Source organism: Marinoscillum sp. HNIBRBA16962, from assembly GCF_057801515.1.
In genome coordinates this window covers 3,540,280-3,597,950 of sequence record NZ_CM173603.1, presented here as the reverse complement: position 1 = coordinate 3,597,950, position 57,671 = coordinate 3,540,280, and the positions used below count along the sequence as shown (strand labels likewise).

Sequence of the window (57,671 nt, the reverse complement as noted above, 5' to 3'; positions counted from 1 at the left end):
CAGGAGTTTAATTACATGGAAACCACTTTAATTGCCATTTGCGGTGGTGTTCTGGGTGTTATGTTCACCATCCCACTGAGGAATGCCCTGATCGTAAAGGAGAAACTTATGTTTCCTGAAGGTGTGGCGACTGCTGAGGTTCTCAAATCAGGGGAAAAAGGAGGGCAATCCGTCAAATACCTTATCTATGGAAGTTTGATAGGTGGTGTTTTTAAGTTTGGAAGTGAAGCGCTTAACCTCTGGAGAGGTGTATTTGAGAAAGCGGCATTGATCAATCAAAAAGCTTATTTCTATTTCAGCCTGAATTTATCTCCGGCGTTGGTTGCTGTGGGGTATATTGTAGGGCTTAACATTGCCATCCTTGTCTTTATGGGAGGCGTTATTACCTGGTGGATTGGTATCCCTACTTATATTGGAGTGAATGGTTTTGATGCTGTTGCCGCAGAGCTGGTGGCTTTAGGTAGTTTTGATAGCGTAGCTGATATCAATGCAGATAATATTGGAGGAGCCATATGGAGTCAACGCATGCGTTACCTCGGAGTGGGTGCCATGGTTGTTGGGGGACTGTGGGCGCTAATAAGCCTTAAAAGTGCATTGGTTACTGCATTCTCATCCGGTATGAAAGCCTTCAGGGCAGGTGCGCAGAAAGTCTCTGAGACGCTCAGGACCGAGCTGGATACACCCATGTCATGGGTTCTTTTGGGGATTGGTGTGTTAATCGTACCAATATTTTTCATTTACCTGTCTATCATAGAGGATGTACCCATTACGCTATTCATGGCTTTGGTTATGGTGCTGGCCGGCTTTTTGTTTTCTGCAGTTGCCGGTTATATGGCAGGACTGGTGGGTAGCTCCAATAATCCGATTTCAGGAGTTACCATAGCTACAATTCTCTCTACGTCACTTTTATTATTGCTGCTGATGGGCTCCTCAGATCCTGCAAGAGGCGCTGCGGGAGCTATTCTTGTTGGTGCAGTGGTGTGTTGTGCTGCAGCAATAGCCGGTGACAACATGCAGGACCTTAAGGCAGGGCATATTTTGGGGGCGACACCCCGGAATCAACAGATTATGCAGATGATCGGGGTTTTTGCAGGTGCACTGCTTATTGCTCCGGTTTTAAATCTGTTATTAGCTTCCAAAGGAATAGGAAGTCCTACTCCTGATCACCCTGATCCCCTGACTGCACCTCAGGCTACTTTGATGATGAGTGTGGCTTCCGGAATATTCGGAGGAGAACTGCCCTGGACCATTATATCGATAGGAGCATCTCTGGGTGTAGTTATCATTATCATTGACCAGTATTTAAAGAAAATTGGCTCTAACTTCCGGATGCCGGTTTTAGCTGTGGCGGTTGGACTTTATCTCCCCTTTGAACTTGACTCTTCCATTTTTGTAGGGGGTGTGATTGCCTGGATGCTGAGCCGCTCATTTAAGAAAAGATCCATCTCCCCAGAAAAGTCTGAGAAAGCTTCTAATGGTGGTTTGTTGATCGCATCAGGGCTTATAACCGGAGAAGCTTTAATGGGAATCCTGATCGCGTTACTGGCCACTATGGGACTGGATGTAGCCATCAGTAAGGAGCCTGTTGGCGGAAGCCTGCTGGGGCTCGGTTTACTTATACTAATTCTGATCTATCTATACCGCTCAGTTTTAGGTATAAGCAAAAAATCTTAGTCAGCTTGTATGAGTAAAGGACAGGAGTTTAGTAACAGGTGGGGCATTATTCTGGCCTCACTCGGAATGGCTATTGGCGCTGGCAATCTCTGGAGGTTTCCACGGCTTGCCGGTCAGTATGGAGGTACATTCATAGTTCTGTGGATACTGTTTCTTCTGATCTGGTCTATCCCGCTTTTGCTGGCTGAGTTTTCCATAGGGAAACGATTCAAAAGTGGCGTAATAGGTTCCTATGGCAAGGTAGTAGGGCCGAAATATGCCTGGATGGGTTTTTTCATTACTCTATGTACGCTTGGGATCGCTTTTTACTATTCGGTAGTAACAGCATGGTCATTGGAGTATCTCGGAATCTCCGTATTTAATCTTTACCGGAAAGTCATAGATGGTATCTCTCTCACAGAGGTGTTGAGCACTAACCCAGACTTTCTGCAGGAGCAATGGACCGTCTTGTCCAATGAGAGTATTATTACTGTCGTTCTCTACGTATTGGTAGTTTTTCTGGGGATATATGTGATCAGCAAAGGAGTTAGCGGAGGATTGGAAAAGGTCAACCGGGTACTCATTCCCACGCTTTTCATTCTTTTGGTTGTGGTAGCAATTTCGGCACTGACTATGGATAATGGTGTGAGAGGGCTGGACTATATGTTTTCCATTGATTTTGCATTGTTTAAAAATCCTACGATCTGGATAGAGGCGCTATCACAATCTGCCTGGTCAACAGGGGCCGGCTGGGGGCTTATGATCACCATATCATCTTATTCGCGTACCAAAGAAGACGTTACACTTAATACGTTTATTGGGGCATTTGGAAATAACACAGCTTCCTTGCTGGCAGGGATTGCCATTCTTCCTGCTGTTTTTGCGTTAGCTGCTTCAGAGAGTGAGGCTATCGGGCACCTGCAGGCCGGAAGTCAGGCGCTTACTTTTACCATAATTCCCAAGTTATTTGCTACCATACCCGGAGGCGAGACCATGTCTGTGGTTTTCTTTCTTGCACTGACGCTGGCAGCTTTCAGTTCTTTTTTACCTATGTTGGAGCTTTTCCGGAGCAACCTCATTACTGCGGGGTTAAGTCCAAAGTTGATTTATTTACTACTGGCTGTTTTTTTCATCATCTTTGGGTTTCCGTCCGCCTGGTCACTGGATTATTTCACAAACCAGGACTGGGTCTGGGGGTTGGGTCTCATACTCAGCGGATTTTTTATAGCTTTTGCTGCTGCAAAATATAATCCGATGAAGTTCAAAAGAGAACTGATAGACGAGGATTCAGACTTTAAAGTGAATAACGCTTACTTCAGGTATTCAATTTATATCAACCTTGTCATGGGGGGAGTACTTATATACTGGTGGATGGCGCAAGGTTACAGTGATGAGCCCTGGTTTACAAAGGATGGAGCATGGAACTGGATAGATGTTTACAGCAACGCAACGATAGTTACTCAGTGGGGTACTGTGGTCCTGATGGGGATACTGATCAATAAGTTTTTATTCAATAAATTTTGCAAATAGCATATGAGTTTATCTGCGATTATTAGCATGGTCCTTATTTTATCTTTTATAGTAGGTGGATTCATATATTTCCTGATACAAGCTATAAAAAAAGAAGCTTCAAATACTGAAAAGAAACACTAGAAAATGGAAAAAATCGATTCTTTAAATCAAGTAGCTCAATTTCATAAAACATTTAAACACCCGATTCTGAGTACCCCGCAAATTCCTTCGCAGGATCGATGTGAGCTCAGAGTGTCTTTGATTGCCGAGGAGTTAAAAGAGCTTCAGCAAGCTATTGAAGATAAAGACCTGGTAGAGGTAGCAGACGCACTTTGTGACATTCAGTATGTATTGTCAGGAGCTGTATTGGAGTTTGGTCTGGGCGAAAAGTTTGTTGAGCTGTTTGATGAAGTACAAAGATCCAATATGAGCAAAGCCTGTGATACGGAAGAAGAAGCAAAGGAGACTGTGGCTTATTATGAAAATGAAAGAAATACCCCGGCTTATTATGTGAAGGAGGATGGAAAATACCTGGTCTACAGGAAGGAGGACAATAAAACGCTCAAATCTGTGAAGTACTCACCCGCTGATCTGAAGAAGATTCTGGAAAAGTAGAATTTACCTGATGGTGAAGGTAAGGGTGGATACAATGTTGTTTTGGAGGTCCACTAGGTTTTTTACGTTTGTATCCTCTTCACATCCAAAGAAGGACATTAAGATCAGGTAAGCGCTTACCGAAAAAATCAAACGAATTATCCTTTTGCTTTTCATAAGGTATCCTGAATTTCTTTGCGAATTTAGTAATAAATTATTTATTGCCTTTTATTCATTGCAAAGTAATTCAGGATATTTCAGAAATACAATACCCCAAATAGGGTATTTTTAGGGGTTAATCAATCCGAACCATGTAAACATTTTCCCGCCTGTCATTGTAAGAATTGTTCTCATAGCTCATTAAAATGCCGTCATCCATCATCCAGTAATCTTCATCATCAGAAGAAAATGAATCTGTGTCTTCCAAAAAGAGGCGACCTTTATCGTCGATGTACCAGGAGGAGTACTCAACTTCTCGTTCTCCAAAGGCTTCCACAACCACTTTAAGCTCTCCCTTGGGCCGAAATTCCATGTAGATTTCAATTTCGTCCATGATGCCGCTTACAAGGCCGGAAACCCATTTTAAAGTGATTTTTCCCAGGAAACTATCTTCTTCTGCCTCTCTTTCAGCCTCATCTAACTCCTCGTCTATATCAATCACCATTTTCCAGGTGCCTAAAATCTTCTTCTCTGTTACTTTTTGCTGTGCATAGGTTTGGCTCGTAAAAGCTATGCTCAGGAAAACTACTGCCAGGATATAAAACTGTTTCATGTGTTTAAAATTGGTGAAATCAGCGGTTTGCCACCCAATTTTGATCATACCCGGTTGGTGTTCTCAATATTTGGGTTGAGCATCATGCTCATTTCATGTGTTTAAAATTGGTGAAATCAGCGGTTTGCCTCCAATTTTGATCATACCCGGCCTGCCTTTGCCGAAAGTGGCTACTGCAGGCAGGTTGGTGTTGCTCAATAATTGGGTTGAGCATCATGCTCATTTCATATGATATTAGGTATTACAAGGTACTTATTTATAGTATAATACTGAATTGGATAAAATAGGTTACAGTAAATGGATGTTTATTAGTTTTGCAATGATTAAAAGGAATGTGATATGTTTGATAATCTTAGTCATAAATTAGACCAGGCTTTTAAAACCCTGAAGGGGCAGGGAAGCATCTCAGAGGTAAACGTAGCCTCTACGGTGAAAGAGATCAGAAGGGCGCTTATTGATGCCGATGTGAACTACAAGGTGGCCAAGGAAGTCACTGATTCTATCAAGGAAAAAGCACTCGGTAGGGACGTTCTTATTGCTGTTTCTCCTGGTCAATTGCTTACCAAGATCGTGGCGGAGGAGTTGACCATACTGATGGGTGAGCACAATGTACCTCTTGATCTTACAGGAAACCCAAACACCATTTTGATCTCCGGACTGCAGGGATCGGGTAAAACAACTTTCAGCGGAAAACTGGCAAACCAGTTTAATAAGCAGGGCAGGACGGTCCTTCTGGTAGCGTGCGATGTGTATCGTCCAGCAGCGATTGATCAGCTTAAAGTTTTGGGTGAGCAGATAGGAGTGGAGGTTTATACCGAACCTGACGAAAAGAATCCGGTAAAAATTGCTAAGAACGCTATCAAATATGCCAAAGAGCATGGCAAGAAATCAGTAGTTATAGATACTGCAGGTCGGCTTGCTGTAGATGAACAAATGATGGAGGAGATTTCCTCTATTAAGAAAGAGATCAACCCGGCTGAGACGCTTTTTGTGGTGGATTCAATGACCGGGCAGGATGCCGTGAATACTGCCGCTACTTTCAATGAGCGTCTGGACTTTGATGGGGTGGTCCTTACAAAGCTGGATGGTGATACACGAGGTGGAGCCGCCTTATCCATCAGAAAGGAAGTAAATAAGCCGATTAAGTACATCAGTACCGGAGAGAAAATGGATGCCATAGATCTGTTTTATCCGGACAGGATGGCTAAGCGGATTTTGGGCATGGGTGACGTGCTTAGTCTTGTTGAAAAAGCTCAACAAAACTTCGATCAGGAAGAAGCACGCCGGATCAATAAAAAGATCAAGAAGAATCAGTTTGGTTTTGATGACTTCCTAAGCCAGATGGAGCAAATCAAAAAGATGGGTAATATCAAAGATTTGCTGGGTATGATCCCTGGGGTAGGAAAGGCCGTAAAGGATATTGATATAGACGATGATTCACTCAAGCCAATTGAGGCAATCATTAAATCCATGACCCCAAAAGAACGTGAAAACCCCAGTGTCATCAATGGCAGCAGAAAACAGCGTATTGCAAAGGGGAGTGGTACTTCAGTAAATCAGGTTAACCAGTTGCTTAAACAATTTGAGCAGATGCGGAAAATGATGAAGACCATGAATAAGATGGGGGGTGCAAAGGCCCTTTCGAACATGATGGGCAGGTAATTTCACATTTTGAGAATTACATTACCGGTCTTTTTGCCGGCAATTACATAGGTAAATGCTGCCACTATTTCCTCAAGGGGAAAAGACCGGTCAATTAATGGTTTAAATTCCCCTGCTGTCAGTAGTTTTTCCACGAGGTTAAGGCTGACCTTTATGGCTGATGGGATTGGGAAAATGACTCTTTGCTTTCCGGAAAAGGATGTAATTAGCGCCAAAAATAAATTTTCCGAATTCTTCCCTAACTCGGAAGAGATGTACACCCCCTTTGGTTTTAAAATACCTTTACATTTTCTAAAAGAACTTTTGCCGACAGCATCCAATATGAAATCGTACTGGTCATCAGTTTTTGTGAAGTCAGTATGCTCATAGTCGATCACTTCGTCAGCTCCGATAGATTTTATCAGCTCTATGTTCTCACGGGCACTGGTTGCAGTGACATTAGCTCCGTAATGTTTTAGCAGTTGGACTGCAGCAGAACCGATTGCACCGGTAGCACCATTCACCAGCACTTTGTCATTGTTGTTAAGTTTGATCTTATTGATAAAATTATAAGCATAATGTGCCCCTTCTATGCTTGCTGCAGCCTGGTCGCAAGTGATTCCGTCAGGAATTTTGGTAATAGCCTTACTTGCGGAAATAGTAAGGTATTCTGCATGAGAGCTTACACCTCTATCATCAAATCCAAACACATAATCTCCTGCTTGAAAGTCCTTGACATTTTCGCCTGTTTGTTCTACAATCCCGGCAAAATCTGTTCCTGGAATCGACCTGGAAGGCTTAATAACTCCTGTGAATAATCTAATGATAAACGGACTGGCTGTAAGTATCCCACAATCGGTCCGGTTTACCGTGGCTGCTTTTACCTTTACCAACAACTCGTCTGGTGCCGGGACAGGTGTCTCTACTTCTTTGACTTGCAAGACTTCAGGTGGGCCATATTTTGTGCAGATAGCAGCTTTCATCATCATCAATAAATTAGAATACTCAGTAAAAATGGACCACAAGCTTATAAAAGTAAAGGGACTTTTTATAATGTCACAAATCGGAGTATTAAAAAAGCCCGCTGTTCATGCGGGCTCTGATATTGAAAATTCTCTATCCTAAAAGTATATTACCTGTACATCACAGCATTGATTGCCTCTATAGTTCTCTTAGTATTAGGGAGTACCTCTTCAATCAGAGTAGGGGCATAAGGCAGCGGGAGGTCTCTGTTATTTATTTTATGTATAGGGGCATCCAAAAAGTCAAATGCATGCCTCTGAACATGATGAGTAATTTCCGTTGCTATAGAAGACAGTGGCCATGCTTCTTCTACAATGACCAGCCTGTTAGTCTTTTTAACAGATTCCACGACCGTGTTATAATCAATAGGTCGTACAGTTCTCAGGTCTATCAGCTCTACGCTCACACCTTCTTTACTCATTTCGTCAGCAGCTTCCTGAGCGACCTTCAGTATTTTACCGAAAGAGACCACAGTGACGTCTGATCCTTCCTGTACTATTTTAGCTTCACCTATAGGTATTAGATATTCTTCTTCCGGTACTTCACCTTTATCTCCATACATAAGTTCAGATTCCATAAAAATAACGGGATCATTATCTCGTATAGAGGATTTGAGCAAACCTTTTGCATCATACGGGTTAGAAGGCACCACCACTTTTAGTCCTGGCGTATTAGCAAACCAGTTTTCAAAGTTCTGAGAGTGCTGAGAACTCAATTGTCCGGCGTTTCCGGTAGGGCCTCTGAATACGATAGGCACATTGAATTGTCCTCCGGACATTGACATCATTTTAGCAGCGCCATTGATGATCTGGTCTATTGCAACTAAAGAAAAGTTGAAAGTCATAAACTCTATGATTGGTCTCAAACCATTCATTGCAGCACCTACACCCAGTCCCCCAAATCCCAGCTCAGCAATGGGAGTATCTATCACGCGATCGGGTCCAAACTCATCAAGCATGCCCTGGCTCACTTTGTAAGCGCCGTTGTATTCCGCAACTTCTTCCCCCATTAAAAAGACTTTTTCATCTCGGCGCATTTCTTCGCTCATTGCTTCACCTAACGCCTGTCTGAATTGTATTTCTCGCATGATATATTTTTTGTATTTAGATCAAATAATCTGGCAGAGCCAAAAACCCTGCTAAATTAAAAGATAAGCTTGATATAAATAAAAAAAGCTCCCCAAAATGGGGAGCTTTTTATGAATTAATTTGTTAATGCTTATTTCACTGCTTCAGCAACTGCGTCAGCGTAGTTTGTAAACTCAAGATCGCTAAGTGCTCTTTCTTTTAGAGAAGGATCTTTTTGAATAGCATTTTTCAGGCTTTGAGCTACATCGCTGGCATTATTTTGTCTGGCTGAAGCAACAGCGATGAGGTAGCTTGCCTCAGCGCCAAGAGATTCGCTTGAGGTTACTTCACTAAGCGTGTTTTTAGCTTCGTCGTAATCTCCGTTTAGCAAAGAAGCAAGTCCGCTATCGAAAGTCACTACTTCACTTTTAGAAGAAGATACGAAGGAAGCTTTAGCTTCTTCATAGTCACCGCTCATAAGCTGCACGCCACCTTGCATGCCGTTTACGTTTCCTCGTGCGGCATTGAAGTTTTCAGCGTTTTCAGCCTCATCAAGTGTGCTGGAAGCTTTTGCCAGGTCACCCTGCATGATGTACGCTGAAGCCATGTTAGCTTGTACAATTGCTGAGTTGCCTTTGTTTGCAGCAATCTCCAACTGAGTAAGCGCATCCTGAATAAGTTGAGTTTTGTCTCCTCCTTCAGCCTGTGCAGCTTTTGCAAGATAAACTGCTGCAAGGTTGTTATGTGCCTGCCACATTCCTGTTTTAGTAGCTACTTTATAAATAGCTTCTTTCTCGTCAAGAGAAGGAGTGAGTGTAGCAGAGAACATCAACTCAGCAGTAGAAAGGGTGTCAGCCGGAGCATCACCATTTACTATTTGCTTAGAAATCACTGCTATGGATGCGTTTGATTTTTTGTTTTTTACGGTAAGGATCTCAGTCTGAGCAGTACGCAATCCTGGATAAACCTCGTTAAGAAGTTTATTGTAGAAAGGTAGCTTTTGAAGCTCATCCTCTTTTTCTTCAAATGAACCCGTTCCGTTGATGACATCAGTTACTTGCTTTTTCTGAGCATCATTGATACCAGTGTAAGAGCTAAGAGCAGCTTTCAGCGAGCCCCAGTCTTCTACTACAGGCTTAAGGATGAATTTGATAGAATCAGCCATGCCTTTGTAATCGTATCGGCCCATTTGCTTTCTGTAGAACGATTCGATCTCTTTAGCACGATCCTTAGCAAGGTTGCTGTTTACACGCTCAGGTCCTTCTGGTGAGTGAGTACCAGTGATGGATACAGATCGTGTTACGTTTTTCTCAGCAACGAAAGCTGCAAGATTGTTACTCTTAGTCCGGTTGGACGTACCGTCAATGGAAAGAGTAGGTCTTAGCTTAGAAACTCCCTGTGGGAAGTAAAAATCAATCTTAGTAGGTGTAAGCTCTTCCTTATCGTTATATCCGTGATCAGCATATGTGCTGAAGGTTACCGGCTTGGCAAATGCGCTGGTCATTCCCAGTCCTTCAGCTACAGCCATCCTGGGTGAAGTCTTTGACTTACCTGATCTCGGGTCAGAAGCTACTCCTTCTACATATAGTGTACCAGGATTCATGCCTTCCTGATAAGGAAAAGAAAAGCTTTCACTTTTCCTGGAAGTCGATGAGCTGCTGTTAGGGAAGTCTTCGGCTTTAAATTCGATAGATCCTACCTGTACTTCCTGATCACCATACTGATAAATGGTATTGATCGTGTAAACTTTTCCGGATGGAAGCATTTTCGGTGGCAAAACCACTGACATGTCAAACGGAACTTCTCCACCGTGTACTTCAAGTGGATTTGGATTTACCTGTAGATCTTGGTCTGCTGCAAGCTTAATCATTTTGCTCAGCGCACAACCTGAAAAGATCGCCGCTGCAACAAGCGTAGCTATAGCAAGGTTAAGTTTTCTCATGTGGATCATTTTTTTTGAATTTTCAAATGCAATAATGGTCAAAATTCCAGTTATATTGATACAATATTACGGAAAATAATGTTTTCTTTCGCAATGGTTTCTTAACAAATTAGCCCTCAATTTGTTATCTTTGGAGTGTAAAATTTAAAGATTATGCAGGAATTTTTTGAGAAATATGCTTTTGGTGTTTGTACAAGGCTTGGTGAAAAGCTGAGAATACCAACCTCAAGCATCCGGCTTTTCTTTATTTATTCTTCTTTTCTGACGTTCGGATCTCCTGTAATTATCTATTTAGCGCTGGCATTTGTGATGAATTTTCGTAAAATGCTCCGACGGAGAGACAATTCTATTTGGTACTACTAAAGATCTGAGTAACGCTTCTTTTTAAGAATAAAATAGTCCCGGGCGATTGACCCTTTTCCATCAGGGAGTGAGGTTTTCCGCCTTTTTTTGTAATTTTTTCTCATAGATTTTAAGGAGTCACGGTGTGCTTTGAGCACGGCCTTCAGGTGATTGAAGTTTTTGTTGTCCACCCAAAACTTAATACCCGCTGCAATGTCCAGTACCATTCTAAAGGGAAGCTTGACCACCAGATGGGGTAGAGGCATATTCTTAATCAGTAAGCTGATCCCGTTTCTGAAATTAAGGTAAGTCTTTTTAGGGTTTGATTTGCTTAAGGTGCCGCCACCTACATGATAAACTACTGAGTCTGCAGTGTATCTTATCCTCCCCCCAGTGCTTTTAATACGCCAGCAAAGGTCTATTTCCTCCATATGGGCAAAAAAGTCACTATCAAAGCCACCATGCCTGTGGAAAGTTTCAGCTTTGATTATGAAACAGGCACCCGAGGCCCAAAAAACTTCGCAGTTATCATCATACTGTCCCTCATCCTTTTCAAGTGTATTAAATATTCTGCCTCTACAGTATGGGTAGCCCAGCTTATCAAGAAATCCACCAGCCGCTCCCGCATATTCAAACATGTTCTTCTGGTGGTAACTGAGTATTTTTGGCTGTACAGCCACTACTTCTTTCTTTTCCAGTTCTTTTTCCAGAGGGTCCAGCCAGCCAGGCGTTACTTCTATGTCAGAATTAACCAAGGCATAGTTATCAGCTTTTATTTGCTTTAATGCTTCATTATATCCTCCTGCGTATCCAAAATTTTCATCCAGTTCGAGGATTTTCACCCCACTCAGGGCAGATAAATATTTCAGAGAGTCATCGGTTGATTTATTATCTGCAACGACGATTTCAGCACCTGGTGTATTTTTTATTAAAACCGGCAAAAACTGGGAAAGGTGAAGCTGCCCGTTATAATTGAGGATTACAACCGCTGTTTTGGGCATTTAAACCATGTTGTTAAGGTCAAAGCCCGGAATGTTTGGAACTAGTCCTTCAGTGGCTTTTTTCATATGTTCCTTAGCCTGAGCATCTACTTCTGCCATGGCTTTATTTACTGCAGCGATGATCAGGTCGCGCATCATTTCCTGGTCTTCATCATTTATAATAGACGGGTCTATATCCAGGGAAACGATCTCCTTATTTCCATTGACTGTAGCTTTTACCATTCCTGCACCAGACTCGGAAGTTGCCGTCACGTTTTTTAGTTCTCCCTGGGCTTCTTTCATCTTTTCCTGAACCTCTTTCAGTTTGCCCATCATTTTCATCATATCGAACATATCTCTGCGCGTTATTTTTTTAACAAGACAAAGGTACCAACTTGTGTTTTAAGTTTTCCGTCTGCAAGTGTGAAAACCAATTTGTAGCGGTAAGTTCCTTCAGGAGCTGTTTTTTCTCCTACTCTGCCATCCCAGGCAGGATTTTCATCCGAATTTTGATGGATAAGCTCTCCCCATCGGTTGTATACGCTTAATTCAAAGGTGTTTGTTGGTAAGCCAAAAAGCTCCAGCTCGTCATTTAATCCGTCAGCATCAGGAGTAAACGCATCAGGGATGTAAACGATAAATTCGTAGGAAGTAGATACTGTGTTCGAAAAGACGGATACATTATCAGTAGGGTAATAGTACCGGGCAACCAGGTTTAGCTGATCTCCTATCTGCGCTGGAAGGATGAAGTTAGTTTCAAAAGGGATTTCCGTAGCTGCTGAGCTATCACTATTGTAAATGATAAGTGTTTGTTCATAACCGGAGGTTAGTTGATTTAAGGGCTCAGTGATACTTAGTTCGATTTCGTTCGTGTGTCTTATTTTATTTGTGATTTTCAGGTATGGAGCAGCCACTATAGCAGAGTCAATGATGGTTCCGCAGGTATCCATCTGAGTAAGTTTGTATGTATATTTCCTGAAATGACTTCCTACCTGATCAGCAAAACTGTTTTGGATATAATTGAGAAAACCATACGATCCGGTGTCTCCATACTTCCTGAACACACTGATTTGGCTGCTGGTGGTAGAGCCTGTGTTTACATATATGTCGCCTCCGGAATAACTGGCATAAGTATTTGATAAAGGCCGGAGGGAGGCATTATCAAGCATGTAGCAGGATTCAGCTCCCTGAGTTACAGATTCGTCACAGGCATTTAATTTATCGATCCGGATGCAGTAATTAGGCTGACCAGGATCGAAGTTCAGCTGATAGCTGTTTTGTCCGGAGACTATTTTACCTTCAAATATGGAGGTGTAGTTGCCATTTTGAGATACCGAGATCCGGTATAAAGTGAGTGAGTCGGTGTTTGTGGTCAGGTTTAAAAAGAATTCATTCTCGCAACCTTCTGAGATGTTGGCAGAAATCAGTGTAGCATCTACAGGTTCAGTCAATGTGAATGCTCTGAATGCATCTGAGCAATTGGGGTAGGCATTGTTAAACCTGCCAATCACCTGAACACTACCGGAGCTGCTTCCATAATCATGGGTGGGGGGAGGGGCATTGGCTGTTACAACTACAGAGTCTGAGTTAGTCCATTTTACAATGTACGAGTCGTAATAGGTGTCTGTGATATCAATTCGCACCTCTGAGGAGGAACACTTGAACAGGTCAAATCGCGGGGTTTGAGGAGCTACCACTTCAAAAACCAGTGTGTCAGTTTTTACGGGCACGTTGGCTCCGGTAATCTGAACGATCTCATATACCCCGGGATCAGTGTATGTGTAGAATGTGTCTGTTACATCTATGAGACCATCTTCATAAATGTACGTGCGAGGTATATTACCAAAATTATCTTCATAAGTAACTGATATTGTTACGGGAGCACAAGCCTTTTCATAGGGTAGCGAAAACCTCCCCAGCGGACTCACATGCTGAGCATGAGCCCAGGTGATGGAGCATAACCATATGATCAGAAACCTCTTCAAATCCTTCAGTGGAAGTACAACGAAATAAAGTGGAAATTAGTCCTTGCTTAGCTGTTTAATTATATCTCCCATGCTAAGCAATTCCTGCTCACCGGTTTTCATATTTTTTAAAGTGTACTCTTTTTTAGCAATTTCATCATCTCCGATGACTATTACAAAAGGAATTTGGAGCTTATCCGCATAATTAAACTGTTTTTTAATCTTCACATTGTCGGGGAATAGTTCAGCATTGATCCCATTTTCACGCAATTGCGAAAGTATCCCAATTCCATGAAAGAAACAGTCTTCGCCAAAGTGTGCAATGAGTACCGAGGTACTGGAACCGACGCTTGGAGGGAACAATCCCTTTTCTTCCAGTACATCGTAGATGCGGTCCAGCCCAAAAGATATACCAACACCTGAAATACCCTCCAAACCAAACACTCCGGTGAGATTATCATATCGACCACCTCCGGTAATGCTGCCTATTTTTACATCGGTGGCTTTTACCTCAAAGATCATCCCGGTATAATAGGAGAGCCCTCTGGCAAGGCTGAAATCCAAAGACACTTTCAGTTCTTTTTTGTTTGCTTCAGTCAGGTATTTGAAATAATCATTGAGTTCAGTGATTCCCCTGTTTAACCCGATAATTTGCTCAATTGACTGGAGCTTCACCTGGTTGCCGGCATCTTCTTCAAATAATGCTAGGACGGTTTTCAGTTTGTGACTGTCTGCACCCATATTAATAAGCTCATCGGTTACCTTTTCAGAGCCGATCTTGTCAAGCTTATCGATAGTCACGCAAAATGGCATTTCCTGACCTGTCAGATCCACATATCTGGCGAGTTCCATGAGGATCTCCCGGTGATTGATCTTTAGTTCAAAGCCATTGTATTTCAAGTCGTTGAACACATCGTGAATAAGCATCGTCAGCTCCGCCTCATTCCACAGGCTGTCAGAACCTATGATATCAGCATCGCACTGATAAAACTCACGATACCTTCCTTTTTGAGGACGATCTGCCCTCCATACGGGCTGTATCTGGAAGCGCTTAAACGGAAATGAAATGTTGTGTTGGTTTTGGACAACAAACCGGGCAAACGGGACGGTAAGGTCGTACCTGAGTCCTTTTTCAGAAATAAGATTCAAGAGGTGCTGGCTTCCTTGTTCATAGTCCTGCTGAGAGCTTTTTTTGAGATAATCCCCTGTGTTCAGGATTTTGAACAACAGCTGATCTCCTTCATCTCCGTATTTGCCTGTGAGAACTGATAACTGCTCCATTGCAGGAGTTTCAATCTGATTAAATCCATATTTGATGAAGTTCCGCTTAATTGTATCTGTGATATAGGTTCTTTTTGCGGATTCTTCCGGTCCAAAATCACGTGTGCCTTTAGGTATTGATGGTTTCGATATTGCCATGAAACAAATTTTGGACAAAACTAACGAATACTCTAAATTTGCACCTCGTTATAAAGAAATGATCAAACAATGGCCGTTACAAGACTAGAAAGAAAAGGAAGAAGAAACGTTTCAAGAGCTAAGAATAGAGTTAATACTATTAAGCGCCTGAATAGCGTACCCACTATCAAAAATGTGGATATAGAGGAGATCAAGAAGGAATTTAGCAAAAAAGCAAAAGCTCCTAAAAAAGAAGAAGCTAAGAAAGAGGAGGCTCCTAAAGCTGCAGCTCCAGCAGAAACCAAGGAAAAGAAAGAGGCTAAGAAAGAAACGAAAAAAGAAGCTGCTCCAAAGGCTGAAGCAAAGAAGGCTGAAAAGAAAGCGCCCAAAGCCAAGGCTAAAAAGGCAGATGACAAAAAAGAAGAGAAAAAAGAGGATAAGTAACGATCATCGTTTTCAAAATATCAAGCTCCTTTGTCAAGAACGAGGGAGCTTTTTTTATGCTTTTTAACTTTTCTGGAAACAAGGATTGGTTATGCATATCCCATTATGCGGTAAGCAACAAAGCCCACCCACTCTTTTATAAGCCTTCTCCAGTTTTCCAGGGCTTCTACACTGGGGAGAATCCAGTGCAGACTCCATTCAAACTCAGATGACTGGTAATCAACCGGGTAGGGGATGATGGTCACACCCTGTTTTTCAAAGCAACGGATCGCACGGCGCATATGGTAAGCAGAGGTGATGAGAAGGACCGGACGGTCCATGATGTTTTTACTTCCTAATATTTTACTTACCTCTACTGCATTTTCATGGGTATTTCTTGACTGGTCTTCTATGTCCACATACTTGTTGAGGTTCAGTGCCTGCAGGTATTCCTCCAACTTGATGCTTTCTTTCTCTTCAGGATGGAGTAAGGATCCGGAGCCCCCTGAAATGATCAGCTCCTGGATGACCTGCTCGTTAAGCAACCGGATACTTTCCACGAGCCGGTCACTACTGGCATTCAAATGAAGTTGTGTTTCAGGTCCTTTATTCACTTCGGTGACTCCACCAAGCATGATACCGGTACGCACCAGTGGGAGTTCGGAAGGGCGACTGGGAGGGTATTCCCACTTTTGCAAGGTTAGGTTGATCAATAACGGATTTGTAAATAAGAGCAAACTTCCAAGGCTGGCTATGAGAAAAGCTTTCCTCCTTTTTTCTGTTCTACTAAAAACAGCCAGAAAAAGTAATGCGATAATCCAACTTACCGGGTTGACCAGGAAGTAAAATACTTTAGATAAGATGAAAAACACTGTGTCTATTTTCTATTACCTCCTACGATCTTCTTAAATACATCAAAATACAGGGTCATGAACAAAATGACGGTCATCAACCAAATGATAAATGTGTTGAAGTACAAAGTGTCAAATGCGGTTCCGGCTACCGGTTTTTCCGGAAAGTAAAAGAGGGTTCTAAAATCAAATGGACTGCCTGCTGCCGTTGGCCTCTGATAAACCGGATAGATTTTTTGTACATATTCATCACCGGCTCTCAACAGACGGTTTTCAGTGCCCATGTTTTTCACAAGGACTGCTATAGCTTCGTTCTCATGCTGCTCCCTTAGTCGGTTAAAAGCCTGCATTTTTTCTGGTGTACTGGTCAGTGACCTGAGAATGGCCTGCTTTTCTTTGTTGGCTTTTTTGAATCGCTCATTGTAATAGCTATTCAGTTTTTTAATGATATTGGTGGTTTCCTTGAAAACTCCATCATCAAAACTGCTTGTTGTTAGTTTTTGAATTACGGGGATATCAGCTCCAACCGCAGCAGCCTCTTTGCTAAGCTCGTTTCTTATTAGATTTAGCTTATCATTGATTTCAAGTTGTGCACCTTCATTTTGTTTAAGGTCCCTTACACGCTCCAGGTCATCTGTGAGCTGAGGTAATAAATAGGAAGTCTTAAACTCGGATTCTGCCATGATCTGCTCATACAGGTAGAAAGTTTCTTCGTAGGCGTTTTCTTTGAATTGTGTGACAGCAAGTGCTTCAAAAGCCCATCGGGAAGCCATTAAGTCGCCAATTACCGGTACTTTATCTTTTGCGGTGATGGTGGGGTTCAGCTTATCGAAATTTACCACAACACCACTCAAAATGAGCTGCGGAATTACAAGTAAGGGAATAAGAATGTAAACGGTAATTGCTGATTTGAATGCAGAAGATGCATTCAGTCCAAGTACGTTGGCAAAGCATGATACGGAAAAAAGCACTAGCCAGAAAGGAAGGATCATTCCTTTTATTTCAAGGATCCACGAACCAATCAAAACAAAGGTTAGTGTCTGAATCGCCGAAAGAATAAACAGAATCAGGATCTTTGAACTGAGATAGCTGACCCGGCTCAGGTTTAAGAAGGCTTCCCTTTCCAGTATTTTTCGGTCTTTGATAATTTCCTCAGCACTGACTGTAAGGCCCATAAACAGGGCCACAATCACTGACATAAAAAAGAATACGGGAATATTAGGGTTTTCGCTAAACAGGTATTCTCCGGCTTCCCTGGGAACATAACGAACTATGTAAGCCAATAGCAGGGCTAATACAGGTGCCTCCAGAAAGTTTATGATCAGATATTGTTTATTTCTTAGCTTCGTTTTCAGGTCCCGGATACTGAAAATGCCAAGCTGTTTTAACTTATTTGGGATGTTCAGAGTTTTGTGAGGAACATTATCTGCTTCGCGAACCCTGGTAAGTTTTATTTTTTCTTTGAAAAGCAGATACCATTGATATGGGGTTTTCTTCCGCTCACTTGTCAGGTGTCCATATTCGTTGACTACTTTTGACTCTATGATATTAAATATCACCTCAGGGTTGGCGGTATTGGCCTGGTCTACCATTTTTACCTGCTCCTTAAAGTAAGATATACCCTCTATAGGATTCCCATAATACACCTGATAGCCTCCTACATCTAAAACAATCAGCTTATCAAACATTTTGAAGATATCCTCGGATGGCTGATGGATTACCACAAAGATCATCTTTCCTTTTAAGGAAAGCTCCTTTAGCAGGTCCATGATATTTTCTGAATCCCTGGATGAAAGTCCACTGGTGGGCTCATCTACGAAGAGTACTGAAGGTTCTCTGAGTAGTTCCAGGCCTATGTTGAGACGTTTTCGCTGACCCCCGGAAATGGTTTTATCCAAAGGTGATCCTACCTGGAGATTTTTAGTCTCATACAGCCCCAGCGCCAGCAGTGTTTTCTCTACCAGCTCAGTAAGGTCACTTTCCGAATGGCCTTTAAAGCACAGCTTTGCAGCATAATACAGGTTATCAAAGACGGTTAGTTCTTCAATCAGCAGATCATCCTGTGGTACATAACCAATTACACCGTTTATTTGTCGCTTCTCCTCATGGATATTTATCCCATTGATCCTTACCTCTCCCTGGGCCGGTGTCTCATTGCCATTGAGCACATTCAGGAGGGTAGACTTACCAGCTCCGCTTCCGCCCATAAGGGCGATAAGACGGCCACCTTCCTCCTGTATGTTGATATTTCTGATCCCGACTTTCCCGTTTTTGAATTTGAAGGTGACCTCCTGTGCCACAAATGTGATATGGTGCTCAGAGTCGATCTGTTGGAAGACACTGACCACTTCACTGAAAAATACAGCCTGACTGCCCGCCGATTTTATTACGCTACCTATCGTAAAATTGTAGATGTGGTTGGTTTTCATCGGAGCTCCATTTAAGGTAAGCCCTTTTTCACCTATATATTTAGCAAGGTATACTTCGATCCCGGGTATTCGCAAAATGAAAATAAATCCGTCCAGGTCTTTGTAAACCAGGTGCTTACATTCATCGGGAATGCTTTGAGCGCCATTATCGATAATGAGAATGTTTGGGGAAACAATTTTGCTCCGCTCCTGGTAAATAACAAATGCTTTAATCAGGTCGGTGATTTCTTTCGAAATATTTATCTCATCCGATATCAGGTAAAGTAGCTCTGTTTCTCTCTTTGTAATGACCCCATCCGATGCAATCAGGATGATCAGGTTTAATATGATTACAGCCTTTTGCTGAGCGGTCTGCTCGCGGTTGATTTTAGAGCAGATCTCTGCAATCTGCTCTTCCTCGCTTTTTGTGTTAAAACTCAGTGAGTCACATATTTCATTGAAAAGTTTGAGGTACTTTTTGGCAGTTTCCTCGCTGAGATTCTCTTTTAGGTAGCCTTCGATGGAGGCGATTTCATCGGTCGTTATTTCATCTTCTTTTGCTACGATCGCCAACAGGTGTATAATCGCGCTGAGTATTTCTTCGCTCATAGGAAAGGTTTAGTTAGGCAGCCTAAAAATACAAAAAGCATTGGATACTGATCCAATGCTTTTCTTCTTAGATTAGGTTGGTGTGGTAATTATTGATATTCTACAATATCTGTTCGAATTCTTTTTACTTCAGTGGTGATGTCAGCGAGCATTTCTCTCGTAAGAACAAAATCCCCTTCATTGGAAGCAATCTTCTCTTCTACTTCTTGCAGATCTCCTTCATAGAGAATCTTCAGAATGTTTAGCTCTGTGATCATTTGAGCAATAATATCATCCTGAGGAAGGTCTTTCAGCATAGCTATTACATCCAACAGAGGTTTTTCCTGGTCCAGAACTACCCGAACCATTGGTTCCAGTATCAGGTTTCTGGTATCTTCATCCAGTACATCATCCGGATATTCTTCGATCACTTTCACCGCAAGGTATAGCCCTTCTACAAAACTGCCGGAGAGAACCAATGCTGCGGTAGGTACTCTGTCAGCACCCTGAAGTCGTTGCTCAATTCCGATAATAGACTCTTCCATGATCGAATTGATGGAATCCGGATTGCTGAGGTTATCCTGGAATCTCTCCATGGTGGAGACATCAAATACTGAAGCTACTCCCAAAGATTCAGCCAGTTTTTGACATGCCTCTGTATACTTCAGAGCATCATCGACTTTTTCATATGACACCAGATATCCAATGTCTGTAGCATATACTCCAAGATTTAAAGCGGATTCATCCTCGTTAGTCAGGTAATTATCCAATCTTTCCAAATCGTTAACCAAACCCGGTGTAAAATCTTCACCAGTGGCTTTAAGCATATAAGGCACCTCGGTAGGGGAAGGAAGGTCACTGAGAAGCTTATCAATGTCTTCTGATATTTTTTGATCTTCAAAAGACACATCATCCGCTGTTGATTCTTTTTTGGATCCGCCTCCACAGCTTGCCATTACAAAGATTAACAATGTACCTGCCAGTATGCCGTAGGTATTTCGAAAAGTCGTTTTCATTTTTTTGAAAATTCTTGGTTAGGTTAAAATTCCTTTCAATTTTAATGCTTTTTAAGCAGGATTAAAATTTAGTGTGGATAATTTCGCCAATAGAAGACAATAAAACAAAAATTAACCGATGGGTGGACTCAGTTACAGTAGTTTGAGAGCAGGGAAAAAATATTGGCTGGTTAATTTCGGAGAGCGTTTTGAATTCGAAATCCTGGAGGTGCTATCCCCCCAGGATTTCTTACTAAAAGACCTGAATACGCTTGAGCGTTATACAATGTCAGACCTTACCAGGTATGGTAAGGGAGAAGATTTTGAAATACGAGATCTGTACTAGTGTGCTGACTTGTAAAAAAGCCAACTATTTTTGCGCTCTTTTTCCTTCATACTGTGTTAAAATTTTCTACCATAACCCTGCTATGCCCTCAAATTTTGCCGTGTCTGAAGAAAAAATAACATCAAAAATTTAGTCACCTTTCTTACAAATCATCACACTAGACGAGCTGAAAAAATGATTCAGACTTTGATGGCAGGGTAGAGGCGCCCATCAGCCATTCATCCAGGGCTTTTGCAGCTTCTCTTCCCTCTGAAATGGCCCATACTACCAAAGACTGGCCTCTGCGCATATCACCTGCAGCAAAGACTCCTTTCTCACTGGTAGCATACTTATCTGCTTTCACATTTCCCCGGTTGTCAAGGTCAAGATCCAGTTCTTCAATCATTCCTTCTTTCTGAGGATGAACAAATCCGGCAGCAATAAGCGCTAATTCACAAGGTATTACCCGCTCGGTGTCCCTGATCTCTTCCATGCCATTTTCTCCCCACTTAATGTCTACCAGCTTCATCCCGGTAAGTTCTCCTTTATCATTTCCGATGAATTCTTTGGTGAGAACTGCCCATGAACGATCACATCCTTCTTCATGCGAAGATGATGTTTTCAATGTCATAGGCCACTCAGGCCATGGGTTATTAATAGCCCGCCCTTCCGGAGGTTTGGAAAGCAACTCTATCTGAGTTATGGACTTTGCACGATGTCTGTTTGAGGTTCCGACACAGTCAGAGCCCGTGTCACCACCACCAATTACCACTACATTTTTGCCGGTAGCCAGTATATCTTCTTTGGTATCCTCTCCTTTATGGTTGATCAGTACAGATGGGTTCTCAGCAACTCGCTTGTTTTGCTGGCTGAGGAAATCCATGGCATAATGAATGCCTTTAAGGTCTCGTCCGGGCAGAGGCAGATCTCTCGGTACGGTAGAGCCTCCACATAGGAGGATAGCGTCAAAGTTTTCTTTTAAGTCTGCTATGGGTACGTTTACACCCACGTTGGCATTCGTCTTGAAAACGATCCCTTCTTTTTCCATTACTTCGAGCCTCCTGTCAATGGTCCATTTTTCCATTTTGAAATCCGGAATACCATATCGAAGCAATCCACCAATTTTATCTGCGCGCTCAAAGACGGTCACATTATGTCCGGCCTGGTTCAGTTGGCTGGCTGCTGCAAGTCCTGCTGGTCCTGATCCTACTATGGCCACAGATTTGCCTGTTCGTTCTTTAGGAAGCTTTGGTTGGACAAGACCCTTTTGAAATGCTTCTTCAGCAATTGATTTTTCAATATGCTCAATTGCAACAGGATCTTTATTGATACCTAAAACACAAGAGCCTTCGCATGGAGCCGGGCAGATCCGGCCTGTGAACTCCGGAAAATTATTGGTTGAAGAGAGTATATCGTATGCTGCTTCCCAGTCTCCCTGGTACACTGCATCATTGAAATCAGGTATTTGATTGCCTAAGGGACATCCCTGATGGCAAAACGGTATGCCGCAATCCATGCATCGTGCTGCCTGCTTATTCGTTTTCTCTTCAGGAAAAGGATCATATATCTCTTTATAATCCTCAATTCGCTTCTGAGGGTCTCTTGAACCTGGAAGTTCTCTTCCGTATTTTAAAAATCCGTCTACTGCTCCCATTATGCTACTTTCTCTTGTATTTTTCTTTCTTCTAAAACTCGTTTAAGGTCATTTGGCATCACTTTCACAAAGTACTGCTGCATGTGATCCCAGTCATCCAGGATGTTTGATCCCAGTTTACTATTGGTGTGGTTGACATGTTCCTGGATTTCATTCTTGATATAATCTATATCCTCACTATCCAGTGATTCCAGACCCACCATCTCCGTATTGACCTTATTTTTAAATTCATCATTGGTATCAAGGATGTATGCAATTCCGCCACTCATACCAGCGGCAAAGTTGTTTCCTGTTTCCCCAAGGACAATCACCCGGCCTCCGGTCATATACTCGCATCCATGATCTCCGATACCTTCTACTACAGTTTCCACGCCGGAATTTCGCACGCAGAAACGTTCTCCTGCATTCCCGTTGATATAGGCTTTTCCGGATGTTGCTCCATAGAAGGCCACATTCCCGATGATGATATTCTTTTCTGGCTGGAAAGTGGCTTTTTCCGGTACTTTGATTGTGATCTTCCCTCCGGAAAGCCCTTTACCACAGTAGTCATTGGCTTCTCCCTCCAGGTAAAACTCAATACCCGGAGCAAGGAATGCTCCAAAGCTTTGGCCGGCGGAGCCTTTAAATCCTACTTTAAATGTATTTATGTCAACGCCTTTACTTCCATATATTTTAGATACTTCATGTGAAAGCATAGCTCCGACAGACCGGTCTATATTTTTGATATTGTACACTTTGTTGTTTTCTGCTTTTTGCAGATAGTCCTTTATGAGCTTTCGATCAAGGACTTTTTCAAGATGGTGTAATTGTTCGATCTGATTGTAGGTACCATATGAAGTAGGTACTTTCTCCTGGTACAGGATAGGAGAGAAGTCTATATTTTTCAACTTCCAGTGGTCTAAATCAGATCGTACCTTCAGAACTTGCGACTGACCAACCATCTCACTAATCGATCTGAACCCAAGTCCAGCCATGATTTCACGTAATTCTTCAGCGATAAACCGGAAGAAATTCACGACATGGTCAGGGTTTCCTGTAAATAGTTTTCTCAATTCAGGACGCTGTGTTGCGATACCTACCGGACAGGTGTTGAGGTGGCACTTACGCATCATGATACATCCTTCCACGATCAGGGCAGTGGTGCTAAAACCATACTCTTCTGCTCCCAGCAGGGTAGCAATAGCGACATCCCGTCCTGTCATCAGCTTACCATCTGTCTGAAGTACTACGCGACTTCTCAGGTTATTTTTAAGTAATGTCTGATGGGCTTCTGCTAATCCAATTTCCCATGGTAAACCTGCATGGCGAATAGAGCTCAAAGGAGATGCTCCCGTGCCTCCATCTGCTCCCGATATCAGGATTACGTCAGCTTTTGCTTTAGCAACTCCGGAGGCAATAGTGCCTACTCCGGCTTCAGAAACGAGCTTTACATTGATCCTTGCATGCCGATTAGCATTTTTAAGGTCATAAATCAGCTGCTTCAGGTCCTCTATAGAGTAAATGTCGTGGTGAGGAGGAGGGGAAATCAGGCCTACACCTGGTGTGGAGTGCCTTACCTTAGCTATCCATTCGTCCACTTTATGTCCGGGCAACTGACCACCTTCGCCGGGCTTTGCCCCCTGGGCTATCTTGATCTGAAGCTCAGTGGCTTCTTTCAGGTAGTTGCTGGTTACACCAAATCTACCGGAAGCAACCTGCTTAATTGCTGATCTTTCCCAGTCTCCATTTGGTTTGCGTTCAAAGCGGATTTCGTCTTCACCACCTTCTCCACTATTACTTTTACCGCCTATCCTGTTCATAGCGATGGCCAGCGTGGAGTGCGCTTCGTGGGATATGGAGCCAAAAGACATAGCTCCCGTTGCAAATCTCGTCATGATGCTGGAAGCGGGCTCCACTTCATCGATCGGGATAGCGCTTCGCTTTTTAAACTCGAATAAGCTTCTTAAAGTAATTGTGTTTTCCTGGTACTGGTGAACGCTGCTTGAATACTTTCTGAATAGATCGTAATCATTTAACGAGGTAGACTTCTGGAGTAAATGGATCGTCTCAGGATTCAGCAAGTGAGCTTCTCCGTTTCTCTTCCATTGGAAAAATCCTCCAACTTCCAGAAGTTTTTTGCCAGACCCAAAACCAGCGTGATGCTTGATCAATGCTTCTTTTTCAAGGTCTTCGAAGGTCAGACCGTCCAGTCGGCTTACGGTTCCCTTGAAGCATTTATTTACCACTTCGGATCCCAGACCTACACACTCAAAGATCTGAGCGCTTTGGTAAGACTGAAGGGTAGATATTCCCATTTTGGAGAGGATCTTCAGCAGACCTCCACCGATACCTTTAGTATAGTTCTCAAAGTATGTTGAAAGGGAAACCGAACTATCAAGCTTTTGATTTTCATACAGGTCAGCAATGATCTCATAGACCTTAAATGGATAGATAGCGCTGGCACCATAACCTACTGCTGTTGCATAATGGTGTGTTTCCCAGATATCACCTGCTTCTGCAATAATTCCCGCCTGCGTTCGAATGTTATGTTTCACTAAATAGTGATGTACGGCTCCTATAGCAAGTAATGTCTGGATGGGTACGGAAACCTCATCTATGTTCCTGTTGGAGATGATAAGTATTTTCTTACCACTTTCTACAGCTGCTTTCGCCTCCTCGCATACTCTCTCCAGAGCATCATGAAGATTCTCTTTTGAAGGATCATAAGTGGCATCAAGATAGGCATGGTCAAATCCAATTTCTTTTTGATGAGTCAGCTTATAAAAGTCTTCTTTAGAAAGTACGGGCTGAGAAATATGGATCTGCTTTGTGTGGTCTGGTGTCTCGTCAAGGATATTGAGAGATTCTCCCACCCTGGTAAACAAAGACATAACCAGACGCTCTCTTATCGGATCGATAGGAGGGTTACTTACCTGTGCGAAGAACTGCTTGAAGTAGTTTGATATATGCTGAGACTGTCTGGAGAGAACTGCCAGCGGCGCATCGGCCCCCATTGACCCTACAGGCTCTTTAGCCTGCTCGGCTAAAGGTTGCACGGTGAGTTTCAGGTCTTCCTGGGTGTAACCATAAGCCTTCAACTGCTTTCTGAGGAGCTCCGGATCAGCCTTCTCTTCATTTATTTCAGGATTAGGCAGCAGTCTGAGCTTGATTCTTTTTTCTTTGATCCAATCAAAATAGGGTTTGTTTTCAACTACCTTTTTCTTGATCTCTTCATCTTTGTATAACTTGTTGTTTGGCAGGTCCAACCAAAGCATTTTACCCGGCTGAAGTCTTCCGTTCTCCACAATGTTGTCTGGGGAGATCGGGATAGCTCCGGTTTCAGAAGCCATTATCAATCGGTCATCCTTGGTAATGGTGTATCGTACCGGACGCAAACCATTCCTGTCCAGAGTTGCTCCCAGCTGCTTACCGTTAGTGAAGAAGAGCGCAGCAGGCCCATCCCATGGCTCCATAAGGGCAGCATGATACTTATAGAAGGCCTTTTTCATCTGATCCATGTATGAATTATCCTGCCATGCTTCAGGTACAAGCATCATCATCACATGCGGCAAAGTTCTGCCTCCAAGAACCAATAACTCAATCAGGGCATCAAGATTTGCCGAGTCTGAATTTTTCGGATCGGTTACAGGTAGCAGCCATTGTAGTTCTTTTTCGGTAAAGAGCGGAGAGGACATGTTGGCCTCTTTGGATTTCATTTTGTTGACATTACCTCTGATGGTATTTATTTCTCCATTGTGAGCGAGGTATCGGAATGGCTGAGCAAGCTTCCAGTTCGGGAAGGTATTTGTAGAAAAGCGCGAGTGAACAATTGCAAAAGCAGACTTGAAATCTTTGTTATTCAGGTCATGGTAGTAGCGTTCTACCTGATCAGTTTTAAGCTGACCTTTATAGATTACTGTACGGCTTGAAAAGCTACAGAGATAGAAGCTGCCATTTTCACCACCAACCTTACTTTTGATTTCATGGGTAGCATAATTATTCAGAACAAAGAGCTTTCGTTCGAGTTCATCTTCAGATAATTCTTTTTTTGAACCTACGAAAACCTGCTCTATATGTGGTTCTGCCGCTTTGGACTCGTGTCCCGGCACCTGCTCGTCTACCGGTACAGCCCTGTATCCGATGAGGTAAAGTCCCAGATCCTTAATGCAGTTATTTAACATAACACGGCACTCTTCTCTAACACTATAGTGCTTAGGGAGAAACATCATGCCGACTCCATAAGTGCCTTTTTTAGGTAGGTCTATTGCAAAGTTTGCCAGTTCTTGCTTGAAAAAATTGTGGGGGATCTGGACGAGGATGCCCGCTCCGTCACCAGTGTTTTCATCACTACCGGTTGCGCCTCTGTGCTCCATATTCTTGAGCATTGTGAGAGCATCTCTTACTATTTTATGAGATTCTTTGTTTTTGATGCTGGCAATACATCCAACTCCGCATGAATCATGTTCTAACTCTTTATTATACAGTCCCTTATGTTGCATTTAATCTCCGCTTTTTCTTTAAAACCAACCTCAAAATTACTGAATTTTGGCCCTTTAAAGAAATAAAATTCCTTTAAAAGAAATCCTTTCAGAATATTATTTCAAAATTAACAATTTTGACATCCTGATTTTATGATAATTCAAAATCCTTTCGAGATAGGGGTGGGTAATTGTATTTTATTTAACGAAACAAGAATTTTTTTAAGAAAGACTTTATATTCTTGCAGATCTGTTGATTTTATAGAAATGAACCTGAAATTCCTGTTTCTTTGTTCTCCTTATTTTAAGGATTTTATACTGTTTCCTATCTCTTATTATTTTTGAACGATCGAGTTGTTTCGAACTTTAAGTCCAAAGAAAATTTTTAATATGTCTCTTTATCCTTTTTACAACTCCGCATGGGCATTTTTAGTTCTGATAATCTTTTTTGTTCAATGTGACAGTCCTGGAAAGTCAGCCTCAACAGAAGGCTTGTCCAGTATCGAAAAGCAAGATGGAATGGTTAAGATCCCCGGAGGTTCGTATACCATGGGAGGACGATCAGATCAGGCTTATGAAGATGAGTTTCCGAGGCATAAGGTTGAAGTAAACTCATTTTGGATGGATGAAACTGAAGTTACTAACGGGGAGTTTAAAGCGTTTGTAGATGCTACAGGATATGTGACGGTAGCGGAAAGAGCGATTGACTGGGAAGAGATGAAGTCACAGGTGCCACCTGGTACACCAAAGCCGCCGGATTCCGTACTGGCACCGGGTTCATTGGTTTTTGTGGCTACGGATGGCCCGGTGAACCTCCGTGACTATTCGCAATGGTGGAGATGGACTATAGGAGCTGACTGGCAGCATCCGGAAGGTCCTGATAGTGACCTGGAAGGAAGAATGGATCACCCGGTAGTGCATGTGGCCTGGGAGGATGCACAAGCCTACGCTGAGTGGGCGGGCAAACGACTGCCTACGGAAGCCGAATGGGAATGGGCAGCATCCGGAGGACAGCAGGTGAAGTATCCATGGGGCGATGAACCAATAGAGCAATCGTTTGATAAGGCGAACTTCTGGCAGGGTTTTTTCCCGTATGAAAACCAGGAGAAAGACGGATATTATGGTCCAGCTCCGGTGAAGTCTTATCCTCCTAATAGTTTTGGGCTTTATGATATGGCTGGAAATGTATGGGAATGGTGTCAGGATAAGTATAATGTGAATTCTTATGCAGAGGATGTTCAAAAGGGGGAGGTAATAAATCCGGAGGGTCCGGAAAGGTATTTCGATCCCTCAGAACCGTACACTCCAAAGCATGTTATCCGTGGAGGTTCGTTTTTGTGTAATGATAGTTACTGCAGTGGGTACAGGGTATCAAGAAGGATGTCCTCAAGTAAGGATTCCGGCTTTAATCATACAGGATTCCGTTGTGTAAAGGATATAAAAACAGAAGAATGAAATATTGCTATATAGGTATTTTATTAATTGGGTCTTATTTAGTAAGCGGGCAAACAAGAGAAATTGATTTTAGGATAGAGGGGATCCGGGACACGAGCGTTTATATAGGTTATTATTTCGGTAATCAGAAATACGTTCTGGATACTTTGGAGGTAGCGGATGATCGCTTTTCTCTTAGTTTGAATTCCGAAGAATTAAATCCAGGGCTCTATTTTATCTATACACCTAACTATTTCTTTGAATTTGTTCTTGAAGACAAGTCTTATTCATTGGAAATAGCATCTGGGGGAGGATATAAGGACCTTCAAATTTCCGGTTCTCAGGAAAATGAGCTTTTTAAAAGTTTTCAGGTAGAGCTTGGTGCCTTGCAGCATGAGCAAAGGACCCTTGCTGAAACCATAAAGCAGGGAAGTGCTTCAGATTCAGCACAGGCAGCCAGGCGTCTGAAAGAAGTAGCTCGGGAAATGGATGACTTTAGGAGTAAAATGGCCACTGAATACCCTGAAAGTTTTACGGTTTCTTTTCTACGAATGATGGAGGATGTAGATGTACCTCCAATGGATGATATAGCGGATCAAGCTGAAAGACAAAAGAAGCGCTATCAGTACTACAGGAGCCATTATTTTGACTTAATAGACCTTGCGGATAATCGACTTTTACGAACACCACTGCTACACCCTAAAGTGATGAAGTATTTTGAGGAAGTGGTGATTCAGCACCCTGATTCTCTAAAAGATGAACTGGATTGGTTTTTCAGTAAAGTAGAAGGCGATCCTGAGCTATATCGTTACTGGCTGGTGACACTTTTTAAAAAGTATGCGGAATCCAAAGTCATGGGAATGGATGCGGTGATGATCCACCTGATTGAAAATTATTATCTCAACCCAAAAGCAGACTGGGTCACCGACGAATATGCTAAGAAGCTGAGGGAGGAAGTGGCTTATATTAAGCCTAATCTCTTAGGGAAGCGTGCTCCGGACCTAAATGTGGTAGACCAGACAATGGAGCCTTTTCTTCTGGAGGATGTGGATGCTCCGTATACTCTGCTTTTTATTTATGACCCTGATTGTGGTCACTGCAAAAAGGCTGTCAAAGAAATCGAAGAACATGATCAGGCCCTGGCTGATTTGGATATCCAGATTGTGGCTGTATGTACTGTGACGGATGTAGAACGGTGGCGGGAATTTGTGAGTGAAGCTAACCCCACCTGGCTTCATGCGATAGATCCATCCGGTAAGAGCTATTTCAGGGTAACTTACAATGTGCGAAGTACGCCAAAAATCTACTTGTTGGATAAAGAGAAAAAGATCATAGCAAAGCATTTGGATATCGACCAGATTGTTGATTTTGTAAAGCGGTCAAACCCTTAATTGAATTGTCAATCGAGGTAATTCTCCGGAGTATCGGGTTTACAATAGTATTAAAAGGATGATGGGTGTGCTGAAAGCTCAACACACCCACCCACACCCATACCCACATTAACAGTTGCTATTCATTTCTTAAAGATTTCACAGGATTGGCCCGTGCTGCTTTGGTAGCCTGGTTAGAGACGATTGCTAATGCGAAAAGTAATGCAACCAGTCCCACCAATGGAAATATCCACCACTGGATGGTTATCCTGACCGGATATCTATCCAGGTATTGATCCAAAAGGTACCAACCTATAGGTGCGGCAATCACAAATGATAAAATCACCAGCTTTGAGAAGTCTTTGGATATGAGCGCTACCAGGTTAGCGACAGTAGCTCCAAGTACTTTTCGGATACCGATTTCTTTGGTTCGCTGCTCGGCTGTGTAAGCAGCAAGCCCAAACAGTCCCAGCCCTGTAATAAATATGGCCAGGAAGGAAAACAAAAGCCCCAGTTTCCTGGTCATATGGATTGTGGTAAACTTTCGCTGAAATTCCACATCAACAAATTTGTATTCAAAAGGATAGGCTGAGTTATGTTTATTGAAAATCGCTTCTACTGTATTGAGGCTCTCCTGTATGTCATTCGTTTTGCTCAGTCTAACTGTAATGGCACTTACCCAGTCCGGATCAATAATCATGAACATAGGCTTTACTTCCTGATACGGAGAACCCATCAGTACATTATCCACTACTCCAATTAGCGTACGCTTACCTCCCCAAAGATCCAAAGGAGTACCTATAGGATCATTCAGGTCCATAAGGTCTAGGGCTGCTTTATTGATGATGATGGCATTGGTATCGGTACTAAATTCTTTCGAGAAGTCTCGGCCCATCAGCACCTCGATACCCATCGTTTTGGTGTAGTCGTACTCAGTGGCTATTGTCGTGAAAATTACCTTTTGGGATTCGGGCTTTCCAGGCCAGCCGAGAAAATTATTTGAGTTGATGGAGGTGATGGCACTATTAGACCGGGTTACGGCCTCTACTGCACCGGACTGGAGCAGCTCTTGCTTCAATACCTCATAATTCTTGGCAATCTGATCGGTGTTTTCAATGGTTATGAGGTTTTCCTGCCGGTATCCCAGTTCCCGGTTTTTAACCAGCTCTATTTGCTGATAGATAACCACCACAGCGATCATTAACAAAATGGAAAATCCGAACTGGAGGGTCACCAAAACCTTACGAGGAGTGGTGACCCCTTTACCGGCTTTAAGGGTTCCCTTAAGGGTAGCGACAGGACTAAACGAGGATAGGTAGAAGGCAGGATAACTCCCGGAAATTATACCTGTGAGGAGGACTATTACAGCCGAATAAAACCAAAACTGAGGTGAAGAATATCCAATACTCAGTTCCTTATCCACCAGACTGTTGTACGCCGGTAGCAGTAGTTGTGCAAGGAGTATGGCAATACCATAGGCTAATACTGCAATGAAAAGAGATTCGCCGATAAACTGGTAGATCAATTGTCTTCGCTGAGAGCCAAGGCTTTTGCGAATACCCACTTCTCTTGCTCGCTTTTCAGACCGGGCAGTTGCCAGGTTCATGAAATTGATACAGGCTATCACCAGGATGAAAATGGCAATTACGGTGAATAACTGTACATAATCACTCATGCCGCCTTCAGGCTTCCCATCTACGAAGTTTGAGTACAGGCGCCAGTCAGTAAGCGGATGCAAAAAGAGAAACCTGGGCATATCATCTTCTCCGTTCTCTGTCAGCAGGTCTCTTATTCCAGCCTCTGCCATCTCATGCTTTTCTTCCGCATAGAGTTCTACATAGACCTGAAAGGAATAATTTCCCCAATTGGTCTTGTTACGAACAACCCAGGGGCTTACACTTTGCCAGTGCTTATAAGTCATCAGATAGTCAAACTGAAAGGAGGAATTTCCCGGAATGTTTTTGAGAATTCCTGTCACTTTCAGAGAACTCTCATCATCTATTCTGATAAACTTGCCCATTGGGTCTTCACCCTTAAAGATTATTTCGGCAAGCTCTTCAGTAATGACAATGGAGGAGGGGTCATCGAGGACTGTTTCGGCATTGCCTTCTATGAGAGGAAACTCAAACATTTCTAAGAATTCCTCACTGACAAAGTAACCCTGCTTAATGATCCGAAGGTCTTCATAAGTCAATAAGTGGTTTCCGCCCCAGTCTGAGACTGCTGTATTTTTAATGTTATTGTCAGCTGTTTTTAAAGCTTCGTAGGTAGGTAAAGGTACGGATCTCCATGAGTTGATCTTGCCGTCAAAATCGGCATTGACCCAAAGCTGGTACAGGCGATCAGCCTTCGGGTGAAAACGGTCAAAGGATGTTTCATCTGCAACCCAAAGCAGGATCAGAATACTGCAAATGATCCCAATGGACAGGCCGGAAATATTGATTATGGAGTAGAGACTGTTTCTCCGAAGGTTACGGATGGTTACAACAAAAAAGTTTTTCAGCATGCTTGTGAGGTGATGGTTTCAATAGAAATACCCCACTTTTTATGAAAGGTTGCATACAGACGAATTATTTTTTTGAGTTACCTCATTGTGACTTTACTTCCGGGTAAATTGATCTCTCGTGTTTTGCCCTGGTATGTAACTATTGTCAAAGCTTTTATCTCAGAGGGGTTTGTAAGTGCTAAAATCCTGCTCGATTGACTCAGGTATGAGGCCCCGTAATAAAATTCGTATTTAATTTTTCTTCCATCTTTATATTCTATGAGCGCTGACTGGTCCATGGGTTCCAGTTCAATTACTTGTCGATTACTCTCTACCTCGTATGGGATCAGATTGTCTCTGTTTTGACTTGCCAAAAAGATATCTTTTTTACCGGTGGTAAGTCTGGCCAGTGCTCTGGCATTACCGGCCACCTGAAAGCCGGTCTCTTTTGCCGGGAGGGTCTGAAAGTTTCCTGTACCGTCTCCGAGTAAAACAGTACCATAGCCGGCATCATATCTTCCGGTATACAGCTCAGTTCCGTAGGAGTTTCCAATCATCACGACATCAAGGTTACCATCCTCATTTACATCATCAGTAATACTCCCACAAACTGGTGAAAACTGAGCTTGTATGGGAAGGCCAGTTACCTTAAATGTTCCATCTCCCAGGTTTTCGATCAGTGAGGTTCTCATTTCAAAGCTTTTAAGCACATAAGCTCCGTCAAGTTCTCCTTCTCTGAAAAAATCCTCAAATGTAGTTTTTCCCAATGATTCGTATTTTGGGAATCGACCTTTCATTCCGGCAATCTGACTGATCAGTTTGTTCCGAGTGTGAACAGGATAATTTTCTCCCTCGTTGTAGTAAAACATCAGCGGGTCAATTTCTCCATTATTATCAAAATCCCTGGTGTACAATGAAAGTGGCTCCTTTATAGAAGCTTTATAGCGGGAATTCAGCCCAAGGTTTCCACCTATGTAGTCAATATCTCCATCCTGATCAAAGTCTCCACTTTGTAAGCTGTTCCACCACCCGGAGGTACTAGCAAGTCCTGATTGGCCGGTAATATCTGTGAATGTACCATCACTTTCCTGCTTGAAAATAGAGATAGGCATCCATTCTCCTGCAACCATCAGATCTATTTTCTTATCGTCGTTTACGTCGGTCCAGAGCGCTGTAGTGACCATGCCCAGGTCTGATAGCTGTGGTAGGATCTCCTGAGTCACATCTCTAAACTGACCTCCGTTATTTTCCAGGAGATAACTGCTGGCTGGCAGGGGGTACTCGTGCGGTGTGATTCTGCCACCGACAAAGAGATCCAGGTCGCCATCGGCATCAAAATCTGAAGCTGTAACTACTGACCCGCTAGTATAAAACTGAGGAATAGCTGTAGTGTCCTGAGTGAAATTTCCATGCCCGTCATTTCTGTAAAAGCGGTCACGATATTGAGGGGATTTTGCAGGGAACCTACTTCCACCACTAACTATATACAGGTCCAGGTCTCCATCGTTATCACTATCAAAGAATAAAGCTCCCATATCATCAGATACCTGATTATCAACTATTGTACGGTTTGTGAAGGAACCGTCTTCGTTCTGAACGAATAGTTTACCCGGGTTGCCGGGGCTTCCGCCGATATAAAAATCATCAAGTCCATCCTGATTTATATCACCTACGGCAATTCCAGGACCATTTTCAGAATGCTTATGAGGTAGTAGCGGCTGTATTTTAAAATCAGCAAAATCTGTAGCAGTGTGTTTATAATTGAGGCCTGTTTTTGAGACCGGTGTTTCAAACAGGTTATGCTCTTCTTTAGGTAGCTCTACATTTATATCAGGATTATTGGGTGTTGTGGCGTTTTTGTAGTCCAGTGTAAGCATTTGGTTTGCTTTGACATCATTTATGATCTCCTGGTTCCCATCGGGCCAAATGACTTTGAGTTTGTCCACATTGGTGACACTTCCAAGACCAAAATGTATGGTATGATCTACTGTGGACTTGTAACCTCGCGTAGGGAAATGCTCATAGTACTGTTTATGATTTTGATCATTCTTCAGATAGGAGAGATAGATTTTAGCTCCTATGCCTTTTAAGTTTTTCTCTTGTCCTTTTAAGGATATCTTCAGGTGGTTTGATGTACTGTCATTTTTACTTGTGGAGGTGTTTTCATAAACGAATGCAGGGTCATTGACATTATTGACAACCAGATCCAGGTCTCCGTCATTATCCAGGTCTGAGAAAGCGGCTCCATTTGACAGAGACGCATCTGCAAGTCCCCATTCTTCTGATTTATCTTCAAAGATCAGGTTCCCCTGGTTTTGGTAAGCGTAGTTTGGAAGGCGGATCTCTACCAGGTTTTTGATCTCATCGAGGAGCGCTTTTCTTTTGGATTCAGGTGTTCCAAAGGATCGAAGTGACTGGCTATAGGCTACATAATCCATATCAGTTATGTCTTTCCCATACCCATTTGTGATGAAGAGATCTTTCAGGCCGTCATTATTCAGGTCTGCAAACAGGGGAGCCCAACTCCAGTCAGTCTGATAAATGTCAGCGAGCTGTCCGATTTCACTAAAGGTACCATCACCATTGTTTAGTTGGAGAGTGTTCCTTACATACTGTGGCTCATAATCCATTGACAGGTTGAGCATAAATCTATCATAGCTGGCAAAAGGAAACATCATTGCTTTTTGCCGAAGGTTATCTTCAGGCATCATGTCCAAAACAAGTATGTCCGTATACCCATCGTTGTTGTAGTCAGCCGCGTCAGCACCCATGCCATTGTGGCTTTGATGCTTCATTTGTTTTTGAATTTGATTTGTGAATGTGCCGTCCTGATTGTTGATGTATAGGATATCGTTAGTCACAAAGTCATTAGCCAGGTATACGTCGGGCCAGCCGTCCTTATTGATGTCTGTTACAGCAATGCCCAGACCATAACCTTCTACAAGAATCCCGGCTTCCTCAGACACATTGGAAAAAGTGCCGTCTCCGTTATTGCGATAAAGTTTATCGGTACTGTTTCCACTACCATCGAGTTTTTTTTGACGAGTGGTATTGCGGTTAAAATTTTCCAGGGCATTTGAAAGGATGTACAGGTCCAGGTCACCGTCCAGGTCATAATCAAAGAAAGCAGCCTGTGTATTGTATCCGGTATCTGCAATTCCGTAAGCCGAAGCTTGCTCAGAAAATGTTGGTACTCCGTCCTGGCTTATTCCTTCATTGATAAAAAGCAGGTTTTGGTTTGACAGGTTTTGTCCTCCGCTGGAGGTGGAAATATAGATATCCAGTAGCCTGTCATTGTTGATATCTACTACCGTGACACCTTCTGTCCATTGAGTGGTTGTTACACCGGCCAGGCTGGTGACCTTTTCGAATTTCAGGTTTCCTTTATTTAAGTATAATTCGCATGAAACCTGGTTGCCCGTAAAAAAAAGATCCGGAAGGTCATCATTATTAAAATCTCCCACTGCCACTCCACCACCATTATAGATGTAGTCAAATTCCAGGATATTAAAGGAATCAGTCAAAGTGAGCTTATTCACGAAATCCACACCGGTCTCATTGGGAGTTCTACGTTCAAAACGTGTTTGCTTATCGCAACCAAATAAACCAAGTAGTAAGAGTGGGACTGAAAAAATCAAAGACTTCATAAGGTAGGTTTCTTTTAGGTAGACAAAAAAGCCACCCTCTGATAATAAGGGTGGCTTAATGGTACAACAGGTGAATTAGTAACCGTCATTCTGGTCTTCAGGACCTAAGGCAGAATTGTTGTCGATTTCACTGGTTGGCAGCGGCAACAGGTCATGTATCGATCTGTAGTTAGCTATCGGTTCAGAGTCCAGTTTACCTGCTCTTCTCCATCTTCGGATATCTCTGTTGCGAATTTGCTCTCCGCACAGCTCCACTCTTCTTTCATTTGCAATAAGGTCGAACATCTCTTCGGCCGTGCCCGGAGCAGCCAGCGCTGGCAGGTTTACATCAGCTCTGGCTCTTACCTCGTTCACGTAACCTACAGCATTTGCAGGTCCGTTGAGCTCATTTTCAGCTTCAGCCATCATCAGCAGTACATCAGCATATCGTATGGCTCTGAAATTGATGCCTGATATCTGGTTTTCATTATCCTGCTGATAGGCGTTAGAGTATTTCTGCCATCCTGGCTCAGGCAGACCGGTCATCACATCCTGGCCATTATTGTAAGTGTCTCCGTTCAGGTAAAAATTATAGTCATACCTGGGGTCACCAGCTTCGTAAGCGTCAAGCAAACCCTGAGAAGGGTCTACGTTATTCCAGCCGGTAATTGGAGTGTATTCCTGACCTCTGAATGTTACCTCGGCTATGCCATTTCCGTCTGGTGACCAGGGATTACCATATCCGTGATCAGTGGAGAACTGGATCTCAAAAATGGACTCGGCATTGTTTTCATTCTCATCGGTGAAGTTATCCAGGTATCGGTCTACCAGACTGTATTCATTAGATTGGATGACTTTGTTTAACTCCGTATGAGCATCCTGATAATAGGAGGGGTCATCTGCAGCTCTAAACATGTAAACCCTTCCTTTCAAAGCCTGTGCAGCTCCCTGTGTAACTCTACCAAGGTCTGCATCACCATATTCAGATTTAGGCAGGAGGTTTTGTTCAGCAAAGTCAAGATCAGGAATGATCACTTCATCGTAAATAGTATTGGCTGGTGTTCTTTCAGAACCTTCGCTGCTTGCAGCTGGTTCTGTCAACATCGGCACATCACCCCATAAACTGACTAATTCGAAATATGCCCATGCTCGAAGAAATCTGGCTTCTGCGATAAATCGGTTTCGCAGTTCATCTGAGATCTCATTGGCTGGCACTTTATCTGCATTAGCAATGACCACATTGGCTCGATGAATCACTCGATAAGAACCTGTGAAAACCGAAACAATAAGCAGGTTAGAAGGGGAGAGGTTATACTCTAAAACGGCCCTTCTGGGTGCTTCCAGTTGTGGGTTTGGTGCATTTTCATCTGACAACATATCATGTAAGAAGAAATACTCTCTGTTATACAGCTGATTTGCCTGTAGTCCGGAATAAACCGCGTTCACTGCGGATTGCAACTGGTCAGAAGTCTGAAAAAACGTCTCCGTTGAAAGTTGCGCTGGATTGCTTTTATCTAATATGTCCTCATTACAAGCTGTAAAAAGAAATACAGCTAGAATGATAGCTTTTGAATATATATACTTTTTCATTTCTTCCTGGTTTTTCGATTAAAATCCAATTTGTATACCACCTAAGAATGTTCTGGCCTGAGGGTACTGTCCCCAGTCTACTCCAGAGTTAAGTGTTGCATTACTTGGGTTTGAGGCCAGATCAGGTCGTGCTCCAATTTCCGGATCATAACCACTGTATCCTGTGATAGTCAGCAGGTTTTGAGAAGAAGCATATAACCGAATGCTCTTAATGAATCCATTACCGAAATTCGTGAGTAGATTTGATGGAAGAGTATATCCGATCGTCAGATTTTTAATCCTGAAGTAAGATCCATCCTCCACAAATCGCGATGAAACACGAGCGTTTCCGTTAGGATCACCATTTGCAGCTCTTGGCACATCAGTATCAGTGTTTTCGGGAGTCCACGCATCAAGTACCTGTACACCGGCATTGAAAAGGCGAGGCATACCCTCCAGGTCATAAAGATTGGTATTTAAGATCTCATTGCCTGATACACCTTGCATGAAAACTGAAACGTCAAAATTCCTGTAATTGGCTCTTCCATTGATTCCATAAGAGAAATCAGGCAGGAAGTGTCCAAGGTTTGTTCGGTCATCGTCAGTCACGGCACCATCGCCGTTGATATCTCTAAACCTGATATCCCCAGCCTGCGTATCAGCAGTTTGGTAGGGAGAACCAGCGTCACCATCCAGAGCATTAGCTTCTGCTACTTCGGCATCAGACTGGAAGATCCCATCAACCTCCCATCCGTACAGGTATGCGATTGGTTGACCTTCTTCTGTGTTAGTTGTTGGCTGACCTTCAAACTGAGAACCGGTTACTGCATTACCTGATCCCAGGGAAGTAAGCTCATTATTTATGAACGATATATTACCACCTAATGACCATTGAAAATCACCACCGAACTCATTATAAGCTGCAACCAGCTCAAAACCTTTGTTTAGAACAGAGCCTACATTGTCAGTTGGTGGAATATCGTAACCGAGTGATGGAGGGATTGGAACTGGTAACAACATTCCTTGTGTTTCGTTATTAAAATATTCAACGCTTGCCGTTACTTTTCCATCCAATAGCTCTATATCCATTCCGATATTTGTCATAGCAGTAGATTCCCACTTTATCGACTCATTAGCTTGAGCCCGGGTAGTGAACCCAGGGACGAGGGATTGCCCCGAACCAAATACATATGACTGACCACTTGCTATCGTTGGTTGGTACTGATAGTTTCCAATATTGTCATTACCAACTTTACCCCAACTAGCTCTGATTTTTAAATCATTTAAAAAGGTCAGGCCAGACATAAAGGCTTCTTCGCTAAGTCTCCAACCGACAGAAACAGAAGGGAATGTTCCCCATTTATTTTCACTTCCAAATCTCGAACCTCCGTCTCTTCGAACAGAAGCGGAAACCAAATATTTTCCCATATAGTCATAGTTGATCCTGCCTAAATATGAGATTATTGCATATTCAAATATTGTTCCTCCAACAATGTCATTTTCAGCAATATTCAAAACTTCAATGTCACTGGTTAATTCTGTTTCGCCTTGTCCCTGAAGATTTCTACCAACATGCGTCTGACGCTCAGCAACTGCTACGGCATCTATCGTATGATTACCAAATGATCGGTTAAATGACAGCTGGTTAGAAATCAATGGTGAGATGTAGTCACTTCTGGTTTGGTTCAGGTCCGCAGAAGGGTTCAGGTGATAAGCATCGGATGGCACGATTACTGGTGTAAACTGCTTATTAAAGCCGAAGTTCATATCCATTCCGACCATGAATTTGTACTCAAGACCTTCAAGAATCTCATAGCTTGCATAAGCAGTTCCGAGAACTTTCATGTTCTCATCTGAATTTCTCCTTAATTTCGCATTTAGAACAGGGTTTTCCGGGTCAGTACCATCTGCAAGGTCAGTAGCTCTGAAGCCACCGATCATGTCAGGATCTCTTACCGGAATATAAGGGACCATTTTGATCATGTGCTCGATCTGAGATCGACCTCCACTGTAAGGTTCATTTTGTCTTTCGGTGTAAGAAAGAGTCAGGGTCTCACCAACTTTTACTTTTCCTAAGTTAAACTCGCTGTTGGCTCTGAAAGAATATCTTTCGAAACCAGTCCCCAGCATAATTCCTTCTTGCCTGAAGTATCCGCCACTTACATTGAAGATAGCATTTTGAGTCCCTCCATTTATTGAGACATTGTAATCCTGGATGGAGGCATTCCTGAACATCTCGTCTTGCCAGTCTGTGTCTACATTGGCAAATTCTCCGAGGTTGTCAAAGCGTTCCGGGGTATTACCTGCCCCAAGTAAGTTCTCCCCATACTGGAGGTACTGTTCCCGGTTCAGGAGGTCGAGTTGTTTCCATGCGGTTTGAACTCCGGTATAGGCATCCACATTGATTTTTGTCTGACCTACTTTACCCTTTTTGGTTGTGATCAGAATTACCCCATTTGCTGCTCTGGATCCATAAATGGCAGCCGCTGATGCGTCTTTTAACACTTCTACGGACTCAATGTCGTTAGGATTGATCTCATTCAATCCTCCAGCGGGCATTCCATCTATCACATACAATGGGTCATTGTTGCCTACTGTACCAAGACCTCTGATCCTTACGATCGGGTTTACCCCGGGAGATCCGGTATTGGCAACTGTAAGACCGGCCGCTCGACCCTGCAATGCCTGATCTACAGATACAACCGGCATTTCATTGATCTCTTCTGATGAAACAGATGAGATAGCTCCTGTGACGCGAGCTCGCTCCTGAGACCCGTAACCAACCACTACTACTTCAGAGAGGCTACTGACATCCGTTTGTAAAGTTATGTTTATAACAGATCTGTCGCCTATCTCTACTTCCTGTGTTTTGTAGCCTACGAAGCTTACAACCAATGTCTGAGCATCATCCGGTACGCTGATAGAGAAGTTCCCGTCAACATCAGTAACGCTACCATTTGTGGTGCCTTTTACCAGAACAGTTGCACCTGGTAGAGGTTCCCCGTTTTCGTCGGTTACCTTACCGCTAATGTCGCGTTGTACCATGCTCACCTGAATTTTGTCAGTGGACTGGTCTCCCTTTCTTTTCTTTACAGAGATACGGTTATTGACCTGACGGAAAACAAGATCCGATTGACGAGAGAGGTCTAACAAGACATCTTCCACGGTAGAATTGTTTCCTCTGAAGGATACGCGAGTAGATCTTGACAGGTCTCGTTTGTTATAGATGAAGTCGTAATCTGTTGCAGATTCGATCGCTTTAAACGCCTGGTCCAGTTTAGCGTTTTCGAGTTCCAGAGATATTAAAACCTCTTTAACGCTTTTGGCGTTTTGGCCTCTTGCCTCATTGGCAAGGAGTGTATTCAGGAAAAATGCCTGAATCACGTAGCAATATATTGTAAATTTTCCTAACAATACAGAGTAACGTAAAAGTCTATTTTTCATAAATTTGTCATGTTTTTGGTGAGTTATTATTCACTGAAAATCCTGGGTGCCAGGTGCTCATGCGCCAACATTTGTTGCCTGGTACCCTTACTTTTGTTATTTCATAGGCACTATTGGTTTTTTGGTTTGAAGTTGAGTTTTACAGTTTTATTATCAATTTCATATTTGAATCCCAGCGTAAACCCAATACTTTCCAGGACATTGGACAGGTAATCGTTTTTAAACTCACCTGTACAGTATAACCCGGCGGGAGGCCTGTTCTCGTAAGTGATTGTAACCCCATACCACCGTTCCAGGGTTTTTACAGCTTCATCTAATGGTGTGTCATTGAAATGAATTACTCCATCTTTCCAGGCTATTTTCTTGATATAATCAAAAGTGGATTTTGAAAGAGTGCTATCCTTTTCTTCTATACTCCTGGCAGCAAGCTCACCAGGGTTCAGAATTACTTTATTCTCGGGCCGGAAGACATCTTCCACCGAAACTTTGCCTGAGACCAGAGCTACCTCGGTAGTCTGGTTATCGTATGCTTTGATGTTAAAAGATGTACCCAGAGCAGTAGTAGCCAGGTCTTTTGTGTATACTACAAACGGACGCTCAGGGTCTTTCTTTACATCAAAGAATGCTTCACCTTCGAGATGAATATGCCTTTTTTCCAAGAAGTTTTCACTGTAGCATACAGAGCTGGCAGAATTAAGGATCACTTTGGAACCATCAGCAAGAAATATGGTGGATTTTTGACCGGTAGGATTTGCTTTCTCTATTTCACAGGTCTTAATCGGTTTCTCATCGCCGTTAACCTGATTATCAAGAATAAAAAAAGCGGTAACCGAAGTAAGGACCAGAGCAACTGACGCCGCAATTTTTAATGTATTATTTCTCCACCAGTTTGAAGTGTTGACATGCTGTACCAGGAACCGCTGGTTCTCCTTAGTGCTTTGAATTTTATCAAATATTCCTTCTGAACTCCAGTTCTCCACATCCTGGTCTATTTCTTCATCCCAGATGTTTTCGATCTTATCGGAAAGTTCCTTTTCTCCTTCATCGGAAAGGAACCAATCCAGAAAAGCTCCTGCTTCTTTTTTGCTAAGCTTCCCGTTAAAAAAATCTTTAAGTAACTTTTCCTTATCCTTCATTAGGTATTTCTGAACCTGTTATTGTTTGTACACTATTATATAGCCTCCAAACAGGCGAAATACTCATCTGAACTGTAAGAATTACATCAAAAGAGGTAAAAACACTGATTGCCTTCAGTGATTTTCAGTAAACGAAATGATTTATTGAGATTTTGTTAATTAACGAGACGTTCCTTTAACCACTTGGTAGCTCGATAGATCTGGTTCTCGATGGTTCTTTTAGAAACATTAAGTTCTCTGGCTATCTCTTCTGTAGAGAGATGTTCAAAGTTCTTCATCATGAACACCTGCTTCTGTTTTGCCGGGAGCTGATTGATCATCTGTGTGGAGAGTTCATCCAGATCACTAAAAATCACATAGTCTTCTGTATTATTTGAACTTCCTGGGTCATTGTTCAAAGCATATTCCTGGTAGGCCACTTCTTTTGCTCTCTTTCTGATCTGCTTGATGACGACAGATTTTGTGATGGAAAGCAGGTATGCATTAAACGATAGACTACTATCCAGAGAAGTTCTGATCCGCCATATTTTTATAAATACATTTTGAACCACCCCTTCTGCATCTTCATGGCCCAGGCCCATTTTTTTTGATACAAAATAGATCTTCTTCGCATACTTAATATATAAGTTGGTAAAGGCATCTTCACATCCTTCACTCAAACGATTGACTAGATCTACTTCAGAAATCTGTGGCACGATTGAAATTTCTCTTATTTAGCTTATTGAAATTAGATTAATTCTATAAAGTTAATATTCAAAAGTAGATTATTTTGAATATATGTGAAATATTTCACTTTATTCCATGCTAAAGTAGGCCTTTAATGTCCCGATTCAAAAAGTCAATCATTTCTTCTTTAGCTTAGCTCATGAGGTAATTTACTACATACCTTTTTTAATGATGTGTAATTTTTACAGGATCACTTAAAACTTAAAAAAAGAGATATTATTTTTTAAATGCTTTAAAAGTCTCCTGACCTTTTTCTCCTACTATTACCAGGTGATAAACCCCTTTACCCAGATAAGACATGTTCAGCTCTACTTTTGAGTTGCTTGAGTGATCAGTCAGGATTGTTTTCCCGGCAAGATCCACTAATCGGTAAGAAAAGGATGATCCATCGCGGCCTGACTCAATTGTTAATTGATTAACAAAAGGAATGGGGTAGACATTGTATAGGTTCTTTTTAGAGTTGTTTGCGGCTAAAGGTATAAACTCAATGGAGGCAGTGGCAGAATTATTTTCTTCGTCATACTCAGTAACGGATCCATTTTCATCCAGGAATGCGAAAAAATGTATCGTTCCGGAGGAGAAATCCAGGGGAATATCAAGCGCTTCAGAAAGTTGCTCGCTTCCATCTACTGTCAGTCCTCCCGAAATGGTCTTTGAGTAGAATTCATTAGCACTTACAGGGTCGAATGTTTCGTTGAAAGACCAGTAAACAGTTAGTTCTATATCTTCGGTCATGTCTAAATAGCCCAGGTTTGCAATTGAACCAGACAGATCTATTTTATCAATATTTTGCCCTGCAGTGAAATCAGCAATTTGCAAGTCGGGTAATGCCTCCGGAGTAGTCACTTCTACCTCCAGCGTGTACTCAGATCCTCCGATTTTATTGATTGCTTTGACTCTATAATAATAGGTTGTTAAACCATCAGCTGTATTGTCGGTATAATTCGTTGTGTTTGGTTCGAGAGAAACGATCTCTTCATAGGTCACATTATCTGCAGATCTTTCTATCACAAATTCTGTTTCGTTATCTGAGTTGTCGCTCCATTGCAGCTTGACTTCAAAAGGAGAAAAGATCTCAGCCTGCAGAGCTGATGGCGCCAGAGGAGGCTCGCTCACTGTAAAGCCGTAGCTGGAATATAAGCCGCGTCCATGAGTAGCCGCTATAACCTCACTGTCCGAATTCCTGATCTGTAACATATCTACTCTCACATTAGCTAAACCAATATTAGATGGTTCCCATACCGGGTCTGTTGCATTGATATTCTCTGTTCTCCAGATTCCCAGTTCGGTTGCCAGGATGACTTCCAGTCGATTATTAGGATTATACAATGCCCACCTTACCGGCATATCTGGTAAATTTCCATCTTTCTCAGTCCAGGAAGTTCCTCCATCTGTAGTTTGCCAGACCTGAGTGACTCCATAGTTGGAGTAAGTCGCCAGGAGCTGATCTTCAGAAGCGCCAATTTCTATACAGGAAATATGGCCTTCGGGGAGGTCGCCAGTAATGTCATTTCTTACAGGTGTTGTGCCTTCTGCTCCCTCTATCTTGTAAAGATTACCCGCTCCAGTGCCCACGAAAAGGGTAGAGGAAGTATTTTGGTAAGGAGAAACTCTCAAGTGAGAAGCCATAGCTCCCAGGGCCACATCAAAATCATCTCGCACAGGAAATCCGGTCCTTACGTCAGTGAATCTTCCAATAGAAGCCTCATCTACAACAGTGTAAAGGATACCAAGGCCATCATCATAATCGGCAGGGTTAATAAATCTTCCGGTATTTTGATCGTCAGCGAAAGTGTTGAATGAGCTTCCATTGTTTGTGGAAAGTCCATAAACGTTATAGACGTAAGAACTGATCTGGAAATTCCCATTGCTTTGGTCTATAAAGCAAAAAGCTCCGTCACCTCCGAAGATATCCTGAGTGGCACTGATTCCTGGGTCTACGAATTGCTGGGTACCATTATCCTGGGCGCCGGCAAGGTAGTAATCTTCCTGTGTAGGGTGGATGGCACAGCTGTAAAACTGCGTTACATTATAGCTGTTATTTCTGGCGTTGATTGTAGGGTTAGTAGCATCCATATTGGAAGAAACAAATACCCCTCCATCATTTCCGAAAAGCACATTTGATGAAGACCCTGGTTCAAATAGTATAGCATGCTGATCCGCATGTACATACTGAAAGCCAAACCCACCATACCAGTGAGATACCTGGTCCCAGGTACTACCTCCATCTGAGGTTTTAAAAAGGTCAATCGCCCCAACCAGGACCGAGTTTTCATCATTGGGATCTACACGAATGATCAGATCATACCATGCTTGTCCCCGGGAGAAATCGCCAGCATCAATATTGCCGTCTGCATCATCTGGTTCTGGCAAGTTATTCCAGGTGGCACCTCCATCTGTTGTTTTGATTACTTCTTCTACTTCCCCGGAAGATTCTACTAAAGCATAGAGAACACTTGAATTGGAGGGAGCGCTGGAAAGCATGATCCGGTTACCCGGTGATCGTTGCGTGGAGACCTCCCAGGTAGTCCCGTCTGTTGAGGTGAGAATATATCCGCCTCCTTCACCATATACATTTTGTACCGTACCAGCCCATAGTGAATTATCAGCCGCAAGTTCCAGGTCAGCAATTGCATGAGGGGTTACTTCGTCTACACTAATATCAGGAAATACCTGATCAAAAGAAGTACCACCATTTATAGATCTCTGTAGGCCCAGGTCAGGAACACCATGAAAGTCTCCTCTGTAGTATGTGGGTGCTACAGCAGCATAGATCACTCCGATTCCATCTTCGTTTCTAACCACTATATCGTTCACATAAAAGAACTCTTCAGTGCTTGCAAGTTGTGTCCATGTGTTACCGCCATCAGTGGTTTTGTAGATGCCTTCACCTCTGGTGGCTCCACCTGCACTTTCTCCGGTGCCTACATAAAATACCATAGGATCTGTAGGGTCATATGCCATGCTGGTAATCCCAATACTTTCCCAGAAGTCATCCACTTTTTTCCATGGGGAAGTTGCGTCAAAAATATTCTCATTAACCCACAGACCACCACTTACTCCGCCAGCCCACACTTTGTCACCTTCCGGGTCATTAGGGTCCCACATCACAGCCCGGGTTCTCCCGCCTATTTCCAGTGGACCTCTTTCTTCCCACGGAAAGTCCTCTGTACCGGTTCTGGATTTAGCCTTTTGTTCGAAAAAATCCCTGATTTGCTTTCTTCCTGCTTCAAGTTTTTCAGGTGTGGGTCGCTTAAGAGCAGGGTCCATGGTCATCAGGTAGTTTTGCTCCCAGGCAAGATCTGGCCGGTCCTGTTCAGGCATCTCATGAAGGCCTTTACTCTGTGTGTTTTGAGGATTGTAAGGGTGGTTTCTCAGGTATTCAATATAAGCTTCCCTTTCTGATTTTTGAGAAATGAAAGGAAGAGTAAACAATGTAACTGTAAGAACTGAAAGGGCAAGGGTTAATGCTTTTTTCCACATATTGGCGAATATTATTGATAACTAATTGGTTTTTCTTTTATAAATGAATCGACCTCAATTTTAACCTGCTTACCACCAAGTAAGCCTGAAATGACAGCAGACTCAGGGTCTGTACTTCTAAGTTTACTTCGAGGGGGATTGGGGTCGTTTAAGGTTGGTTGAGTTCTTTTTTCTTTTTCAGATGCTGTAATAATTATACTGTCTCCGCTGGCGCTGAAAGTTAAGTCTTCCAATTCCTGACCGTCAATCATTAGCTTATCTATAGTAAATGGTTTCTCCTTTTTGTTATCCAGTACTATCTGATACTTCACTCCACCTACTCCGGGTTGCCCTCCGGCCCATGTATACCACGAAGCTTTTCTGACTGTGAGTTGGGATTTGCAAGAGAAAAAAAAGGCTAGGCTGAAAATGAGTACTATCAGGCGAGAAATTTTCATTGATCATGTTTTAGGCTTTTAATATTACTTCTTTTTGTAACGAGGTGCAAACAAAATTCTACAGAAGCACTAAATCTTCGACCAATGGAGAGCTATGCATACTAAAAAAGTAAAGGGCGCCTTAGACGCCCCTTTTCCGTGAAAGACTCACAAATCACGGAATCAAACACACATACTTTCTACTACTCTTGATTTAGCCTAAGCTCAATCAATTTTTATAATGCAAACATAGTATCACGTTCACCGGCCAGTAGCTCATTTTAGATGGTTGGGATTTGTGATCAGTTAAGTCGTTTGTTCTATCTGATTTTTGGAAATAGGCTTGCAGAGAATTAACACTTTTTAACAGTCCCGGAGGCTTGACTAAGACTCCCAGCATTGTTAATATTGCGATCGTCTTTAAATAAATCGTTTGTTCGGTTTATAGTAATCATTTTTATAGCATTGTTCTTTTGAAATTATGTCAATAATTGTAGAAAATCTCACCAAGCAATATGGTGAGCAAAAAGCAGTCAATGACATATCATTTGAGATAAAGACCGGGGAAGTGGTCGGTTTTCTGGGTCCCAATGGTGCCGGAAAAAGTACCACCATGAAAATTATCACCTGTTTCATGGCCCCCACCTCAGGTGATGTTCGTTTGGATGGTGATTCCATTCATACCGATCCGGAAGCCATCAAAAGAAAGATCGGGTATCTGCCGGAGAATAATCCACTTTATCAGGATATGCCTATTGTAGAATACCTGCGCTTCACTGCGGAGATTCAAGGGGTGCCTGCTAAGGATATCCCAGGAAGGATAGCTGAGATGATCGACCGGTGTGGACTGGACAGGGAAAAGCATAAAAACATAAATGAGCTGTCAAAAGGGTATCGTCAGCGTGTGGGACTGGCACAGGCTATGATCCATGATCCTGAAATACTCATACTGGATGAGCCAACCACTGGTCTGGATCCAAATCAGATAGTGGAGATCAGAAAGCTTATCAAGGACCTGGGTAAAGAAAAGACCGTTATACTGAGCTCGCACATACTTTCTGAAGTAGAAGCTACATGTGATCGTATTCTGATCATTAACAGAGGACGTATCGTAGCGGATGGTACTTCAGATACGCTAAGGTCACAATCTCAGGGACAGGAACTACTCAAAGTACATATTGAAGCAGAAGCAGAAGCAGCTAAAAAGGCGTTGCTAGGCCTGGCTTCCGTAGAATCTGTCACTTCTATAGATGGAAGAGAGGGTTGGTTCAATGTGCAGAGTAAGCCTGATCATACCTCCAGGAAAGAGGTCTTTGATATGTGCGTCAAGAAAAAATGGTATTTATTGGAAATGTCCGGCCTTGAAACCAGGCTGGAGGATGTATTCCGAAAACTAACGAAATAAGCTATGAACAAGATATGGATAATTACCAGGAGGGAGCTTGCATCATTCTTTGATTCATTGATCGCTTATGTCATGATCATCCTGTTTCTTGGGTTGAGCGGAGTGTTTACCTGGTTAGTCGGGACAAACGTTTTTTTGATCAATCAGGCCAGCATGCAGGTTTTTTACAGCATTGCCTTTTGGTCTCTTTTCTTTTTCATTCCTGCCATTACCATGCGCATGATTGCGGAAGAAAATAAGGCAGGTACTATTGAGCTTTTAATCACAAAGGCTGTCTCCGATAGCCAGATTGTCTGGGGTAAGTTTTTGGCTTGTCTGCTTTTGGTTGTGATCGCGTTGCTATGCACAGTCCCGTATTATATTACGATTTCCCAGCTGGGCAATATAGATGACGGAGCTATCATAGGAGGGTACCTTGGATTGCTGATGTTGTCCGCCAGCTACATCAGTATCGGGCTTTTTGCCAGCAGCCTTACTCAAAATCAAATTGTGGCTTTTTTGGTAGCCATTTTTATCGGCATTTTTTTTCACCTGCTTTTTGATGTAGTTAGTACTTCAGTGAGAGGTACGTTTGGAGAAATTTTCAACTACCTCAGCATGCGAACACATTTTGAGTCTCTCAGCAGAGGGGTGATAGATAGCAGGGACCTGGTGTATTTCTTTTCAATCATCGGTGCCGGCATCATTCTTTCTCAGGTGATGCTTTCTAAAAGAAACTGGCAATCTTAAAAAAATCAGAAATGATGAATCGGAAAAATATATTTATACAACTGGCCATCGTATTGGCGATCATCATTGTTGCCAATCTGGTGTCAGAACAGCTTTATTTCAGGCTGGATTTTACGGAAGACAATCGCTACACATTTAGTGATGCTACGCTGAAGGTTCTGGATGAGCTGGATGGTGTCGTTACCGTAACCGCTTACTTTTCAGAGGACCTGCCTCCACAGCTTTTGAAGAACAAACAGGATTTTCAGGATCAGCTAGTGGAATACGAAAACAGGTCGGACGGAAATATTGTTTTCGAGTTTATAAGTCCGAATGAAAGCGAGGAAAAAGAGCAGGAAGCTCAGCAAAATGGAATCCGGCCGGTCATGATCAATGTAACTGAGCGCGACCAGGTCCAGCAAATGCGGGCTTACATGGGGGCTGTTTTGCAGATGGATGACCGTAAGGAGATCATTCCGCTCATTCAGCCTGGAGCAGCGATGGAGTACTCCTTAACGACTGCTTTGAAAAAGATTTCCATCACAGACAAGCCTAAACTGGGTCTCATTCAGGGCTATGGAGAGCCATCCTTGCAGGCCATACCACAGCTAATGGAGCAGCTTTCGGTTCTTTATGATGTAGAGCCATTTAGAATAAAGGATACCAGCGCTGTGCCTTCCTACTACCGGTCACTACTGTGGATCTATCCAAAGGATTCTGTTCAGCAAAGAGAATTCAATAAGCTGGACAGGTACCTTCAGCAGGGAGGTGGGTTATTTATCGCTCATTCCACAGTGGAAGGAGATATGCAGCAGGGGTTACTATCCGGAACCACCGATGTAGGTTTGATCAGCTGGCTGGCCGAAAAGGGTCTTTCGTTAGGGAAAAACTTCGTTGTGGATGCTAACTGCGCAACGGTAACCGTACAACAACGGCAGGGCTTTTTCACCATTAACAGTCAGAAAGAATTCCCTTATTTTCCGATGATTTCCAACTTTGAAGATCACCCTGTAACGCAAGGTCTGGAGCGAGTCATGTTTCCGTTTGTGAGTGCTATTAGCTTTACACAAGCTGATACTTCTTATAACCAGGTTCCACTGGTTTATTCATCAGAAAATTCCGGTTTGGTGACACCTCCCAGCTACATCGACATCCAGAAGCAATGGTCGCGGGGAGATTTTACTACAGGGCCTCAAATACTGGCCGGGGGCCTGGATAATGGAATATCGAAGCTCGTTGTGGTTGCTAATGGAACCTTCTGTGTGAATGGTGAAGGTCAGCAGCCTCAGCAGCAGAATGAGGACAATATTAATCTGGCTTCCAATGCTATTGATTGGATAGCTGATGACACAGGCCTTATCAACCTCAGAACCAAAGGAATTACCTCCAGACCTTTGGATGAAGTGGAAGATAGCACCAAGGTGATTATAAAATACGGAAATGTATTTGCGCCAATTCTTCTGATTCTGATTTACGCTTTCATTAGAAAACAGAGAAACAATCGTAAGCGTCAAAAGTGGATGCAAGGAAACTATCAATAATAACGAGTTATGTTGAAGGGAAATAATACAATGAAATTATTGGCCGTACTGGCCGTACTGGTGGGTGTCTTTTTTATTCTGAAATACACCGGAAGTAACGACCGAAGTGAGTCTTTTCGCTCTGAGCTCGTTGGCATAGACCCGGAAGCTATAACGAAGGTAGAGCTGCTAAGTCCTCAGGACTCCACCTATTTAAATAAAACAGATGATGGCTGGCGAGTAAATAACTCAAAGCCTGCGGATAAAAATACGGTCATCAGTATGCTGAAAAACCTGAATAACATTCAGCCGTCCCGTTTGGCATCCCGGTCTGAGGATAAGTGGAAAGATTTCCAGGTAGATGAGTCCGGCTTACGAGTTGTGGCCTACGAGGGGTCCGAAGAGGTCCTTGATATTATTTTGGGACGATTCAATGTAGAAGGACAGCGCCAGTTTTACTCGTACGTTCGCCTTAGCGGAGAGAAGGACACATACGTGGCAAAGGATTTTATGAAGATGAGTGTGAGCACCGGTGCTGATGCCTACCGAAATGATGACGTAATCCGTGTAAAGAAAGACTCGATAGCCAGCATTGATTTTAACTATCCTGATAGTGCATTTACACTAACCAGGGCAGAAGGTCAATGGCAGATTGAAAATGTGAAAGCAGACTCAGCTGCCACAGTAAAATATATGAATGGGTTGAACCTGCTATCCAGCCGTAAATTTGCTGAAAATGAAGGTTACTCTGCTCAATATGATGTGATCTATAACCTGAAAAGCGGTGAGAGCATCCAGGTAACCAACTACGGTGAGAATCGTGTAGGGTCAGCCTATAATCCTGAAGAATTCTGGCAGGATGAAAATGTCGTTGATAAGCTATTTAAAGGGAAATCATACTTTTTGAGCTCAGAAAATTAGTATCTTGGCTTTAAGGAAAAGGCAATTAGACGAACTTTTGAATGACCATACCAGTTTAATTGCTTAAGAGTCAAGAATTATGAAAGCAGTGCGTGTACTATTTTTCTGTTTTATCTTATCATTTTTCGCTTTCCAGTCACATGGACAGGAGGTAGAGTGGATCTCTTTTGAGGAAGCGGTGAAGCGCTCAGAAAAAGAGCCCAAAAAACTTCTGATCGATATTTATACAGACTGGTGTGGATATTGTAAAAAAATGGATAGAGAAGCTTACGGGAATAAAAAATTAGCCGAATATATTAATGAAAATTTTTATCCCGTAAAATTTGATGCTGAGCAAGAGGGGTCTATTAAGTTTAATGGACATACTTTTAAGTTCAATCCAAATGCAGGAAGAAGAGGAACACATGAGTTAGCAGTTGCTTTAAGTGGAAATAAATTAACTGGGTATCCCTTAACAGTTTTCATGAATGAAGAATTTCAAATTATCCAACCAATACCAGGTTATATGGATGCCAAGGCTCTTGATCCTATTCTTCGCTATATTGGTGACGATCATTTCAAAGACACTCCCTGGAAAGATTTTCAAAAAAAATACCAGTCTTCGCTTTAAGGATGCAACCCTGGGTAATTAGCTTTAGTCTTTAACAAAAAGACATTTATGAAAAAGCTATTTTTATCCGTTTTTGCTTACGGACTTCTATTCTACGTTTTTGCCCAGTCTTCCGAGACTCGTACTCTGGCGTCATTTGATCGGGTATCTGCAGCAGAAGGTACAGAGGTTTATTTACAGGCAGGAAGTAAAGAAACCGCAAAAATAGAGGCAAGGGGCATCCCGGTAGAAGACGTGCTTACAGAGGTAAGCGGAGGCAGGCTCAGAATTCATCTGGAGGGTAACAACCATCGAAATGTAGATGTAAAAGTCTACGTTACCTATCGTACCCTGACAGGCGTGGGAGCATCTTCAGCAGCATCGATCGTAGTGGAAGATGCTGTAGATGCAGGTGATGATTTTGATATTTCGGCCAGCAGCGCTGGTAGTGTGAAGGTTTCCGTTTCTGCGGAGAATGTAGACATAGACGTATCCAGTAGTGGGGACGTGGATGTGGAAGTAAATGCTACTGAGCTGGATGCTGAAATGTCAAGTGCAGGGGACATTAATATCAGCGGAAGAGTGAGGTTTGCTGATATTGGAGGCAGTAGCTCCGGAGAATTTGACGGATATGATTTTGAGTGTGATGAAGCAGATCTGAGTGTAAGTAGCGGGGCTTCCATTAAAATCACCGTTAAGGAAATGCTTGATGGCCGCGCCAGTTCTGGCGGTTCTATCCGGTATAAGGGTGATCCCCGGGTAGATGCCAACACAAGCAGTGGAGGTTCCATCAGAAAATCTTAAATCAAGAACTTAATTTTTAATTTCTTATTGCTTTAAAGCCTGTTCAATTGAGCAGGCTTTTCTTTATTTGTGCAGGTTTACACTCATCGAAGTTATAAAATGGGATCGAAATTAAATTCATTATTGATTTGGCTAATCGGAACTACTTTTATTGCAGCCTGCTCAGGCAGCGATGAAGTCAGGAGGGACCGGTTTTTCCTCCAGGGAAACAATGCACTTACGAACAATGAATATGATCAGGCCATTGATTTTTACACCAAAGCTCTGAGTGTAGATTCTGCTTTTGCCCGAGCTTATAATAACCGGGGTGTGGCATACATTAAAGACGGACGTCCCTATGAAGCTATTCAGGATTACAACGCTGCTATAAGGTTGGATACGGGCTATTCTGATGCAGTTTTTAACCGCGCATACGCTTATGAGCAAGTCGGCAAGATCCAGAGTGCATTACAGGATATTGAGACGGTGAGGAGAGCCTTTCCGGATTCTTCCTATGTTTATTTCTATCGGGGGCTGCTGGAGTCCCGGTTAAAAGATTATGAAGCCGGGGTCAGGAGCTTTGAAAAGGCCATACAACTGGATAGTGCTAATGTTGAAGCACAGGTAAACCTGGCCACTATTCTCTACTTCCAACAGGATTATGCCCGCTCCAAAAAACTGTTGTTTGACATTCTCAAAACTCATCCGAATGAGGCTAATGCATTGAATACATTGAGCCAGCTCTATACAGCTCAATCTAATTATCAGGATGCACTTATCACGATCAATCGGGCTTTGGAAATTGTACCCTCTGAGCCGTATTTCCTGAATAACCGGGGACAAATATTCCTGGAAATGGATTCGTTGCGTTTAGCTCTGGAGGATATTAATAGAAGCATCTATCTGAATCCGGATAATGCCTGGGCATACAGAAACAAAGGAATCTATTTTCTGAAAGGGGGAGATTACTCCGAGGCTGTGCGGTTATTCAATGAAGCGATAAGTCGTGATGAGTTTATTGATGAGATCTATTCTTATTTAGGGCTTGCATACTATCGTGATGGTAATAAAGCCAATGCATGTGCCGCATGGAAAGAGGGTGAAAAGCAAAAAGAACAGCGTTCTGTTACCTACCTGGATCAGTTTTGTAATTAGGTTTCTTCTTCCTTCAACCTGAATAGCTTGTAAAGCGAGGCGATGTGACAAAAGAAAACAGCAGGTACAATAAAGGTGGGCAGTAACACATAAGGGAAATAGAATACTGCCATATTTGGTTTTTCGAATAGCATTGGATCAAAGAAATAAGGAGTGGCTATGATCGCACGGCTCACAATGTTGATAAGAAGGCCCAACGCAAGGACATTCCAAATAATAGCTGCCAGTTTGCTTTTACTTTTGAGGCCTACAAAAAACAGGCCTGCAAATGGAGCTGAAATACCGGAGAGGATGTCATAATTTAACCCTTCGAAGGTCATGGCCTCAGAGATCACTCCCTGGAGGAAAAGCCACCACAAAACAATTTCAATCGGTACCCGGATGATGTGAATATATGTGAGGGTGGTAATCGGCATTTGTTCAATAAATGTCCTTGATCGCTTCCAGATAAATAATAGCAGGATCACAAAAACCATGAAGGCTACAAACAGCATAAGCCTCGGTGGCCGATCTTCAAAATTCAGAAAGAAATCCTGTAGAGTGAGAGTGGACACCACAAATATCCAAATGACTAAAAGTGTAATGAAAACGGTAGTGGTATTGCTTTTTGGATCTGCGGCTTTATTGACTGCAAAATACAGGAAACCAAAAGTGGCTACAACACAAGCTAAAAATGTAATACTTATGTATTCCGGTATGTTTTCCATTATTTAGGGTGATTCTAAGCAATTTAACTTTTTCTGAAGAAATGTTAAACCTACAGGTGCATTTTCCTTTTTTGATAAGGTACAATCAGGTCCGGACGCCACTCCATGAATGTAAACCATTTGATTATTTTTACGGCTGACTCATGAATTTCATCGAACAACTCAAAAATAAACTGGAACACCCCTTACCAGGAGCCGAAGCTCATAGATTGATGTCACCCCGATTTTCCTCAGGTAGTAAGATCCGATTCAACAATCCGGCTTCCCCGAAAAAGGGCGCTGTCCTCGTGCTTTTGTATCAGCGGGAGGGTGAATTCATGTTTCCGTTGATCCAGCGCCCTACATATGATGGAGTGCATAGCGGACAGGTGGCTCTTCCCGGCGGGAAGATGGAGCCGCAGGATCCGGATCTGTTTCATACCGCCCTAAGAGAAGCTCAGGAAGAGATTGGTGCCGTTCCATCAGATATTGAAATCCTCGGAACACTAAGTGAGTTTTTTGTGGCAGCCAGTAATCATCTGGTATTACCTGTGGTGGGATATCAGCGATCCATTCCCAGGTTTGTGCCGGATAATTTTGAGGTAGCAGAAGTCATTGAAGCCAGGATAAGTGAACTCCTGAACCATGAGAAAAGGAGGGAAAAGGAAATTGTAACCAATAATGGGCATCGGTTACGATCTCCCTATTTTGATATTCAGGATAAAGTGGTTTGGGGGGCCACGGCCATGATGTTAAGTGAATTTGCTGAAATAATCAGAGAACTATGAATGAACCTTTAATCACCAATGATGCAGTCGTATTTGGGATCCTGATGCTGATCCTTGGATTTGTTTTTATCACATCCAGTAGTGAAAAAACGGTCTGGAAGAAATTTTATGGGGTGGTCCCTGCCTTGCTGGTATGTTACTTTTTACCTTCCCTTTTGGGAACTTTCGGGATAATTGACCCGGCTCAATCAAGGCTGTATTTTGTGGCGTCCAGATACCTGTTGCCGGCGTGTCTGGTCCTTCTTACCATTAGTGTGGATCTGAAGGAGATACTAAAATTGGGTCCCAAGGCGCTCATCATGTTTTTTACGGCCACCATTGGTATTGTGTTAGGCGGACCGATTGCGATCCTGATCTTTTCAGCGGTTGCGCCGGATGTGATCAGCGCTCCTCCACCCAATGAGATATGGCGGGGCATGACTGCTATCGCCGGATCATGGATAGGGGGAGGAGCTAACCAGGCGGCTATGAAAGAAGTGTTTCAGGTAAATGGGGAGCTTTTTTCCAAGATGGTGGCTGTAGATATCATTGTTGGGAATACATGGCTCGGTGTACTGCTGGCAGGTATTGGTTACTCCAGGGTTATTGATAGAAAGCTGAAGGCCGATGCTTCCGCCATAGAATCCCTGAAACATAAAATGGATGAATTCCAACAACGTACAGCAAAAATTCCCAATGTTACTGACCTGATGAAAATCCTTATGGTAGGTTTTCTCTGTACGGGAGTTGCTCATTATCTAAGTGATCTTATTGTTCCCGCTATTGAGACTAATTTTCCTGGGTTGGAACGGTATAGCTTAACCTCGGGATTCTTCTGGATCGTGGTGATAGCCACTACCATGGGGGTAGTACTTTCATTTACGAAAGCCCGGGAGCTGGAAGGAGCCGGAGCCTCAAAGATCGGTAGTGTTTTCATATTTATCCTCGTAGCAACCATTGGTATGCATATGGATATCATGGCGGTATTTGATGATCCCGGGTTGTTTCTGGTGGGAATCACCTGGATGCTGATCCATGTGAGTCTACTGATCGTTGTTGCCATTATAATCAAGGCTCCGTATTTCTTCATTGCAGTGGGTAGTACCGCAAATGTGGGAGGCGCGGCATCTGCGCCCGTAGTGGCAGCTTCTTTTCATCCTGCATTGGCGCCGGTTGGGGTCCTGCTTGCTGTTTTGGGCTATGTTTTAGGGACGTACGGAGCTTACTTATGTGGCATCTTGATGGAATTTGCTTCACCATGATGCAGGAACATCAAACCACATTTACCCTGAAAGCTCCTTACTTCACTCTAAATGAGTTTACGGATCGTACATCCAGGGTGTGGCTGGTATTTCATGGCTATGGTCAGCTATCCAGGTTTTTTATACAAAAATTCAAAGGACTGGATTCAGATCAGAATTTTATCATAGCTCCTCAGGGGCTTTCCAGGTTATACCTGAGTGGCTTTTCCGGAAGGGTAGGAGCGAGCTGGATGACCAAAGAGGATCGCCTGACGGATATAGAGAATCAGTACGCTTATTTAGACGCTGTCTTAAGTGCCTATCCCGGGATCAAAAATCGGGAGTTGGTCTATTTTGGTTTTTCCCAGGGAGTGGCCACTATGTGCCGGTATGCAGCGCATTCTAAAAGGTCTTTTACTAAAATGATCATCTGGGAAGGCACTTTTCCACCTGATTTGAGTGAAGGTGACTTTGCTTTTATGACGGGCAAAGAGCAGGTGACCTATTTTACAGGAGATAAGGATCCGTTTTATAAAGACGGTATGAAGGAAGAGCAGCGCGAAGCTGTGCGACGAGCAATGCATGTAGACCCGGACCTAACCGTCTTTGATGGGGAGCATGAGGTAGTCGCTGAAATAATAAAAGAATTATGATTGTTCGATTTTGAACGCCAAATTGTACTATTTTAGATCACTGTAAAGGCAATTAACCATCGATTTATCTGAAAGCCAGTAAGTTGTGGTTTTGGTATTGGTTTTGCGGAAACTGACAAAAACTAAAACATGATTAAGCTAAACGATGTAGATAAGTTCATTGAGTCTAAATATCAGCGCGTGTTTATTCTCAAAAGCATCAACCTTGAAATAAAGGAAGGTGAATTTGTAAGTATAATGGGTCCGAGTGGTTCAGGGAAGTCAACTTTGATGAACATCATAGGGATGCTGGATAAGCCTTCTCAGGGTGAGTATTATTTTCTGGACGAGCCGGTGCATCGTTTTAGTGAGCGAAAAACTTCAAAGATCCATAAAGAGCACATCGGTTTTATTTTTCAGGCCTATCACCTGATCGATGAGCTAAATGTATATGAAAACATCGAAACGCCACTTTTATACAGGGGTGTTAAGCGAAAGGAAAGGGCCAGTATGGTAGCAGAAATGCTTGACCGCTTTAATATGGTGGCGAAAAAGGATTTGTTTCCGGAGCAATTGTCGGGTGGTCAGCAGCAGCTGGTAGGGGTAGCCAGAGCGATTATCGGGAAGCCTAAGTTGCTTTTGGCCGATGAGCCGACCGGTAACTTGCACTCTTCGCAAGGCGAGGAGGTTATGGAACTTTTAAAGAAGCTGAACAAAGAGGGCATGACCATTGTGCAGGTGACGCATAATGAGAAGTTTGCTGAGTACGGTTCGCGGATTATTGAGCTGGAGGATGGTGCTATTAGGAAGTGATAGGTGGCAGGTGGCAGAAGGCAGTAAGGAGTAAGCAGTGGCAGAAGGCAGTGGGCAGAAGGCAGTAGCAGAAAGCAGTGGCAGTAGAATTGGTAATATGCAAAGTAATGGTCAATAAGCAATAGGCAAAAAAGATAAAAGATTAGAGCATTTGAAAATGGCAAAGGAGGAAA

43 protein-coding genes (1 of these 43 running past the window's edge) are annotated in these 57,671 nt (G+C 42.8%); 21 read left to right on the top strand and 22 right to left on the bottom strand.

The features are described 5' to 3' along the window. The 4 genes in view from AC3E9V_RS14875 to AC3E9V_RS14860 are tightly spaced (at most 9 nt apart) and all read left to right on the top strand, a layout consistent with a single transcriptional unit that may run on beyond the window. On the top strand, nucleotides 1-1,674 hold the 3' portion of the coding sequence (locus tag AC3E9V_RS14875) for an OPT family oligopeptide transporter (protein ID WP_488748921.1). 300 nt of this gene lie to the left of the window's left edge; the window shows 1,674 of its 1,974 coding nt (coding positions 301-1,974); its start codon lies beyond the left edge, outside the window; it ends in the stop codon at nucleotides 1,672-1,674. 9 nt (nucleotides 1,675-1,683) lie between these two features. Continuing rightward, nucleotides 1,684-3,183, top strand: a complete 1,500-nt coding sequence (locus AC3E9V_RS14870) for a sodium-dependent transporter (protein WP_488748920.1) — start codon at nucleotides 1,684-1,686, stop codon at nucleotides 3,181-3,183. Between the two features lie 3 nt (nucleotides 3,184-3,186). Further along, entirely contained in the window at nucleotides 3,187-3,306 is a 120-nt protein-coding gene (locus AC3E9V_RS14865) for a MetS family NSS transporter small subunit (protein WP_488748919.1), read from the top strand. Nucleotides 3,307-3,309: 3 nt separating this feature from the next. Beyond that, complete coding sequence (locus AC3E9V_RS14860; RefSeq protein ID WP_488748918.1) at nucleotides 3,310-3,780, top strand: pyrophosphohydrolase domain-containing protein; 471 nt, start codon at nucleotides 3,310-3,312, stop codon at nucleotides 3,778-3,780. 274 nt (nucleotides 3,781-4,054) lie between these two features. Here the strand turns inward: AC3E9V_RS14860 and AC3E9V_RS14855 are convergent, their stop codons facing one another. Beyond that, on the bottom strand, nucleotides 4,055-4,531 hold the full coding sequence (locus tag AC3E9V_RS14855; RefSeq protein ID WP_488748917.1) for a hypothetical protein: 477 nt from the start codon (nucleotides 4,529-4,531) through the stop codon (nucleotides 4,055-4,057). Between the two features lie 339 nt (nucleotides 4,532-4,870). Between AC3E9V_RS14855 and ffh the strand changes: the two genes are divergently transcribed. Next, nucleotides 4,871-6,193 carry a signal recognition particle protein gene (ffh, locus tag AC3E9V_RS14850; protein WP_488748916.1) on the top strand — a complete coding sequence of 441 codons (1,323 nt, stop codon included), beginning with the start codon at nucleotides 4,871-4,873 and terminating at the stop codon, nucleotides 6,191-6,193. 2 nt (nucleotides 6,194-6,195) lie between these two features. On the opposite strand, the gene AC3E9V_RS14845 is transcribed toward ffh, so the two are convergent. The 3 genes from AC3E9V_RS14845 to AC3E9V_RS14835 form a co-directional block, all read right to left on the bottom strand. Further along, nucleotides 6,196-7,161, bottom strand: a complete 966-nt coding sequence (locus tag AC3E9V_RS14845; RefSeq protein ID WP_488748915.1) for an NAD(P)-dependent alcohol dehydrogenase — start codon at nucleotides 7,159-7,161, stop codon at nucleotides 6,196-6,198. A 143-nt stretch (nucleotides 7,162-7,304) separates the two neighbouring features. Continuing rightward, nucleotides 7,305-8,282: a pyruvate dehydrogenase complex E1 component subunit beta gene (locus AC3E9V_RS14840; protein WP_488748914.1), complete on the bottom strand. Its 978-nt coding sequence runs from the start codon at nucleotides 8,280-8,282 to the stop codon at nucleotides 7,305-7,307. Between the two features lie 131 nt (nucleotides 8,283-8,413). Then, nucleotides 8,414-10,204: a tetratricopeptide repeat protein gene (locus tag AC3E9V_RS14835; protein ID WP_488748913.1), complete on the bottom strand. Its 1,791-nt coding sequence runs from the start codon at nucleotides 10,202-10,204 to the stop codon at nucleotides 8,414-8,416. Between the two features lie 153 nt (nucleotides 10,205-10,357). Between AC3E9V_RS14835 and AC3E9V_RS14830 the strand changes: the two genes are divergently transcribed. Next, on the top strand, nucleotides 10,358-10,567 hold the full coding sequence (locus tag AC3E9V_RS14830; protein ID WP_488748912.1) for a PspC domain-containing protein: 210 nt from the start codon (nucleotides 10,358-10,360) through the stop codon (nucleotides 10,565-10,567). On the opposite strand, the gene AC3E9V_RS14825 is transcribed toward AC3E9V_RS14830, so the two are convergent. From AC3E9V_RS14825 to hisS, 4 genes are read right to left on the bottom strand one after another with little or no spacing between them, the layout of a single operon-like run. Further along, nucleotides 10,564-11,547 (bottom strand): glycosyltransferase family 2 protein, encoded by a 984-nt coding sequence (locus AC3E9V_RS14825; RefSeq protein ID WP_488748911.1) that lies wholly within the window; start codon nucleotides 11,545-11,547, stop codon nucleotides 10,564-10,566. The two genes, AC3E9V_RS14830 and AC3E9V_RS14825, sit on opposite strands and share 4 nt — an antisense overlap. After that, on the bottom strand, nucleotides 11,548-11,880 hold the full coding sequence (locus AC3E9V_RS14820) for a YbaB/EbfC family nucleoid-associated protein (RefSeq protein ID WP_488748910.1): 333 nt from the start codon (nucleotides 11,878-11,880) through the stop codon (nucleotides 11,548-11,550). 11 nt (nucleotides 11,881-11,891) lie between these two features. Further along, on the bottom strand, nucleotides 11,892-13,511 hold the full coding sequence (locus AC3E9V_RS14815; protein ID WP_488748909.1) for a T9SS type B sorting domain-containing protein: 1,620 nt from the start codon (nucleotides 13,509-13,511) through the stop codon (nucleotides 11,892-11,894). A 36-nt stretch (nucleotides 13,512-13,547) separates the two neighbouring features. Continuing rightward, complete coding sequence (gene hisS, locus AC3E9V_RS14810) at nucleotides 13,548-14,909, bottom strand: histidine--tRNA ligase (RefSeq protein ID WP_488748908.1); 1,362 nt, start codon at nucleotides 14,907-14,909, stop codon at nucleotides 13,548-13,550. A 69-nt stretch (nucleotides 14,910-14,978) separates the two neighbouring features. On the opposite strand from hisS, the gene AC3E9V_RS14805 reads away from it, so the two are divergent. After that, nucleotides 14,979-15,332 carry a hypothetical protein gene (locus AC3E9V_RS14805; RefSeq protein ID WP_488748907.1) on the top strand — a complete coding sequence of 118 codons (354 nt, stop codon included), beginning with the start codon at nucleotides 14,979-14,981 and terminating at the stop codon, nucleotides 15,330-15,332. An 89-nt stretch (nucleotides 15,333-15,421) separates the two neighbouring features. Here the strand turns inward: AC3E9V_RS14805 and AC3E9V_RS14800 are convergent, their stop codons facing one another. The 3 genes from AC3E9V_RS14800 to AC3E9V_RS14790 all read right to left on the bottom strand — a co-directional run bounded on the left by AC3E9V_RS14800 (nucleotide 15,422) and on the right by AC3E9V_RS14790 (nucleotide 20,174). Continuing rightward, nucleotides 15,422-16,183, bottom strand: coding sequence for a YdcF family protein (locus AC3E9V_RS14800; RefSeq protein ID WP_488748906.1), 762 nt, complete (start codon nucleotides 16,181-16,183; stop codon nucleotides 15,422-15,424). Between the two features lie 5 nt (nucleotides 16,184-16,188). Beyond that, a complete protein-coding gene (locus AC3E9V_RS14795) occupies nucleotides 16,189-19,179 on the bottom strand; it encodes an ATP-binding cassette domain-containing protein (protein WP_488748905.1) in 2,991 nt (996 codons plus the stop codon). Between the two features lie 89 nt (nucleotides 19,180-19,268). Further along, nucleotides 19,269-20,174, bottom strand: coding sequence for a hypothetical protein (locus AC3E9V_RS14790; protein ID WP_488748904.1), 906 nt, complete (start codon nucleotides 20,172-20,174; stop codon nucleotides 19,269-19,271). 118 nt (nucleotides 20,175-20,292) lie between these two features. On the opposite strand from AC3E9V_RS14790, the gene AC3E9V_RS14785 reads away from it, so the two are divergent. After that, entirely contained in the window at nucleotides 20,293-20,499 is a 207-nt protein-coding gene (locus AC3E9V_RS14785; protein ID WP_488748903.1) for a hypothetical protein, read from the top strand. 157 nt (nucleotides 20,500-20,656) lie between these two features. Here the strand turns inward: AC3E9V_RS14785 and AC3E9V_RS14780 are convergent, their stop codons facing one another. Then, nucleotides 20,657-22,132 carry a glutamate synthase subunit beta gene (locus tag AC3E9V_RS14780; protein ID WP_488748902.1) on the bottom strand — a complete coding sequence of 492 codons (1,476 nt, stop codon included), beginning with the start codon at nucleotides 22,130-22,132 and terminating at the stop codon, nucleotides 20,657-20,659. Next, nucleotides 22,132-26,610: a glutamate synthase large subunit gene (gene gltB / locus AC3E9V_RS14775; protein ID WP_488748901.1), complete on the bottom strand. Its 4,479-nt coding sequence runs from the start codon at nucleotides 26,608-26,610 to the stop codon at nucleotides 22,132-22,134. The genes AC3E9V_RS14780 and gltB overlap by 1 nt, the downstream gene beginning before the upstream one ends. A gap of 369 nt (nucleotides 26,611-26,979) precedes the next feature. Between gltB and AC3E9V_RS14770 the strand changes: the two genes are divergently transcribed. Together AC3E9V_RS14770 and AC3E9V_RS14765 are read left to right on the top strand one after the other, a co-directional pair. After that, entirely contained in the window at nucleotides 26,980-28,044 is a 1,065-nt protein-coding gene (locus AC3E9V_RS14770) for a formylglycine-generating enzyme family protein (RefSeq protein ID WP_488748900.1), read from the top strand. Then, nucleotides 28,041-29,414: a redoxin domain-containing protein gene (locus AC3E9V_RS14765; RefSeq protein ID WP_488748899.1), complete on the top strand. Its 1,374-nt coding sequence runs from the start codon at nucleotides 28,041-28,043 to the stop codon at nucleotides 29,412-29,414. The genes AC3E9V_RS14770 and AC3E9V_RS14765 overlap by 4 nt, the downstream gene beginning before the upstream one ends. A 118-nt stretch (nucleotides 29,415-29,532) precedes the next feature. Here AC3E9V_RS14765 and AC3E9V_RS14760 read toward each other — a convergent pair whose 3' ends face one another. The 8 genes from AC3E9V_RS14760 to AC3E9V_RS14725 all read right to left on the bottom strand — a co-directional run bounded on the left by AC3E9V_RS14760 (nucleotide 29,533) and on the right by AC3E9V_RS14725 (nucleotide 46,299). Continuing rightward, a complete protein-coding gene (locus AC3E9V_RS14760) occupies nucleotides 29,533-31,899 on the bottom strand; it encodes an ABC transporter permease (protein WP_488748898.1) in 2,367 nt (788 codons plus the stop codon). 77 nt (nucleotides 31,900-31,976) lie between these two features. Continuing rightward, complete coding sequence (locus AC3E9V_RS14755; RefSeq protein ID WP_488748897.1) at nucleotides 31,977-35,525, bottom strand: VCBS repeat-containing protein; 3,549 nt, start codon at nucleotides 35,523-35,525, stop codon at nucleotides 31,977-31,979. Nucleotides 35,526-35,600: 75 nt separating this feature from the next. Continuing rightward, the gene (locus tag AC3E9V_RS14750; RefSeq protein WP_488748896.1) at nucleotides 35,601-37,094 is read right to left on the bottom strand and encodes a RagB/SusD family nutrient uptake outer membrane protein; all 1,494 of its coding nucleotides are present in this window, start codon (nucleotides 37,092-37,094) and stop codon (nucleotides 35,601-35,603) included. An 18-nt stretch (nucleotides 37,095-37,112) separates the two neighbouring features. Beyond that, nucleotides 37,113-40,517 carry a TonB-dependent receptor gene (locus AC3E9V_RS14745; RefSeq protein ID WP_488748895.1) on the bottom strand — a complete coding sequence of 1,135 codons (3,405 nt, stop codon included), beginning with the start codon at nucleotides 40,515-40,517 and terminating at the stop codon, nucleotides 37,113-37,115. 110 nt (nucleotides 40,518-40,627) lie between these two features. Beyond that, nucleotides 40,628-41,653, bottom strand: coding sequence for a FecR family protein (locus AC3E9V_RS14740; protein WP_488748894.1), 1,026 nt, complete (start codon nucleotides 41,651-41,653; stop codon nucleotides 40,628-40,630). Nucleotides 41,654-41,808: 155 nt separating this feature from the next. Beyond that, entirely contained in the window at nucleotides 41,809-42,348 is a 540-nt protein-coding gene (locus AC3E9V_RS14735; protein ID WP_488748893.1) for an RNA polymerase sigma factor, read from the bottom strand. Between the two features lie 247 nt (nucleotides 42,349-42,595). Next, entirely contained in the window at nucleotides 42,596-45,862 is a 3,267-nt protein-coding gene (locus tag AC3E9V_RS14730; protein WP_488748892.1) for a T9SS type A sorting domain-containing protein, read from the bottom strand. 11 nt (nucleotides 45,863-45,873) lie between these two features. Continuing rightward, a complete protein-coding gene (locus AC3E9V_RS14725; protein WP_488748891.1) occupies nucleotides 45,874-46,299 on the bottom strand; it encodes a hypothetical protein in 426 nt (141 codons plus the stop codon). Between the two features lie 460 nt (nucleotides 46,300-46,759). Between AC3E9V_RS14725 and AC3E9V_RS14720 the strand changes: the two genes are divergently transcribed. From AC3E9V_RS14720 to AC3E9V_RS14690, 7 genes are all read left to right on the top strand, one after another. Then, the gene (locus AC3E9V_RS14720; RefSeq protein ID WP_488748890.1) at nucleotides 46,760-47,683 is read left to right on the top strand and encodes an ATP-binding cassette domain-containing protein; all 924 of its coding nucleotides are present in this window, start codon (nucleotides 46,760-46,762) and stop codon (nucleotides 47,681-47,683) included. 3 nt (nucleotides 47,684-47,686) lie between these two features. Next, nucleotides 47,687-48,412 carry an ABC transporter permease gene (locus tag AC3E9V_RS14715; protein ID WP_488748889.1) on the top strand — a complete coding sequence of 242 codons (726 nt, stop codon included), beginning with the start codon at nucleotides 47,687-47,689 and terminating at the stop codon, nucleotides 48,410-48,412. Between the two features lie 11 nt (nucleotides 48,413-48,423). Further along, nucleotides 48,424-49,932: a GldG family protein gene (locus AC3E9V_RS14710; protein ID WP_488748888.1), complete on the top strand. Its 1,509-nt coding sequence runs from the start codon at nucleotides 48,424-48,426 to the stop codon at nucleotides 49,930-49,932. Between the two features lie 9 nt (nucleotides 49,933-49,941). After that, nucleotides 49,942-50,832 carry a DUF4340 domain-containing protein gene (locus AC3E9V_RS14705; protein WP_488748887.1) on the top strand — a complete coding sequence of 297 codons (891 nt, stop codon included), beginning with the start codon at nucleotides 49,942-49,944 and terminating at the stop codon, nucleotides 50,830-50,832. A 79-nt stretch (nucleotides 50,833-50,911) separates the two neighbouring features. Further along, nucleotides 50,912-51,442, top strand: a complete 531-nt coding sequence (locus AC3E9V_RS14700; protein ID WP_488748886.1) for a thioredoxin family protein — start codon at nucleotides 50,912-50,914, stop codon at nucleotides 51,440-51,442. Between the two features lie 48 nt (nucleotides 51,443-51,490). Further along, nucleotides 51,491-52,225, top strand: a complete 735-nt coding sequence (locus AC3E9V_RS14695; RefSeq protein ID WP_488748885.1) for a head GIN domain-containing protein — start codon at nucleotides 51,491-51,493, stop codon at nucleotides 52,223-52,225. A 99-nt stretch (nucleotides 52,226-52,324) separates the two neighbouring features. Then, nucleotides 52,325-53,359: a tetratricopeptide repeat protein gene (locus AC3E9V_RS14690; RefSeq protein WP_488748884.1), complete on the top strand. Its 1,035-nt coding sequence runs from the start codon at nucleotides 52,325-52,327 to the stop codon at nucleotides 53,357-53,359. On the opposite strand, the gene AC3E9V_RS14685 is transcribed toward AC3E9V_RS14690, so the two are convergent. Further along, on the bottom strand, nucleotides 53,356-54,066 hold the full coding sequence (locus AC3E9V_RS14685) for a hypothetical protein (protein ID WP_488748883.1): 711 nt from the start codon (nucleotides 54,064-54,066) through the stop codon (nucleotides 53,356-53,358). The genes AC3E9V_RS14690 and AC3E9V_RS14685 overlap by 4 nt on opposite strands. A gap of 143 nt (nucleotides 54,067-54,209) precedes the next feature. On the opposite strand from AC3E9V_RS14685, the gene AC3E9V_RS14680 reads away from it, so the two are divergent. The 4 genes from AC3E9V_RS14680 (at nucleotide 54,210) to AC3E9V_RS14665 (ending at nucleotide 57,498) form a co-directional block, all read left to right on the top strand. Next, complete coding sequence (locus AC3E9V_RS14680; RefSeq protein WP_488748882.1) at nucleotides 54,210-54,833, top strand: NUDIX hydrolase; 624 nt, start codon at nucleotides 54,210-54,212, stop codon at nucleotides 54,831-54,833. Continuing rightward, complete coding sequence (locus tag AC3E9V_RS14675; protein WP_488748881.1) at nucleotides 54,830-56,074, top strand: DUF819 family protein; 1,245 nt, start codon at nucleotides 54,830-54,832, stop codon at nucleotides 56,072-56,074. Before AC3E9V_RS14680 ends, AC3E9V_RS14675 begins: the two co-directional genes overlap by 4 nt. After that, nucleotides 56,071-56,706: an alpha/beta hydrolase gene (locus AC3E9V_RS14670; protein ID WP_488748880.1), complete on the top strand. Its 636-nt coding sequence runs from the start codon at nucleotides 56,071-56,073 to the stop codon at nucleotides 56,704-56,706. Before AC3E9V_RS14675 ends, AC3E9V_RS14670 begins: the two co-directional genes overlap by 4 nt. 129 nt (nucleotides 56,707-56,835) lie before the next feature. Next, on the top strand, nucleotides 56,836-57,498 hold the full coding sequence (locus tag AC3E9V_RS14665; RefSeq protein ID WP_488748879.1) for an ABC transporter ATP-binding protein: 663 nt from the start codon (nucleotides 56,836-56,838) through the stop codon (nucleotides 57,496-57,498). Nucleotides 57,499-57,671 lie beyond the last annotated feature (173 nt).

Bases quoted from the DNA above. Each gene is read 5' to 3' on its own strand.
- AC3E9V_RS14870 (WP_488748920.1), top strand. From the start codon at position 1,684: ATGAGTAAAGGACAGGAGTTTAGTAACAGGTGGGGCATTATTCTGGCC.
- AC3E9V_RS14865 (WP_488748919.1), top strand. From the start codon at position 3,187: ATGAGTTTATCTGCGATTATTAGCATGGTCCTTATTTTATCTTTTATA.
- AC3E9V_RS14860 (WP_488748918.1), top strand. From the start codon at position 3,310: ATGGAAAAAATCGATTCTTTAAATCAAGTAGCTCAATTTCATAAAACA.
- AC3E9V_RS14855 (WP_488748917.1), bottom strand. From the start codon at position 4,531: ATGAAACAGTTTTATATCCTGGCAGTAGTTTTCCTGAGCATAGCTTTT.
- ffh (WP_488748916.1), top strand. From the start codon at position 4,871: ATGTTTGATAATCTTAGTCATAAATTAGACCAGGCTTTTAAAACCCTG.
- AC3E9V_RS14845 (WP_488748915.1), bottom strand. From the start codon at position 7,161: ATGATGATGAAAGCTGCTATCTGCACAAAATATGGCCCACCTGAAGTC.
- AC3E9V_RS14840 (WP_488748914.1), bottom strand. From the start codon at position 8,282: ATGCGAGAAATACAATTCAGACAGGCGTTAGGTGAAGCAATGAGCGAA.
- AC3E9V_RS14835 (WP_488748913.1), bottom strand. From the start codon at position 10,204: ATGAGAAAACTTAACCTTGCTATAGCTACGCTTGTTGCAGCGGCGATC.
- AC3E9V_RS14830 (WP_488748912.1), top strand. From the start codon at position 10,358: ATGCAGGAATTTTTTGAGAAATATGCTTTTGGTGTTTGTACAAGGCTT.
- AC3E9V_RS14825 (WP_488748911.1), bottom strand. From the start codon at position 11,547: ATGCCCAAAACAGCGGTTGTAATCCTCAATTATAACGGGCAGCTTCAC.
- AC3E9V_RS14820 (WP_488748910.1), bottom strand. From the start codon at position 11,880: ATGTTCGATATGATGAAAATGATGGGCAAACTGAAAGAGGTTCAGGAA.
- hisS (WP_488748908.1), bottom strand. From the start codon at position 14,909: ATGGCAATATCGAAACCATCAATACCTAAAGGCACACGTGATTTTGGA.
- AC3E9V_RS14805 (WP_488748907.1), top strand. From the start codon at position 14,979: ATGGCCGTTACAAGACTAGAAAGAAAAGGAAGAAGAAACGTTTCAAGA.
- AC3E9V_RS14795 (WP_488748905.1), bottom strand. From the start codon at position 19,179: ATGAGCGAAGAAATACTCAGCGCGATTATACACCTGTTGGCGATCGTA.
- AC3E9V_RS14790 (WP_488748904.1), bottom strand. From the start codon at position 20,174: ATGAAAACGACTTTTCGAAATACCTACGGCATACTGGCAGGTACATTG.
- AC3E9V_RS14785 (WP_488748903.1), top strand. From the start codon at position 20,293: ATGGGTGGACTCAGTTACAGTAGTTTGAGAGCAGGGAAAAAATATTGG.
- AC3E9V_RS14780 (WP_488748902.1), bottom strand. From the start codon at position 22,132: ATGGGAGCAGTAGACGGATTTTTAAAATACGGAAGAGAACTTCCAGGT.
- gltB (WP_488748901.1), bottom strand. From the start codon at position 26,610: ATGCAACATAAGGGACTGTATAATAAAGAGTTAGAACATGATTCATGC.
- AC3E9V_RS14770 (WP_488748900.1), top strand. From the start codon at position 26,980: ATGTCTCTTTATCCTTTTTACAACTCCGCATGGGCATTTTTAGTTCTG.
- AC3E9V_RS14765 (WP_488748899.1), top strand. From the start codon at position 28,041: ATGAAATATTGCTATATAGGTATTTTATTAATTGGGTCTTATTTAGTA.
- AC3E9V_RS14760 (WP_488748898.1), bottom strand. From the start codon at position 31,899: ATGCTGAAAAACTTTTTTGTTGTAACCATCCGTAACCTTCGGAGAAAC.
- AC3E9V_RS14755 (WP_488748897.1), bottom strand. From the start codon at position 35,525: ATGAAGTCTTTGATTTTTTCAGTCCCACTCTTACTACTTGGTTTATTT.
- AC3E9V_RS14750 (WP_488748896.1), bottom strand. From the start codon at position 37,094: ATGAAAAAGTATATATATTCAAAAGCTATCATTCTAGCTGTATTTCTT.
- AC3E9V_RS14745 (WP_488748895.1), bottom strand. From the start codon at position 40,517: ATGAAAAATAGACTTTTACGTTACTCTGTATTGTTAGGAAAATTTACA.
- AC3E9V_RS14740 (WP_488748894.1), bottom strand. From the start codon at position 41,653: ATGAAGGATAAGGAAAAGTTACTTAAAGATTTTTTTAACGGGAAGCTT.
- AC3E9V_RS14730 (WP_488748892.1), bottom strand. From the start codon at position 45,862: ATGTGGAAAAAAGCATTAACCCTTGCCCTTTCAGTTCTTACAGTTACA.
- AC3E9V_RS14725 (WP_488748891.1), bottom strand. From the start codon at position 46,299: ATGAAAATTTCTCGCCTGATAGTACTCATTTTCAGCCTAGCCTTTTTT.
- AC3E9V_RS14720 (WP_488748890.1), top strand. From the start codon at position 46,760: ATGTCAATAATTGTAGAAAATCTCACCAAGCAATATGGTGAGCAAAAA.
- AC3E9V_RS14715 (WP_488748889.1), top strand. From the start codon at position 47,687: ATGAACAAGATATGGATAATTACCAGGAGGGAGCTTGCATCATTCTTT.
- AC3E9V_RS14710 (WP_488748888.1), top strand. From the start codon at position 48,424: ATGATGAATCGGAAAAATATATTTATACAACTGGCCATCGTATTGGCG.
- AC3E9V_RS14705 (WP_488748887.1), top strand. From the start codon at position 49,942: ATGTTGAAGGGAAATAATACAATGAAATTATTGGCCGTACTGGCCGTA.
- AC3E9V_RS14700 (WP_488748886.1), top strand. From the start codon at position 50,912: ATGAAAGCAGTGCGTGTACTATTTTTCTGTTTTATCTTATCATTTTTC.
- AC3E9V_RS14695 (WP_488748885.1), top strand. From the start codon at position 51,491: ATGAAAAAGCTATTTTTATCCGTTTTTGCTTACGGACTTCTATTCTAC.
- AC3E9V_RS14690 (WP_488748884.1), top strand. From the start codon at position 52,325: ATGGGATCGAAATTAAATTCATTATTGATTTGGCTAATCGGAACTACT.
- AC3E9V_RS14685 (WP_488748883.1), bottom strand. From the start codon at position 54,066: ATGGAAAACATACCGGAATACATAAGTATTACATTTTTAGCTTGTGTT.
- AC3E9V_RS14680 (WP_488748882.1), top strand. From the start codon at position 54,210: ATGAATTTCATCGAACAACTCAAAAATAAACTGGAACACCCCTTACCA.
- AC3E9V_RS14675 (WP_488748881.1), top strand. From the start codon at position 54,830: ATGAATGAACCTTTAATCACCAATGATGCAGTCGTATTTGGGATCCTG.
- AC3E9V_RS14670 (WP_488748880.1), top strand. From the start codon at position 56,071: ATGATGCAGGAACATCAAACCACATTTACCCTGAAAGCTCCTTACTTC.
- AC3E9V_RS14665 (WP_488748879.1), top strand. From the start codon at position 56,836: ATGATTAAGCTAAACGATGTAGATAAGTTCATTGAGTCTAAATATCAG.